The sequence below is a fragment of the Paracoccus haeundaensis genome (assembly GCF_006239215.1).
In the GTDB taxonomy this organism is placed as follows: Bacteria; Pseudomonadota; Alphaproteobacteria; order Rhodobacterales; family Rhodobacteraceae; genus Paracoccus; species Paracoccus marcusii.
Genome location: NZ_VDDC01000021.1, coordinates 1 through 56,345, shown reverse-complemented (window position 1 = coordinate 56,345; position 56,345 = coordinate 1). Strand labels below are relative to the sequence as shown.

Here is a 56,345-nt window from a genome sequence, read left to right as displayed (position 1 = left end):
TCGAGCCGCAGGCCGCCCATGCCGCCGCCGACGTGATCTTTCGCACGCTGTTCTCGATGCCCGTCGAACACCGCATTGCGTCCGACGTGTTCGAGGCGTTCCGCGACCATCAGGCCGCTCAACCCCTGGTGAACCTGGCGGCCCTGCTGCCCCTGCCCACCTGGATGCCGCGGCCCCATTCGCGCCGCACCCGCGCCACCGCCGCGCGCATCCGCGGGCTGATCGGCGATCTGGTGCGCGCGCGTCGCCGGGCCATCGCGGCGGGAACCGCACCCGACGATCTGGCCACGCGGATCATGACCACCCCCGATCCCGAGACCAGCACGCCGTTTTCGGAGGCCGAGATGATCGACCAGGTTGCGGTCATGTTCCTGGCCGGGCATGAGACCAGCGCCTCGGTCCTGGCCTGGGCGCTGTGGTTGCTGGCGGCTCATCCTGATTGGCAGGACCGCGTCGCCGCAGAGGCCACGACCCTGGACGACTTCGCCAGCGTCGGCGGGTTGCGCGTCACCCGCGCCGTGTTCCGCGAGGCGCTGCGCCTGTATCCGGCCGTTGCGATGTTCGTGCGCGAGTCCACCGCCCCCGAGACGTTCCGAGACCGTCCCGTGCCGCGCGGGGCGCAGCTAGTCATCTCTCCGTGGCATCTGCACCGGCACAACCGGCTGTGGGACCGGCCGGACGATTTCGACCCCGCCCGGTGGGACACGCCGGACGGCAAGGTTAGCGCCCGCGCGGCCTTCCTGCCGTTCTCTACCGGGCCGCGCGCCTGCCCCGGCGCGGGGCTGGCGATGATCGAGGGGGTGGTGATGCTGGCTGCGATCACAGCGCGGTGGCGGCTGGAGGTGACCGACCGCCAACCGATGCCCGTGGCGCGGCTGACGATCCGGGCGCGCGACGGGATCTGGGTCAGGCTGACGCCGCGCTAAGGCGCCGCGCGCCTCAGCGAAAAAGCACTAGCGATCCGGGCGACCAGGCCAGCCGGGTCCGCGTCCCGACCTCCTGCACGTCGCGGCCAAAGACGTTGCGCATCGAGATGCGGACCGTGCGCGACTTGCCGTCGCCCCGCGCCACGCCGTCCAGGCGCAGGTCGTAATAGGTCATGTCGCCGTAATAGACGACCTCGTCGATGGTGGCGTTGGTCTCGCGTGGCTGCGTGTGGGTCGCGCCCGGACCGACCAGGGTCATCGTCTCGGGGCGAAAACCGATCACGGCGCCCGCATCGTCGGGATTTGCGCGGCTGACCTGGCGTTCGGGCAGCTCGACCGTACCCAGGCCCGCGACATCGACGGTGACCGTGCCGCCCGCCTCGGACAGGATCGTGGCGGGCAGGAAGTTCATCACCCCGATGAAATCCGCGACCCGCCGCGTGGCCGGGCGGGCATACAGCGCCTCGGGGCCGTCCAGCTGAGCGATCTCTCCCTCGAACATCACGGCGATGCGGTCGGACATGACCAGCGCCTCCTCCTGGTCATGGGTGACCAGGACGAAGGTGATGCCGACCTGCCGCTGCAGCTTGATCAGCTCGACCTGCATCTGCTCGCGCATCTTGCGGTCCAGGGCCGACAGCGGCTCGTCCAGAAGCAGCACCTTGGGCTTAAGGATCAGCGCGCGGGCCAGTGCCACCCGCTGCCGCTGGCCGCCCGACAGGGCATGCGCGGATCGCGCGCCGTATCCCTTGAGGCCGACCATAGCCAGCGCCTCCTCGACCGCGGCGGCCTTTTCGGCCTTGCTGCGTGGATCGCGGCGCAGGCCGAAGGCCACGTTCTCGGCGACGGTCAGGTGCGGGAAGATGGCATAGGACTGGAACACCATGTTGGTGGGCCGCTTGTTCGCGGGAACCTCCTCCATGCGCTTGCCGCCGATCAGGATGGCGCCGTCGCTGATGTCCTCGAAGCCCGCGATGGTGCGCAGAAGCGTGGTCTTGCCGCAGCCCGACGGGCCCAGCAGGGAGAAGAACTCTCCGGCCCGGATGGTCAGGTCGATCCCGCGCAGCGCGTGATAGTCGCCGTAATACTTGTGGACGCCCTGACATTCGATCATCGGCTTGGCTTCGGTCACATCAACCCTCCGGTGGGCTTGCCGCCGATGCGGGCATTGCCCCGGCGGCGGAAATATTCGCCGATCGCCAGAAGGACGATCGACAGGATCACCAGCACCGTGCCCAACGCCATAATGACGGGGATCGCGCGCGGAAAGCGCAGCTGGCTGAAGATGTAGGTGGGCAGCGTCGGTTCGTTCCCCGCCAGGAAGAAGGCCAGGATGAACTCGTCCAGGCTGATGGTGAAGCTGATCAGCAGCGCGCTGATGATACCCGGCATGACCAGGGGCAGCGTGACAAGACGGAACGCGCCCCATTTCGTCTCGCCCAGGTCATAGGCCGCCTCCTCCAGGCTGCGGTCCAGCGACGAAAAGGCGGTGGTCAGCACCGCGATGGCATAGGGCATGCAGATCAGCGTGTGCCCCGCGATGACCGTCATCAGGGACAGCTGCACCCCCATGCCCAGCAGCACGACCAGCAGCGACATGGCCACGATGATTTCCGGCAGCACCATGGGCAGCATGATGAACCCCATCATCCCGCCCTTGCCCGGAAACACGAAGCGGGTCGAGGCGCGCGCCGCGAAGATGCCAAAGCAGGTGGCCAGGATGGACGAGGCCACCGCCACGGTCAGCGAATTGGTCAGCGCCCGGCGCAGCGTCGCGTCCGCCCACATCTGCCGGAACCAGTCGGTCGTCACCCCCTGCAGCGGAAAGGCGATGATCGTGCCGGAATTCAGCGCGAACATCGGCAGCAGGATGATCGGCGCGTAGAGAAACAGCAGATAGAAGATGGCATAGGCCTGAAGCCCGCGTCCTTGGCGGTTCATTGGCGCACCCTGAGGAAACGGCGGTTGAGGAACAGGAAGACCAGGCTGACCACCGCCACGATGGCCATGGCCGTCACCGCCAGCGCCGATCCCAGGGGCCGGTTGTCCAGCGCCAGCATCTGGACCTGGATCAGGTTGGCGATCATCGGGATCTTGCCGCCGCCGATGACCTCTGGCGTGACATAGTCGCCGATGGTCGGGATGAAGACGATCAGCACCGCCGCGATGACGCCCGGCATCGCCAGGGGCAGCGTCACCCGCCAGAAGGTCATCAGCCTACTTTCGCCCAGATCGCGCCCGGCCTCCAGCAGGGATCGGTCGATCTTCTCCAGCGCGACGAAGATCGGCAGGATCGCGAAGGGCGCATAGGCATGGGCCAGCGTCAGCACGATCGCGTTTGTGTTGTAGAGGATGAAGGTCAGCGGCTCGTCGATGATGCCAAGCCCCGTCAGGGACGAGTTGATGACGCCGTTGTATCCCAGGATCACCTTCCACAGGAACACCCGGATCAGATAGCTGGTCCAGAAAGGGATCGTGATCAGGAACAGCCACATGGCCTTCTTTTCGGGCCGCACGCAGAAGCTGACGTAATAGGCGACCGGAAAGGCCATCACCACGGTCGCCAGCGTCACGATGGCCGCCACGACCAGCGACCGCAGCATCACCGTCCGCACGATCGGGTCGGTCAGCACCTGGGTGTAATTGTCCAGCGTGAAGTCGCGGATGATCTCAAGATAGCCGTCGGTCAGGAAGCTGTAGGCCAGGATGGTCAGCAGCGGCGCCGCCAGGATCACCAGCGCATACAGGAACGGCGGCGCGATCAGCGACAGCCCGGCCCGTGCCTGGTCGTCGAACTTGGCCTTTGCCATGGCGATCCCCTTCCGTCCGCCCCGCCGGGCCTTTCGCAATTGCTGTCACAGGCCGCGCGCAAGGAAAAGAGGTTTCTGGCCCGCCTAGCGCCACCAATGCCCGGTCAGCGCCAGCCGCGCCAGCGATGCGCGCCGCTGAAACGGCGTGATCGCGGTGGTGGCCTCGAACGGATCGGTGCGCCCGGCCATGATCTCGGACAGCAGGCGCGGCACGCGGGGGCCGGGATACAGCGCAGCCGCCGCCCGGCGCGGCAGCTTGCGGTGCATCCGTGCGGCCATGCGCAGCCCGTCGCGCGCCTGTTCCGCCAAGGCCCGCGCGTCTTCGGGGCGGGCCGGTTCCAGCCCCAGCCGGACTGCCTGCAATTGCGGCAGCGCGCGCAGCCACGCGGCCAGACCGGCACCGCGGGCCTGATGGGCCACGATCTCTCGCGTGCCTTCGGGCGCGCCGCAGCGGCGCGCGGCGGTCCACATCAGCGCGCCCGCCGTCGCATCGACATAGGCCAGCACCGCCTGCGGCCCGTCAAAGGGCTGGCGTTCGCAATCCCTGCGCCGGGCCTCTGCCAAGGGCGACAGGGCGCCTGCATCGGTCCCCCAGGCCTCCCACAGGGGCGTCAGCACGTCGTGCAGCGGGGGCGCGGTGCCCTGCCCCATCTCGTCCAGGCGGTCGATCCACCATTGCAGCCGCATCTCGGCCAGCATCGGCTCGGCCGACTGGAACGGCGCGCGGGCGATCTCCAGGTTCAGCGCATAGAGCGTGACCAGCGCCGAACGGTCCGCCGCGTCGGCCACCAGCACCGCGCCGAACCGGTCGGGGTCATGCTGGCGCAGCGCCTCGGTGCAGGCCTCCAGGGTCATGTGCCGTGGGTCCGCGCCAGATCGGCCAGTCGTGCCGGATCGAACCCCGCGGCCAGCGACCATTCGGGCCCCTTGGCCGTGTCCTTGACCTCGACGCCCGCCGCCGCGAATCCGTCGCGGATCGCATCCGCGCGGGCGAAATCACGGGCCTGGCGCGCCGCCAGTCGCGCCGCCAGCAACGCCTCGATCTGGCCCGCCGCACCGGCATCGGCCTGGGTCCAATCGCCCATGCCCGGCAGCAGCAGGCCCAGCATCCGGGCCGATGCCAACAGCGTCTCCGCGTCCCCCCGACCCGCCAGGTCGTGCAACGCGGCGATGGCACCCGCAGCGTTCAGGTCATCGGCAAGCGCCTCGATCAGCGCGGGTGCCGGGCTTGTTGCGGGTTCGATGCCGGCAACAAGCCCATGCCACCGCCGAAGCACCGCTTCGGCCTCCTGCGCCTTGGCCTCGGTCCAATCCATCGGCTTGCGGTAATGCGTAGACAGCATGACGAAGCGGATCACCTCGCCGGGCACGCCCCGGTCCAGCAGGTCGCGCACGGTGAAGAAGTTGCCCAGGGACTTGGACATCTTCTTGCCTTCGACCTGCAGCATCTCGTTGTGCAGCCAGACATTGGCGAAACCCGCGCCGGGATGGGCGCAGCAGCTCTGCGCGATCTCGTTCTCGTGGTGCGGGAACTGCAGGTCGATGCCGCCGCCGTGGATGTCGAAATGCGGCCCCAAGAGCGCCGCCGACATGGCCGAGCATTCGATGTGCCAACCCGGACGCCCCCGGCCCCAGGGGCTGTCCCAGCCCGGCAGGTCGTCCGAGGACGGCTTCCACAGCACGAAATCCATCGGGTCGCGCTTGAAGGGCGCCACCTCGACCCGCGCGCCCGCGATCATGTCGTCGACCGAACGGCCCGACAGCGTGCCGTAGTCGGGAAAGGACCGCACGTCGAACAGCACATGCCCCTCGGCCTCATAGGCATGGCCCTTGGCGATCAGGTCAGCGGTCATCGCGATCATCTGGCCGACATAGGCGGTCGCCCGCGGCTCGTGGTCCGGACGAGCCGCGCCAAGCGCGTCCATGTCGGCGTGATACCAGCCGATCGTCTCCTCGGTCCGCTCGGCGATCAGCGCCTCCAGGGACAGGTCGGACCCGGCCGCACGGCGGCGCTGCGCCTCGGCGTTGATCTTGTCGTCGACATCGGTGAAATTGCGCACATAGGTGACCGCACGGTCGCCGTATTCATGCCGCAGCAGCCGCACCAGCAGGTCGAACACCAGGACCGGCCGGGCATTGCCCAGATGGGCGCGGTCATAGACGGTGGGTCCACACAGATACAGACGCACGTTGGCCGGGTCGATGGGGACGAACTCCTCCTTGCGGCGGGTGCGGGTGTTGGTCAGCCTGATCTGCGTCATGATGCGGCCCTTTTGGCAAGCGTGGCCAAGGGTCTATCGCATCGCGCCCTGGCTTTCCACCCAGGCAATCTGGCGCGGCAGCGATTGCGACGCCAGATCATAGCCCCCCAGGATCGTGGCCCGCGCCGCCTTGCGGATTGCCGCCGCCTGCGGATCGCCCGCCAAGCCGCGGATCAGGGCCGCCGACAGGGCCGCCCCGTCAAAGAACGGCACCAACCGCCCGTTCACCCCGTCGGTGATCAGCTCGCGCACCGGTTCGGTATCGGACGCCACGACATACCCCCCCGCCGCCATCGCCTCGGTCAGCGACCAGGACAGCACGAATGGATAGGTCAGATAGCAATGCACCCGCGCCACCTGCATCAGCGACAGATAGTCGCCATAGGGCACGCGGCCCAGGAAATGCACCCGCGACAGGTCCAGGCGGGCGCCGACCTCTGCCAGCAGCTTGTCCTTCCAGCTGTTCGCATCGCGCGGCTTGGCACCATAGCTGGTGCCCTCGGCGCCGACCAGGACCACCTGCGCGTCGGGGCGCGACGCCAGCACGTCGGGCAATGCCCGCATCAGCACATGAAACCCGCGGTAAGGCTCCAGCGAGCGGGACACGAAGGACAGCACCTCGTCCCCCGCGCGCAGGATCGTGCCGCCCGGAAGGGTCAGGCGGGCCGCGGGATCGGGGGCCACGCGGGCGGTGTCGATGCCGTCATGGATGACGGTGATCTTGCCGCGCAGCTCGGGCGGAAAGCTGTCGGCCTGATAACGGGTGGGCGCGATGGCCGCATCGGCCTGCACCATCGCCTGGACCAGATGCGCCGACCGCGCGACCGTCATGAAGCGCACCTCGTCCCGGTCGGGGCTGATCTCGGGGTCGAAGCCCACATCTTGGCCGCGGGTGCGGTACATCAGCTCGGCATAGACCAGCAGGCGCGCGTGGGGCCAGATCTCCTTCAGGAACAGCGTCTCTCCCCAGCCCGGATGGCCGATGACGATGTCGGGGTGAAACCCGTGCCGGTCGCGCAGCGCACGCGCGCCCCGCGCCGCCAGCAGGCCGCGTTCCGCATGGTCCGCATAGGTCCGACCCAGGGCGCTGTCGGTCTGCACCGCCACCGGCGCCTTGTAGCGCAGGGTCCGGATCGGGCTGGGCCGCTGGTTGTTCTCATCCGTCAGGGCCAGGACCTGGTGGCCGCGCGCGGCCAGGGCCGGGGCCAGGTGCGGAAACTGGCCCGGAAAGTTCTGGTGGACGAACAGGATCTTCATTCGTGGATCGGAAAAGCCGCGCGCAGCAGGGCGCGGGTGTAATCCTGCCGGGGCGCATCAAAGATCTGCGCGACACTGCCATGTTCGACGACCTCTCCGGCGCGCATGACCATGATATGATGCGCCATCGCGCGCACCACGCGCAGATCATGGCTGATGAACAGGTAGGCCAGCCCGTATTTCCGCTGCAGGTCGCGCAGTAGATCCACGATCTGCACCTGCACGGTCATGTCCAGCGCGCTGGTCGGCTCGTCCAGGACGACGACCTTGGGGCGCAGGATCATCGCGCGGGCGATGGCGATGCGCTGGCGCTGACCGCCGCTGAATTCGTGCGGGTAGCGGTGCATCATCTGGGGGTTCAGCCCGACCTCGGTCATGATCTCGGTGACCAGCTGGCGGCGGTCCCGGCCGGGTTCGACCCCGTGCACGCCCAGGCCCTCGGTGATGATCTGTTCGATCGTCATGCGGGGCGACAGGCTGCCATAGGGGTCCTGGAACACGATCTGCATGTCGCGGCGCAGGCGGCGCAGCTGGCCGCTGGTCCAGGCCTGGATATCCTGGCCCAGATACAGGATCGGGCCGTCGCTTTCGATCAGGCGCATGATGCCCAGGGCCAGCGTGGTCTTGCCCGATCCCGATTCGCCGACGATGCCCAGGGTCTCTCCCGCGCGCAGCGACAGGGTCGCGCCGTTCACCGCCTTGACGTGCCCCGTCACGCGGCGCAGCAGGCCGCGCTTGATGGGAAACCAGACCTTCAGGTCGCGCGTCTCGACCAGGACCGGCGCATCGGGGGCTATGGGATCGGCCTGCCCGGTCGGCTCGGCGGCCAGCAGCTTGCGGGTATAGGGGTGCTGGGGCCGGGCAAAGATGTCCTCGACCGGGCCCTGTTCGACGATCTCTCCGTCCTTCATCACGCAGACGCGGTCCGCGATGCGGCGCACGATGCCCAGATCGTGGCTGATGAACAGCATCGACAGGCCCTCGTCGGCCTTCAGCTCGGCCAGCAGGGCCAGGATCTGGGCCTGGATGGTCACGTCCAGCGCCGTGGTGGGTTCGTCCGCGATCAGCAGGTCGGGACCGTTGGCCAGGGCCATCGCGATCATCACGCGCTGACGCTGACCACCCGACAGCTGGTGCGGATAGTCGGCCAGGCGGGTTTCCGGGTCGCGGATGCCGACGCGGGTCAGCAGTTCGATGATCCGCGCCCGCGCCTTGGCGCCCGACAGCCCCTGGTGCAGCGCCAGGCTTTCCGACAGCTGCTTTTCCAACGTGTGCAGCGGGTTCAGCGAGGTCATCGGCTCTTGGAAGATGAAGCTGATGTCGTTGCCGCGGATGTCGCGCAGGGTGCGGTCCGACGCGCCGACCATCTCGCGGCCCGCGTATTTCACCGACCCCTGGACCTCGGCCGAGGCGCCCAGCAGCTGCACGGTGGACAGCGCCGTGATCGACTTGCCCGACCCGGATTCGCCCACCAGGGCCACGGTCTCACCACGGTCGATGTGAAAGCTGACGCCCTTGACGGCCGCGGTCAGGACACCTTCGGACCGGAACCCGATGCGCAGGTCGCTGACCGCCAGCACGGCATCGCTGGCCGGGGCGGGCGCGGGACGCGCCTGCGGTGCGCCGGGCATCGAGCCGCCATGGCTCTCGGCCACGGCCGCGGGGGCGCCGGGGGCGGGGCGGACGGGCTGATCGCTCATCGGAAGGTCTTTCTGGGGTCGAAGGCGTCGCGGATGCCCTCGAAGATGAACACCAGAAGCGACAGCATGATCGCGAAGGTGAAGAAGGACGTGAAGGCCAGCCAGGGCGCCTGCAGGTTCTGTTTCGCCTGCAGCGCCATCTCTCCCAAGGATGCCGATCCGGCGGGCAGGCCATAACCAAGATAGTCCAGTGCAGCCAGGCCGCTGATCGTGCCGGTGACGACGAAGGGCATCATCGTCAGCGTAGCGACCATCGCGTTGGGCAGGATGTGGCGGAACATGATCTTGCGGTCGCTGACGCCCAGGGCGCGCGCCGCGCGGACATATTCAAAGTTCCGCGCCCGCAGGAATTCCGCCCGCACGACCCCCACCAGCGCGGGCCAGCCGAACAGGATGGTGACGAAGACCAGAAGCCAGAAGCTGCGCCCCAGGATCGCGAACAGGATGATGATGACGTAAAGGCTGGGTGTCGAGGCCCAGATCTCCAGCACGCGCTGGAACACCAGGTCGGTGCGGCCGCCGAAATAGCCCTGGATCGCGCCCGCCGTGATGCCGATGGTCGAGGCCACCACCGTCACGATCAGCGTGAACAGGATCGACGTGCGGAACCCGTAGATCACCCGCGCCAGAACGTCCCGCGCGGTGTCGTCCGTACCCAGCAGGTGGTTGCCGTCGGGCGCGGAGGGCGCGGTGCCCACGTTGTTGATGGTGCGGTAGTGATAGGGGATCGGCGGCCAGATCATCCAGCCCTGTTCGGCCTTGGGCACATCGGTCGAACCCGACCGCACCGCCGCCATGAAGCCCTCCGGCTCGTCCCAGCATTCCTCGCGGCCGCCCGACACGATCAGGCATTGCACCGCCTCGTCGCGATAGATCGCCTCGGTCCCGAAATCGCCGCCGAACGCGGTCTCGGGATAGAAGTTGTAGGCGGGCCAGTACAGTTCGCCCTGATAGCGGACGACGATGGGTTTGTCGTTGGCCACGATCTCGGCGAACATCGCGGTCACGAACAGGACCGCAAAGATCACCAGCGACCAGAAGGCGCGTCCGTTCCGGCGGAAGTTGCGCCAGCGGCGGCGGTTCAGTTCCGACATCGCCATCAGCCCGCCCTCTTCTCAAAGTCGATGCGCGGATCGACAAAGACGTACATCAGGTCCGACAGGATGCCGACCACCAGGCTCATCAGGCCGAAGACATACAGCGTGCCGAAGATCACCGGATAGTCGCGCTGCACCGCCGCCTCGAAGCCCAGGCGCCCCAGCCCGTCCAGCGAGAAGATCGTCTCGATCAGGATGCTTGATCCGAAGAACACGCCCAGGAACATCGCCGGAAAGCCCGCGATCACGATCAGCATCGCGTTCCGGAAGACGTGGCCGTACAGGACGCGGCGTTCGGTCAGCCCCTTGGCCCGCGCGGTCATCACGTACTGCTTGTTGATCTCGTCCAGGAAGCTGTTCTTGGTCAGCAGCGTCAGCGTCGCAAAGCTGCTGATCGTGGCCGCGATCACCGGCAGGGCCGCGTGCCAGGCATAGTCCTTGACCTTGCCCCAGACCGACAGGTCCGCGAAATTGTCCGATGTCAGGCCGCGCAGCGGAAAGATCTGCCAGTAGCTGCCGCCCGCGAACAGCACCATCAGGATGACCGCGAACAGGAAGGCCGGGATCGCATAGGCCATGATGATCACGCCCGACGTCCAGGTGTCGAAGCGCGATCCGTCGCGCACCGCCTTGCGGATGCCCAGCGGGATCGAGATGACATAGGCGATCAGCGTCGACCACAGCCCCAGCGTGATCGAGACCGGCATCTTCTCGACGACCAGGTCCATCACGCTGATCGACCGGAACCAGCTGGTCCCGAAATCGAAGCGGATGTAGTTCCACATCATGGAGAAGAACCGCTCGACCGGGGGCTTGTCGAAGCCGAACTCCTTTTCAAGCTGGGCGATGAATTCGGGGGGCAGGCCGCGCGCACCCTCGTATCCCGCATCGCCGCCCAGCTGTTCGGCGCTGTCGGCCGTGGCGCCGGCCAGGTTGCCCAGCACGTCGCCCTCGCCCCGGACCTGGGCCGCGATCTGTTCGATCGGGCCGCCGGGGACGAACTGCGTCAGGGTAAAGTTCACCACCATGATCCCGATCAGGGTCGGGATGATCAGCAGCAGTCGCCGCAAGATGTAGGCGCCCATCAGCGCATGCCCTTCCCCGTTGGGTCCGTGCCCCTTGGCGGGGCCTTGTCGTTATCTGGGCTTGTCGGCAATCCGCGCCGGGAAATCAAGCGCATCGCCGTCTCAGCGCAGCTGGCCCGCCGCCCGCAGCTCGTCCGCGCGGGTCTGGTCGTACCACCAGAAGTCCGTGACCCCCAGGCCAAGGGCGGGCAGGGTCTCGGGGCGGTCATAGACGTCCCAATAGGCGACCGTGGTCACCGGCTTGTACCATTGCGGGATCCAGAAGCGCAGGCTGCGCAGCGCCCGGTCCAGCGCGCGGATGGCGATGCGGTTCTCGGCGTCCGTCGTGGCGGCGCTGCCGATCTCGATCAGGCGGTCGATGGCGGGGTTGGCCAGGCCCATCGGGTTGAACACGTCGTCGCTGTGCTCGGACCCAAAGGCCTGCGCCGTACCACCGCCGATGCCGTAACCGTTGCCCAGGCTGTCGCGAACGATGTCGAAATCATGGCTGCGGGTGCGGGTGGTCAGTTCCGACGGGTCGACCCGCGACAGGACCGCGTCCACGCCGATCGCACGCAGGTTCTCGACATAGGGGTTCACGATGCGGTCATAGCTCTGGTTGAAGTCCAGGAACTCGACCCGCAGCGTCTGGCCTGCGGCGTTGCGGCGCATGCCGTCCGTGCCGGTCGTCCAGCCCGCCTCGTCCAGCAGCGCCGCCGCGCGGCGCGCATTGCCGCGGTCCAGCTGGCGTTCGCCGCTGACCGGGGCCGAGACCGGATCGTCGGTCAGGATGCCCGGCGGCAGATCGGCCGCGACGGGTTCCAGCAGGGCCAGCTCATCAGGCGTGGGCGGCCCTTCGGCCTGCAGGTCGCTGTTGTCCCAGAAGCTGTCCAGCCGGGTATTCATGCCATAGAACAAAGCCTGGTTCGACCATTCGAAGTTGAACATCAGCCCGATCGCCTCGCGCACGCGGATGTCCTTGAACTTGTCGCGCCGCAGGTTGAAGACCCAGGCATCGCCCGATGCGATCACGCCGTCGGGGATCTCCTCCTTGATGACGGCGCCCGCCGCCACTGCCGGAAAGTCATAGCCGGTCGACCACAGCTGTTCGGACGGCTCGACCCGGAACGTATAGATGCCGGCCTTGAACGCCTCGAAGGCAGCGTCGAAATCGCCGAAATACTCGAACCGCAGGGTGTCGAAATTGTGCCGGCCCTTGTTGATGGGCAGGTCCTTGCCCCAATAGTCCGGGTTGCGCCGCATCGTGATCGACCGCCCGAAATCCGCGCTGTCGAAGACATAGGGGCCGGACCCCAGGAACGGCGTCGTGCTGGTCTGCTGGATGTCACGTGCGTTCTCTTCGAAGTCAGCCCGCGAAAAGACGATCTGCGCGCCCATCTGCCCGATAGCGTCGCGTCGCGGCGCGTCCTCGCGGAATGTGAACTTGATACGGTGCGGGTCCAGAACTTCGGCGCTTTCGACAAGACGCTTGATCGCCTCGCTGAAGGACGGAAAGCCCTTGTCGCGCAGCAACTCGAACGAAAACAGCACGTCATCCGCCGTCAGGGCGCTGCCGTCGCTGAACCGCGCCTCGGGGCGCAGGTTGAAGATGACCCAATCGCGGCTTTTCGGATACTCGATCGTTTCGCAGATCAGGCAATAATCTGAATACGGGTCGTCAAGCACCGGCGCCATCAGACGCTCCAGCATGATGGTGGAGGGCGCGGTTGCGCGACCGCGGAAGGTGAACGGATTGTAGCTGTCAAAGGTGCCGATGCCGTGCTGGGACATCTCGCCGCCCTTGGGCGCGTCCGGGTTCACGTAGGGCAGATGCGGAAAGTCCGCGGGCAGTGCGGGCTCGCCAAAGGTGGCGATGCCATGCGTCTTGATGACCGTCGGATCGCCGGCCGCGTCCTGCGCCCAGGCTGGGACCACGGCGATCCCAAGAAGCAGCGTGGCAAGGCGGGCGGCGTGGCGCATGTCGTCTCTCCGGTCTGGACCAGCGAGAGGCTAGGCCAGCGGGGGGCCGGGCTTCAAGCCGCGATTTCGTGAACGCGGGCCATGAAAAAACCCCGGCGCCGGGCCGGGGTTTTTTGGATGGCGCACGGTCTGGCGGGACCGATCAGGGATTGGTTTCCAGATAGGCGATCAGGTTGGCGCGGGCCTGCGGATCGCGGATGCCCGCAAAGCTCATCGCGGTGCCCGAGACGAAGCCGCGCGGGTTCTCCAGGAACGCCTGCAGGTGGTCGGGATCCCAGGTGGGGTATTCGGCCGCATGTTCGGTCATCGCGCTGGAATAGCTGAACCCGTCGATGCTGGCGGTCGGGCGTCCGACGACGCCGTTCAGGTGAGGGCCGACGCCGTCGCTGCCGTCCAGGGCGTGGCACGACCGGCACTTGGCCCATTCACGCTCGCCCGCGGCCGCATCGGCCGAGGCCATCAGCGCGGCAAAGTCCAGCGGCGCTTCCTCTTCGCCCGCGGGGACGGTTTCCGGGACCGGGATGGTATAGGCCTGCGCAATTTCCTCGTCGCCGTGATGACCGCCGCCATGTCCGACAGTGAACAGGCCGCTGGCCGCCCAATTGGCCAGCATCAAAAACAGCAGCGCGCCAATGAAGGCGCCGGCTGCCTTGGTCAGGGTCATCGTATTGAACATCGCGTGCGGTCCCGCCTTGGTAAGCTCGTCAGGTCGTGCGGTATGTATCCGCTTTCGCTTTCAAGGATCAAGGTATAGTTACCCCGGCACGCTCAAATTTAGAACAGCGGGGGCCCGGCCATGACCACGAATCGCATCGCGTTCCAGGGAGAACCGGGTGCCTACAGCCACGAGGCCTGCCGCAGCGCGCGCCCGGGAATGGAGGCCCTGCCCTGCCGCACCTTCGAAGACGTCATCGAGGCCGTGCGCGCGGGCGACGCCGATCTGGCCATGCTGCCGGTCGAGAATTCGACCTATGGCCGGGTGGCCGACATCCATCACCTGCTGCCCGAATCCGGCCTGCGCATCATCGACGAGGCCTTCGTGCGCGTCCATATCAGCCTGCTGGCCGTGCCCGGAACGACCCTGGATCAGGTCCGCGAGGCGATGAGCCACACCGTCCTGCTGGGCCAGTGCCGCGGGTTCCTGCGCCGGAACGCCATCCACGCGATCACCGGGGCCGACACGGCCGGTTCCGCCAAGGAGGTCGCCGCGCGCGGCAATCCGTCGCTGGCCGCGCTGGCCGCGCCCCTGGCGGGCGAGATCTATGGTCTGGACCGCCTGGCCGACCGGATCGAGGACCGGCAGAACAACACGACGCGGTTCCTGATCATGTCGCGCCAGGCCGACGACAGCCGGCGCGCCGAGCGGATGCTGACCAGCTTTGTCTTCCGGGTCCGCAACATCCCGGCAGCGCTCTACAAGGCGATGGGCGGGTTCGCGACGAACGGCGTGAACATGACCAAGCTGGAAAGCTACATGGTCGACGGCGTGTTCACCGCGACCCAGTTCTATGCCGACATCGAGGGTCACCCCGAAGACGCGAACGTCGCCCGCGCGCTGGACGAGCTGCGCTACTTCACCTCCAGCCTGGACATCCTGGGCGTCTATCCGGCCGATCCGCTGCGCGAGACGCAGCGACAGGCAAGCATGGCGGACTGATCCCGCCTAGCGGGCAAAGTTGCGCATCTGGTGGACGAAATCCTCGATCCGGCGCTGATAGCGGCGATCAAGCTGCGCCTTGCCCAGCTTGGCGGTCTGCAGCATCAGCCGGGCCTTCATATTGCGTGGGCGGACCTCGGTCTCGAAGATCAGGCGCGACTTGACGCGGCTCAGCGCGACGACGGTGGCCACCACCGTCAGATCCAGCGCATCGGAATGACCGGCCATCATCATCTGTTCGGGGCGGTCGAACCGCGTGACGGCCAGCCGCAGCTGCCGCGCCTTGCCCCGCCAGTCGAAACCGATGTTCCAGCCCATGCCGATCCCCGGTTCGTTCGACGGATCGATGCGCGCTACGGTTGCGCCGCGGCCGATCACCATCCGTTCCAGCGCGTCGAAATTCCCGACCACCTCGAACAGGCGTTCCGCGGGAAGGTCGGTGTCGATCCGCGTGGAGAACTTCATCTGAAACGACCCAATGACCCATCCGGGGCGGCCAGGACCGCCGACCCCTCCCTTGGCAGATAATCCGGATCGCGCGGCAGGTTCAACCGGGGGATTACCAAACCGCGATCATGGCACCCGAAAACCGAGGCGCGCCCGAATTCATCGCAACGTTTCGGATTTGTGAAATTCTGTGCCACAATGACCTGATAAAGCGTGCGTTCTTCAATCTTTGGTTGTGTGGTTCGAATTGTATACAGTAAGCATGGTATCGGTATGTCGTCCGTGCCCGGAAAGGACATGACGGCATGCGCAACGCGGCGTCGGGCGATCACATGTTTGACAGGAAGACGATGCAAATGCCCGCAACGGCCGCGGATGATCCGCCCCCGGACGGCATGACGCTGCGCATCCTGGCCACCAGCGACCTGCACATGCACCTGCTGCCTTACGATTACCTGGCGGATCGTCCGTCGGACCGGATCGGGCTGGCGCGCACCGCATCGCTGATCGAGGCGCGGCGGACCGGGCCGCATGCCAGCATCCTCTTGGACAACGGCGATTTTCTGCAGGGCGGTCCGATGGGCGACCTAGTCGCGCGGCGCAGCGGACCCTTCGCCGGCACCCACCCGGCCATCGCGGCGATGAACGCGCTTGGCTATGACGCGGCGGCGTTGGGGAACCACGATTTCAATTTCGGCCTGCCCTTCCTGCGGCGCGCCGTGGCACGGGCGCGCTTTCCGATGCTGGCCGGGAACCTGACCGTGCGCCGCGGCGCCGATTTCGCCGCCACCTGCGTGATCGAGCGTGAGTTGACCGACCCGCAGGGCAACCGCCTGCCGCTGCGCATCGGCGTGATCGGCTTTCTGCCGCCCCAAACGGAGGAGTGGGACCAGGACCTGCGCGCAGTCATGCGCAGCGACGACATCCTGGACTGTGCCCGCCGCCTGGTGCCGCGGCTGCGTGCCCAGGGGGTCGATCTGGTCGTGGCGCTGGCCCACAGCGGCATCGGCGGCCCCGAGCCCCTGCCCCGGATGGAGCATGCCGCCCATGCGCTGGCCGCCCTGCCCGGCATCGACGTGCTGATCGCCGGCCACACGCACGAGGTCTTTCCCGGCCCCCGCTGGCGCGGCCGCCCCGGCATCGACGCCGATCGGGGAACGCTGGCGGGCAAGCCCGCGGTCATGCCCGGCTTTGGCGGATCGCATCTGGGGGTGATCGACCTGCGCTTTGCCCCGCGGGCGGATGGCGGGCTGGCGGTCGACCGCTTTGCCGTGCGCGCCGAATCGGTCACGCCGGCGATGCCGACCGCGGTGCTGGTGGCGCGCCAGGTGGCGACCGCGCACAAGGCCACGCTGCGGCAGCTGTCCACGCGCATCGGCCGCACGGCGCAACCCCTGAACAGCCATTTCGCGGTGATCGGCCATGATTGCGGCCTGCGCCTGGTGAACCTCGCACAGCGCTGGCATGTCCGGCAGCGGCTGGCGGGCACGCCGGATGCGGACCTGCCGGTGCTGTCGGCCTCGGCGCCCTATCGGGCCGGGGGGCGGGGCGGGCCGCAGCATTACACCGACGTCCCGGCGGGCACGCTGAGCCTGCGGCACCTGGCCGACCTCTACTCCTTTCCGAACCGGATCACCGCCATCCGCCTGACGGGCGCGCAGCTGCGGGGATGGCTGGAACGTTCCGCCAGCCTGTTTCACCGCGTCCAACCCGGCACGCGCGACGCGCCGCTGCTGAACCCCGAGTTTCCGGCCTACAACTTCGACGTCATCGACGGGGTCAGCTGGCGGATCGACCTGTCCGCCCCGGCGCGGTTTCACCCCGACGGGCGGCTTGCCGACCCGAATGCCCACCGCATCCGCGACCTGACCTGGCAGACCCGGCCCGTCGCGGACGACCAGGCCTTCGTGCTGGCCACGAACTCGTATCGGCTGGCAAGCTGCGGGCTGTTCAGTCCGCTGGTCTCGTGCAACCGGGTGATCCTGGACCGCGACGCGCTGACCTTGGACGTTCTGCGCCGCTATGTCCGACAGCTGCGGCGGGTCCGCATTCCGGCCCGGCCCAACTGGGCCTTCGCGCCCCAGCCCGGCACCACCGTCCTGTTCGAGACCGCGCCCGCCGCGCTGGACCGTCCCCTGCCCGAACCAGACCGGCTGCAGGGCGTGGGACTGAACGAGGACGGTTTCGCGGTGATGCGCCTGTCGCTGTAAGCCGTGCGCATGGGCTTGCATCCGCCGCGCGACCATCCTATCTGTGCGCCCGAGAGGTTGGCGCGGGCAAGCGCCTCGCCAAATCGGTCAGGTCCGGAAGGAAGCAGCCGTAACGAGTCCCGCATGGGTCGTTGTCCAGCCTCTCACCGTTTTCCCGCATGATCATCCGGTTTTCCTTCACCGCGCGGTCCGTACCGGGGAACAACAGCGCGCCTTTCCGGTTGTCCTGCGTAACAAACAGGAGACCGACATGCTCAAGTTCATCGGCGGCGCCGCCGGCATCATCTTCATCATCGGCCTGCTGGTCGTGATCGGCATCCTGTCGCTGATCTTCTGAGACGCGCCAGACGGCCCGCATGAAAAGACCCCGCCCGGACCACCGGGCGGGGTCTTTTCATGTCCGTGACCGGGCGGATCAGGCGCGCAGGCGGCCGCCCGTTGCCTTTTCGACCTTCTCGACGATCTTGCGGCTGACCGCCTCGATGTCGGCATCGGTCAGGGTCTTGTCGCGCGGCTGCAGGCGCACGGTGATGGCCAGCGACTTCTGGCCGCCCTCCAGCCCCTGGAACTGGTCAAAGACCGACACGCCCGCGATCAGCGCCTTGTCGGCCCCGGCGGCGGCGTTGACCAGGGTCAGCGCCTCGACCCCCGCATCCACGACGAAGGCGAAATCGCGATCGACGGCCTGCAGTTCGGACAGTTCCAGCGCGGGGCGCGTGGGCGTCTTGACCTTGGGGAAGGGCACCGCGGCCAGCTGGATCGTGAAGCCCACGGCCGGCCCCTTGACGTCCATCTGGCGCAGGACCTTGGGGTGGATCTCGCCGAAGGTTGCCAGCACGTTCGGCCCGAGCGCGATGTTGCCCGCACGCCCCGGATGCCACCATCCGTCCAGCTTGCGGTTGATCTGCGCACGCGCAGGCGCGCCGATGGCGTTCAGGATCGCCTCGGCATCGGCCTTGGCGTCATAGAGGTCCACCTTGCGGCGGCTGCCGAAGGGATCGCGCGGCGCGGTCTGGCCGACCAGCAGCCCGCTGATGCGGACCGCCTGCTCGCCCGGCTCTCCGCCCGAAAAGACCGGACCCAGCTCGAACAGCGCCAGATCGGCGAAGCCGCGCGCCTGGTTGCGCGCCGCGGCCTGCAGCAGGCCCGGCAGCAGGTCGGGGCGCAGATGGCTCATCTCGCTGCTGATCGGGTTCTCGACGCGCACCGCATCGTCCCCGCCTCCGAACAGCGCCGCCGACCCCTGGTCGATGAAGCTGTAAGTCACGCATTCGTTGTAGCCCAAAGCCGCCGCCATGCGCCGCGCCGTCTTCTCGCGCACCTGCAGGGGGGTCAGCACGGGCTGCGGCACGCCCGCCTGCGCGCGCGGCAGGGGCTTGCCCTGCAGCTTGGTCAGGCTGGCGATGCGGGCGATCTCCTCGACCAAGTCGGCCTCGCCCAGCACGTCGGGACGCCAGCTGGGGACATGCGCCATCTCACCCTCAAGCCGGAACCCCAGGGCCTCCAGCGTGGCACGCTGATCGGCCTCGTCGATATCCATGCCGACCAGGCGGCTGGTGCGCGCGGGGTCCAGGCGATAGGCGCGACCCGTGTCGGGCAGCGCGCCGGCGGTGACCACCTCGGAGGCCTCGCCGCCGCAGAGGTCCAGCACCATGCGCGTGGCCAGTTCCAGCCCCGGCAGGGTGAAGGCCGGGTCGATGCCGCGCTCGAAGCGATAGCGGGCATCGCTGTTGATCTTCAGCGCGCGGCCGGTGGCGGCGGTGCTGATCGGATCGAAATAGGCGGCCTCGATGAAGACGTCGCGCGTCTCCTCGGACGCTCCCGATGCCGCGCCGCCCATGATGCCCGCGATGCTCTCGATGCCGTTGTCGTCGCAGATCACCACCGCGCCTTCGGGCAGGACATAGGTCTTTTCGTCCAGCGCCACCAGTTCCTCGCCCGCGCGCGCGGCGCGCAGCGTCAGGTCGCCCGCGACCTTGGCCGCGTCGAAGACATGCAGCGGCCGGTTCAGGTCGAAGGTGAAGAAGTTGGTGATGTCCACCAGCGCATTGATCGGACGCAGGCCGATCGCGCGCAGGCGCTTCTGCAGCCAGGCGGGCGACGGGCCGTTCGTCACGCCCCGCACCACGCGGCCGGCAAAAAACGGCGCCTTGGCGGCCACGCCCGCGTCGATGCTCACCCCCACCGGGCAGGGAAAGGCGCCGGGCACCGCATCGACCGTCACGGCCTTCAACGTGCCCAGGCCGCGCGCCGCCAGGTCGCGGGCGACGCCGTGGACGCCCAGGGCGTCGGGGCGGTTCGGCGTGATCTTGATGTGGATCATCGGGTCGATCTTGTCCGGCGCGTTCTGCGCCAGCCAGTCGACGAAGCGCTGACCGACCTCGCCGGACGGCAGCTCGATGATGCCGTCATGCTCTTCGGACAGCTCCAGCTCGCGTTCGCTGGCCATCATGCCGTGGCTTTCGACGCCGCGGATCTTGCCCACGCCAAGCGTCGTGTCGATGCCGGGGACATAATCGCCGGGCTTGGCCAGCACGACCGTGATGCCCGCCCGCGCATTGGGCGCGCCGCAGACGATCTGCTTTTCGCCCTCGTCCGTCATCACCCGGCAGACGCGCAGGCGGTCGGCATCGGGATGCTGTTCGGCATGATCGATCCGCGCCAGGGTAAAGGTCCCCAGCTTGGCGGCAGGGTCCGCGATCTCCTCGACCTCCAGGCCAAGATCGGTCAGCGCTTCGGCGATCTGGTCGATGGTCGCGGTGGTGTCGAGATGCTCCTTGAGCCAGGAGAGGGTGAACTTCATGGCGTCTGCCTTCCGGGTCGGCCCGCGCGGGGACTTTGCCGCCTTGAACCGTGCCGTGCGTCCTGGGTCAAGCCGGATCAGCGGATTTCCCCGAATCCCCGGCCCGTCACCACGCTTGCCGGGCCCTGCGCAGGGTGCAACTGTAGCGCGAAGCAAACCGAAGGTGTCATCATGAGTCTCATGTCCCGTCTTGCCCCCCTGCCCCTCCTGCTGCTGGCAGCCCTGCCTGCGCAGGCGCAGGACGCCCCGGCCCAGCCGCAGTGTTCCGGTCAGCCCGCCACCTGGCTGGGCGACGATCCCGATGCCAGCGACATCACCGTGGCGGGGGCCGCGCTGTCGCGGCAGATGACCACGACCGCCGGCACCAACCCCTATGCGATGTTCCGGGTGACGGGCGACATGCAGCCCCTGCGGCTGGAGGCGATGTCGGACGGCGACCCGTCGATCAGGCTGGAAACCCCCGACGGCGACCTGCTGGCCGAGAATGACGATGCCGTCGGGCTGAATTCGCGGATCGAACAGTCCGTCGGACCGGGCGACTATTGCGTGCGGCTGATCCCCGTCGGGGACCCGGACATGACCGCGACCGTCCAGCTGACGCGTCCCGACATGCCCGCCCTGCTGGTCGATCCCGTGGACACGACCATCGCCGCCTGCACCCCTGAAACGCCTGCCGAGACCCTGGGCCAGGGGCCGCTGAACGCCGCCCTGCCCGTTGAGGCGCAGACGGACGGCACTGTCCGCTATCTGCGATTCGCGCTGGACGGCAGCGTCTCCGTGACCCTGCGCGCGGTCAGCGACGGGCTGGACCCGAACATGATCCTGTTCGACGGGTCGGGCACGCAGATCGCCGCCAACGACGATGCCGACGGGTTGAACGCGCGCCTCGATTTCCCAAGCGGTCTGGCCGGAGGCGACTATTGCCTAGGTGTCGCGCCGATCTCCTCGGGCGAGGGCACGATCACCGTCAGCGTCGAGGCGCTGGACCGCGACAGCTATCTGCGCACCGCCTGGCGCAAGGGCGAGCTGGCACCGCCCACGGATGGCGACTATCCGATGCAGGCCATCGACCTGGCCGCCGACCGCGAGACGGTCGTCCTGCAGGACGGCACCGCGCAATGGCTGACCTTCACCCTGGACCGAGAGACCGCGCTGATTGTCAGCGCCTATGGCGAACTGGTCGGCGTCGATGCCAAGCTGGCGCTGTTTTCGCGGGACGGGGCTGTCGTGGCGCAGGCCGACGACCGGGACGGCAGCGTGGACGCCCGGCTGGGGCCGGTGGTGCTGGAACCCGGAGAGTACCGGATGGCGCTGACGGACGTGAACCGCCCCGACCAGCCGGGCGCGCCGATCCGCCCCGTGGGCCTGGTGTTCGAGCGGTTCGAGCGCGTCGACTGACCCCGGACGCTGTCGATCCCATCGGCCTGGGGCACATTGAGGTGGTTGGGGGTGCTGCCGGATCGCCTCAGGCATCGCGGGGTCACCGACCGCGCGCAGGGTCCGCCGGGTTCTGCGGTGCGGATCTTGCGTGGCGGCGGGGCGTTCCTATCTTTGCAATGCGCCCGGATGGGGCGCGCGACATGGAACAGGAGAGCCTTGCGGATGGATGTGCAGCGCGAATTGCTGATCGAGCAGCGGGTGGCGAACGAGGCGAAATCGCCGCTGATCGCCTATCTGCTGCTGATCTTCCTGTGGGGGTTCGGCGTGCACCGCATGTATCTGGGCCGCTGGATCAGCGGGTTCATCATGCTGGCCATTTGGGGCGTGGGCTGGCTGACGGTGCCGATCCTGATCGGCTGGCCCGCGGTTGGCTTTGTAGTGCTGTGGTGCATCATCGACCTGTTCCTGATCCCCGGAATGGTCCGCGCGGATCGCGAGGACATCCGGCGGCGGCTGCGGTGATGGCGCGCCGTTAACCCGAGGTTGAAGTTTCCGTGATCTGTAGAGGCGGCCCGTGCTAGGGCGGTCAACTATAGACATTCCCTTTTCAGATCCGGAGATTTCGACGTGCCCCTTGATACCCAACAGCGAATCCTTATCGAACAGCGTGTCACGAACGACACCAGGTCGCCCGTGATCGCCTATCTTCTGCTGGTTTTCTTGGGTGGATTCGGGGCGCACCAATTCTATCTGGGCAAGACCGGCACGGCAGTCGCCATGCTGATCCTGTGGGTGCTGGGCTGGATGACGCTGATCCTCGGGGTCGGACTGATCATGCTGGCCGCAGTCGGGATCTGGGCGTTCGTCGATCTGTTCCTGATTCCCGGGATCATCAGGGCCGATCAAGACGCCCTGCGGCAGAGGCTGGCCGTAGAGTTCGGGGGTCATTCCGGACCGCACCCAACCACCTTCCCCGCCTCCGCACCGGGCGTTCCGTTCACCGCCTGACGTCCACTGCGCGCGCCCCTCGATCGCTAGGGCGCGCCGCCTTCAGCGCGACAGCCCGCCGCTGACGCTCGGCACGTCACCTGCTGCGAAGCCATAGTGGCGCAGCCAGCGCAGGTCGCTTTCGAAGAAGGCGCGCAGATCGGGGATGCCGTATTTCAACATCGCGATGCGGTCGATACCCATGCCAAAGGCAAAGCCCTGCCATTGATCCGGGTCGATCCCGCCAGATCGCAGGACATGCGGATGCATCATCCCCGAACCCAGGATTTCCAACCAGGAATTCCCCTCGCCGATCTTGAGCTGGCCGCCTTCCCACGAACACCGGATGTCCACCTCGGCCGAGGGTTCGGTAAAGGGGAAATGCGACGCGCGGAAGCGGAGTTCGACCGACGGCACCTCGAAGAAGGCCCGGCAGAATTCCTCCAGCGTCCATTTCAGATGCGCCATGCTGATGTCGCGGTCGATGGCCACACCCTCGATCTGGTGGAACATCGGCGTGTGCGTCTGGTCCATGTCCATGCGATAGACGCGGCCCGGCGCGATCACGCGGACCGGGGCGCCGTGATCCTGCATGGCGCGGATCTGCACCGGCGACGTGTGGGTGCGCAACACGTGCGGCGGACGGTCGTCGCCCGGGGCGCGGTGCATGAAGAAGGTGTCGTGCTCCTGCCGCGCGGGATGTTCGGGGGCGATGTTCAGGGCGTCGAAATTGTACCAGTCGCTTTCGACCTGCGGCCCTTCGGCGACGGCAAAGCCCATGTCGGCGAAGATCGCGGTGACCTCGTCGGTGACCTGGCTGATCGGGTGGATCGACCCCTGACGGCGCGGGCGGCCCGGCAGGGTCACGTCCAGCCATTCGTCGCGCAGACGCGCGTCCAGCGCCGCATCCTCAAGCGCCAGCTTGCGCGCGCGCAGGGCGGCGTCGATCTCGTCGCGGATCTGGTTCAGCGCCTTGCCGGTGGTCTGGCGCTCTTCGGGGGACATGCGGCCCAGTTCGCGCATCATCAGGCTCAGCTCGCCCTTCTTGCCAAGCGCGGACAGGCGCACGTCCTCGATGGCCTGAGGGTCGGAGGCGGCAGAAATGCGGTCCAGCCATTGCTGGCGCAGGGGGGTCAGATCGTCCATCGCGGGGCCTTTCCTGGTTGCGCCCGCGTTAGCATGGCCGGGCGCGCGGGGTAAAGACCGCGCGCCCGTGCCGCCTTACTTCCAGATGTCGCGGTTCACCCCCGGCGCGATGCCGGGGTGATCGCCGATGCGGAAGGTCGGCTCGTGCCCGGCCTTGCGCTGGCGCAGATAGTCGCGGGTGACGACCGCGACGGTCCCCGACAGCGCGACGATGGCGATCAGGTTGATCGTGGCCATCAGTCCCATGCTGGCATCGGCGAAGTTGAAGACGGTCGTGACCGCCTGCAGCGAGCCCCAGACCACCATGCCCAGTGCCGCCAGCCGCAGGACCATGATGCCCGGCTTGCCCGCGCCCAGATAGACGATGGCGTTCTCGGCATAGGAATAGTTGCCGATGATCGAGGTGAAGGCGAAGAAGAAGATCGCCACCGCCACGAAGATCTGGCCGAAGCCGCCGAAATGGTCGGTCAGCGCGGCCTGGGTCAGGTTCACCCCGGTCAGCTGATCCGAGGGCATGACATCGGCCAGCAGGATCATCACCGCGGTCGCCGTGCAGACCAGGATGGTGTCGATGAAGACGCCCAGGGCCTGCACGAAGCCCTGGCTGGAGGGGTGATGCGGGTTGGGCACGGCCACCGCGGCGATGTTGGGGGCCGAGCCCATGCCGGCCTCGTTCGAGAAGAGGCCGCGCTTGACCCCGTTCAGCATGGCCGCCGCGACGCCGCCCGCGACCCCGCCCACGGTCTCTTGCAGGCCGAAGGCCGAACGCACGATGCCGCCCAGGATGCCCGGCACCTCGGTGATGTTCATCACCAGAATGACGACCGCCGCCAGCAGGTAGAGACCCGCCATGATCGGCACGATGAACTGGGCCGCCCGCGCGATCTGGGGAATGCCGCCGAAGATGATGATGCCCGACAGGATCGCCACGCCGATGCCGACCATGCCCGCGCCGATGCCGAAGGCGCCCTCGACCGCCTGCGCGATCGAGTTGGCCTGGACCGCGTTGAACACCAAGCCAAAGGCGATGATCAGCGCGACCGCGAACAGCGCGGCCAGCCAGGGCAGGCCCAGGCCGCGGGCGATGTATTGCGCCGGTCCGCCGCGATACATCCCGTCCGACCCGTGCACCTTGTAAAGCTGCGCCAGCGTCGATTCCGCATAGGCCGTGGCCATGCCGACCAGCGCCACCATCCACATCCAGAAGATCGCGCCCGGCCCGCCCAGCGTCAGCGCCACAGCGACCCCCGCGATGTTGCCGGTGCCCACGCGGCTGGCCAGCGACACCGACAGTGCCTGGAACGGGGTGATGCCGTCCTTGTCCGTCTCTCCCGATCCGCGCACGCAGCGCCACATCTCGGCGAAGTGGACGAACTGCAGGAAGCCCAGGCGCAGGGTGAAGTAGATGCCCACGGCCAGCAGGCCGTAGATCAGCACATAGCCCCAGAAGATGGTGTTGAGAAAATCGATGATGGCGGTCATGGCGTTCTCCGCTGCCTTTTCAAGGGGCAGTCTGTAACAGCCATGTGAGCAATCGCAAGCTGCTTAGTCGCGGGGCGTCACGGTCAGCCAGACCCCGCCTTCGGGGCGCAGCGTCAGGATCATGCGCGGCTGCGGCTCTCGCCCAGGCACGCGGGCAAAGCGGAACCGCGCCAGCAGCGTCGACAGGATGATCACCGCCTCCTGCAGGGCAAAGCTGGCGCCGATGCAGATGCGCGGCCCCGCGCCGAAGGGCAGGAACGCATAGCGGTCGGGCGCGGTCAGAAAGCGGTCGGGGTCGAAGGCGTCGGGCCGGTCCCACAGCAGGTGATGCCGGTGCAGCGCATAGATCGGCATCATGACCGTATCGCCGGGATTGATCTGGCGTCCGCACAGCGTGTCGCGGGCTTGGGCGGTGCGCGACAGGAAGGCCGCGGGCGGGTACAGGCGCAACGTCTCGTTCACGATGCGCATGGTCAGGGGAAGCGCGCCCAGATCGGCGGCGGTGGCGGCGCGGTCGCCCAAGGCACGGCGCGCCTCCTCGGCGGCGGCCTCCTGGATGTCGGGGGCGAAGGCCATCAGGTACAGCGCCCAGGCCAGCGTCAGGGCGGTCGTCTCGTGCCCCGCCACGATGAAGGTCAGCAGGTTGTCGCGCAGCTCGTCGCGGGTCATCGTGCGCCCGGTCTCGGGGTCCTGCGCGACCAGCAGCAGGTCCAGCAGGTCGGGCGGCCCGTGCTTTTCGGCGGCCTGCGCACGGGCGGCGATGGACTGGTCGGCGATGGCCTTCATCCGCTTCAGCCCCGGACCGGAAAACAGCCGCCCCGGCCGCGGCAGCCAGGCGGGCAGGCCCAGCACGTCCATCAGCGACAGTTTGGCCGTCTGCGCGATATAGGCGTCGATCGACTGATGCACCGCATCGCGGTCGAACATCCCGTCGCCGGAAAAGGTCACATCGGAAATCACGTCGAAGGTGGCGGCCACCGTCTCCTCGAACAGATCGACCGGACCGCGCGCGCCCGCCAGACGGCGGCAGGACGCCTCGGCGGCGGCGGTCATCACGGGGCCAAGCGCCTCGACATGGCGTTGTGCAAAGGCCGGGGCGGCGGCGCGGCGCTGCCAGCGCCAATGCGCACCCTCGGCCACGAACAGGCTGTCACCGATGGCCGGGTTCAGGATCAGCTTGGTCGTAACCGATTTCTGATAGTCGTCCAGCTTCTCCTTGAGGATCCGGCGCAGGGCGGTCGGGTCCATCACCATGTGCCAACTGACGCCGGTCTTGCCCGACACGATGGGCTGGCGCGTGGCGATGGCGGGGATCAGTTCCAGCACGTTGCGGCGCGCGGTCATGGCCGTGCCCCACAGGCCAAGGGGGACGGTCGCCAACGGCACCTTGGCGGGATCGGCTTGGGGCAGGTCGAACATGGCGGCGGCCTCTGGCTGGGGCTGTCCTACAAAGCTGGGGCCGCGGGGGCTGCGGGTCAACCGTTGGACAGCGGCCCAGATGTCGCGGGCAGCAGGGCCGCGGCCGCCGCCGCCTGCACCGCGCGCGTCAGCCCGGACAGCCGATCCGCAGCCAGCCGCCCGATCTGCCAGTACAGCGACACATCCAGCGGCGTGCCCGGCACCATCTGCACCAGCCGACCCGAGGCAAGATCATCGGCGACCAGCATCTCCGGGTTTAGCCCCCAGCCCAGCCCCGCGCGGCACGCATCCACGAAACCCTGGGTCGAGGCCAGGCCATGCGCGGGCAGCACCGGCGATTGCCCCGTGACCTGCCGGACCCAAGCCAGCTGAAGCCCGTCCTTGCGATCAAAGGCCAGCGCCGGCGCACGGGCCAGCGCCGCCGCCGTCACCCCGTCAGGGAAATGCCGCCGCATGAAATCGGGGCTGGCCGTCGCGTGATAGCGCAGCCGCCCAAGGGGCCGCACCGCGCAGCCCTGCACCGGGCTGTCCAGCGACGTCACGGCGGCCAGCACCCTGCCCTGCCGCAGCCCGTCGGCGGTGTGCTGTTCGTCGTCGATGGCGATCTGGAACAGGTGCCCGCTGTCGCGCGCGTGGGCGGCCAGGGCGGGCATCAGCCAGGTGCCCAAGCTGTCGGCATTCGTCGCGATCGTCACCGTGACCCGCGCGACATCCCCGTCGGCCATCCCCGGCAGGTGCTGCGCCAAGGTCTGTTCCAGCATGCCCACATGGTCCATGTGGCGGCACAGGCGGGCTCCGGCTTCGGTCGCGGTACAGGGCTGTCCGCGACGGATCAGGACGGTGCCCAACCGCTCCTCCAGATTTCGGACCCGCTGCGAGATCGCCGAAGGCGTCACCCCAAGAGCCCGCGCCGCGGCCTCGAAGCTGCCGGTCCGCACGATCGTCGCAACGGCACGGGCAGCGGCATAATCCAGCATCAGTTTTCCTTACCCGGCATTAGCAGCATGAGTTTGTCTAATCCGGCAGGGGCGGCTAGAGCAACCGCGACCCCATGACCGGAGACGTCCCATGAGCCCTGCGATCTTTCTGACCGGCCTGATGACGGGCCTCAGCCTGATCGTGGCGATCGGTGCGCAGAACGCCTTCGTGCTGCGCCAGGGCCTGCGCGGGGATCATGTGCTGGCGGTCTGCCTGACCTGCGCGCTGTCGGATGCGGTGCTGATCGTGCTAGGCGTCACCAGCTTTGGCCGCATCGCCCAGCTGCTGCCCTGGATCGACCCGGTGATGCGCGTGGCGGGGGCGGCGTTCCTGATCTGGTACGGGGCGCGCAGCCTGCGCGCGGCGATCAGCGCGACCGGGGCGCTGGAGGCAGGCGGCGGGCGCGGACCGGGCGGGCTGCGGCGAACGGTGCTGGCCTGCCTGGCGCTGACATGGCTGAACCCGCATGTCTATCTGGACACGGTCGTGTTGCTGGGCACGATCTCGACCCGGTTCACAGAGGACCGCGACGCGTTCGCGGCGGGCGCGGTGACCGGGTCGTTCCTGTTCTTCTTCGCCCTGGGCTATGGCGCCGCTTGGCTGCGGCCGGTCTTTGCCAACCCCACCGCCTGGCGCATCCTGGAGGCGGTGATCGCCGTCGTCATGTGGTCCATCGCCGCCAAGCTGCTGCTGAGGTGACGCACCACATGAAAAAGGCCCCGCAATCGCGGGGCCTTTCCAGACAATGGGTGACGATCAGATGTCGTCGCCCAGCTTGCCCTTGACGGTGCCCGACACGTTCTGTGCGGTCCCCTTGGCCTGCTGGGCCTTGCCTTCGGCTTCCAGACGCTCGTTGTCGGTCATCTTGCCGATGCCCTCCTTGACGTTGCCTGCCAGCTTGTTCCCTGCGGCTTTCGCCTTGTCGGTCATCTCGCCCATGGGGATCTCCTTGATGGGTGTGTCTCTGTGGGGAATGAACGCCCGACACGCATGCGGGTTCCGCGCATGACAAAGGCCCGCCCCCGGATCGGGAACGGGCCTTTGCGGCAATCCTGAGACCGCGATCAGGCGGCGGCTTTGGCCTGTGCCACGATCGCGCCGAACGCATCGGGTTCGTTCACGGCCAGGTCGGCCAGGACCTTGCGGTCAACCTCGATGCCGGCTTTCGACAGCAGGTTGATGAAGCGCGAATAGGTCATCTCGGCATCGACGGCGCGGACGGCGGCGTTGATCCGCTGGATCCACAGCGCGCGGAAGTTGCGCTTGCGGTTCTTGCGGTCGCGGGTCGCGTACTGGTTGGCCTTGTCGACGGCCTGGGTGGCGGTGCGGAAGTTGCGCGAGCGCGCGCCATAGTAGCCCTTGGCTTGATCAAGGACTTTCTTGTGACGGGCGTGGGTCACCTTGCCGGATTTAACGCGGGACATGTGTGGTTCTCCTGATCAGCGAGCGTAGGGCATGTATTTCTTGACGATCTTGGCATCCGCATCCGACAGGATGGTGGTGCCGCGCGCGTCGCGAATGAACTTGGTCGTGCGCTTGATCATGCCGTGGCGCTTGCCGGCCTGACCTGCCTTGACCTTGCCCGAGGCCGTCATCGAGAACCGCTTCTTGGCAGCGGATTTGGTCTTCATCTTCGGCATTTTCATCTCCTTCATCAGAGTGAACGCGCGGCTCGGCAATGCCATGTCGGCCGGCCGCACGGGAACGGAAGCGTCGCCTTACACAGGCGCGCGGGAATGCGCAAGGGGTCAGGACGCGGGCGCGCCGCCAGTGACCGTGTCCAGCGCGGCCGGGATGTCGGCCGGGCTGAAGGGTTCGGGATCCATCCAGGCACCCGCGAACAGCAGCACGATCCCGCCCAGAAGCGCCAGGATCGCCGCGCGCGGCGGCTGCGTCTGCAGCAGCTGGACCACCGCCAGCACCACGGACAGAAGGCACAGGGCAACCCCTGCCAGCAAAAGAAGATCGGACATCACCACCCCCCGGGTTTCAAGGCCCCAGCGTTATTCCGGGTCGGTGGCGAAGATCAAGCGGTCATCGCAGGGGGCGATGCGCAGGATGTTCGTCGTGCCCGGCACGTTGAAGGGCACGCCCGCCATCACCACGACCTGCCGCGTCTCATCCGCAAAGCCGTATTCGCGGGCGGCGCGGGTGCCGATGATCACGGCCTCCTTGAAGCGCGACATGCGCGGGGTCGTCACGCAATGCGTCCCCCAGGTCAGCACCATGCGGCGCGTGACCGTCAGGATCGGCGACAGCGCCAGGATCGGCACGCGGGGCCGTTCCCGGGCGATCAGGCTGATCGTCTTGCCCGACTGGCTGAAGGCGCAGATGGCGGCCACGTCGGTTGTCTCTGCGATCTCGCGCGCGGCGGTCACGATGGCGTCGGGGACCGACGACAGGCTGGCCTTGCGCGCCGCCTCGATGATCGAGCGATAGTTCGGGTCGGCCTCGACCGACCGGGCGACGTTGTCCATCGTGCGCACCGCCTCGACCGGGAAGCTGCCGGCGGCGCTCTCGGCGGACAGCATGACGGCGTCGGTGCCTTCATAGATGGCGTTGGCGACGTCGCTGACCTCGGCGCGGGTTGGCATCGGGCTGTCGATCATCGATTCCAGCATCTGCGTGGCCACGATCACCGGCTTGGCGGCGCTGCGGCACAGGCGGACCAGACGCTTCTGGATCGGCGGCACCGAATGGACCGGCAGCTCGACGCCCAGGTCGCCGCGCGCGACCATGATCCCGTCGGACGCCTGCAGGATCTCGTCAAAGGCGCGCACGGCCGCGGGCTTCTCGATCTTCGACAGGATCGCGGCGCGACCCTTGGCCAGGGTCTTGGCCTCCTCGACGTCCTCGGCGCGCTGAACAAAGGACAGGGCCAGCCAGTCCACGCCCAACTCGCAGGCGAATTCCAGGTCGGCGCGGTCCTTGTCCGACAGCGCGGCCAGCGGCAGAACCACGTCCGGGACGTTCACGCCCTTGCGGTCGCTGATCGCGCCAGCGACCGTGACCACGCAATCGGCGAAATCGGGGCCGCATTTCTGCACCGTCAGGCGGATCTTGCCGTCGTTGACCAGCAGTTCCGACCCCTCGATCAGGGCCGCGAAGATCTCGGGGTGCGGCAACGAGACGCGGGTCGCATCGCCCAGATCGGGCGACAGGTCAAAGCGGAAATGATCGCCCACGGCCAGTTCATGCGGCCCGGCGGCAAAGGGACCCACGCGCAGCTTGGGGCCCTGCAGGTCGGCCAGGATGGCGATGGGACGGCCCGTCTCGGCCTCGATCTCGCGGATCGTGTCGTGGCGTGCCCGGTGATCGTCATGGCTGCCATGGCTCATGTTCAGGCGGAACACGTCGGCCCCGGCATCGAACAGGGCGCGGATCATCTCTTTCGACGATGATGCCGGTCCCAGGGTTGCCACGATCTTCACGTTGCGATGTCGTCTCATCATCCCGCCCTTGTCTCAGGTTTAGCGCTATCTATGCCGCAAATGCCGATGGTCGGCAACTGGCGTCTGTCCGCCATCCGTCGTAGACAGCCTGCATCATGACCGATGACACGACAGCGACGCCCTTCCGCATCCTGGGTCAGGACCGCCCCTCGCGGTGGCTGATCACCTGCGATCACGCCACGAACCGCGTGCCCGATTGGGTCGGCGGCGGCACCCTGGGCATCGCGCCCGCCGACATGGCCCGCCACATCGCCTATGACGTCGGCGCGGCCGGGTTGACCGAACGGCTGGCCGAACGGCTGGACGCGCCGGCGATCCTGTCCGATTTCTCGCGCCTGGTGATCGACCCGAACCGCGGAGAGGACGACCCCACCCTGCTGATGCGGCTCTATGACGGGACGGTGATCCCGACGAACCGCCTGGCGGACGCGGCCGAACGCCAGCGCCGGCTGGACCGGCTGCACCGCCCCTATCATGCCGCGCTGGCCCGGGTCGCGGCGCTGCACCAGGACCGCTGCATCTGCGCGGTCCACAGCTTCACGCCGCAGCTGCGTGGGCGCCCGCCCCGGCCGTGGCAGGTGGGCATCCTCTATTCCCATGCCGATCCGCGCCTTGGCCCCGCGATGGTCGCCGCCTGCCGCGATCAGGGCTGGATCACCGGAGAGAACCAGCCCTATGACGGGCATCTGGACGGCGACAGCGTCGATCGCCACGCCTTGCGCCACGGCCGCCCGAACATGCTGATCGAGGTCCGCAACGACCTGATCGCAACCCCCGAAGGCCAGCAGATCTGGGCCGACAGGCTGGCGCCGGTGATCACGAAGGTGCTGGCCGACAGCGGGTTGTGACGCCGCCGGGGGGTGCGGGGGGCTGGCCCCCCGCCGTCGCGGGACGCAACTCAGACCCCGGTCTTCAGGCTCTCTTCCAGATAGATCTCGCGCAGGCGCGTGGCCACCGGGCCGACCGTGCCCGCCCCCACACGCGCCCCGTCGATCGACACGACCGGCATGACGAAGGCCGAGGCCGAGGTGATGAAGGCCTCGTCCGCCTCCTGCGCCTCGGCGATGGTGAAGGCGCGCTCCTCGACTTGCATCTGCGCCTCGCGGGCAAAGCGCAGCACCGCCGCGCGGGTGATCCCGTGCAGGATGTCGTGGCTCAGCTCCCGCGTCACGATCGTGTTGCCCTTGACGATATAGGCGTTGTTCGAGGTCCCCTCGGTCACGCGCCCGTCCTCGACCATCCAGGCATCGTCCGCACCACGCGCCTTGGCCTCCATCTTGGCCATCGACGGGTACAGCAGCTGCACCGTCTTGATGTCGCGCCGACCCCAGCGCAGGTCATCGACGCTGACGACGCTCCACCCGGTCTTGGCCGCGGGGGCGTCGGCCAGGCCGGGCTTCGATTGCGTGAACATCACCACCGTCGGCACCGTATCCGCGGACGGATAGGCGAAATCGCGGTCGCCCGGATTGCCGCGGGTCACCTGCAGATAGACCAGCCCGTCGGTGATGTCGTTCCGCGCCACAAGGTCGCGATGCGCGGCCAGATACGCGTCGTCCGACAGCGGATTGGCGATGGCCAGTTCCGACAGCGACCGCTTCAGCCGCACCATGTGCCCCTCGAAATCGATCAGCTTGCCGCCCAACACGCTGACCACCTCATAGACGCCGTCGGCCATCAGGAACCCCCTGTCAAAGACCGACACCATCGCCTGATCCTCGGGGAGATAATCGCCATTCACATAGACCGTCCGCGTCATCGCTGCCTCCGTGCCGTCGCGTGTTCGGGCCCGGTCCTGCGCCCAAAGCCCCGCTGCGTCAAGAACCGCGCCCGATGCCGCATTGCGGAAATAGGGCTTGCTGCAACCGCAGCGCAACATTATTACCGACGGCAGGCCCGAATCTTGTCGAACAGGACCCTGCCATGAGCTTTCGCCAACAGCCCCTGCCCCCCGCGCGCTTGAACCGCTGTCAGCTGTTCGGCCCCGGATCGCGCCCCGCGCTGTTCGCCAAGATGGCCGCCTCTGCCGCCGACGTGATCAACCTGGACCTGGAGGATTCGGTCGCGCCCGCCGACAAGGACCAGGCCCGCGCCAACATCATCGCGGCGATCAACGACGTCGACTGGGGCACCAAGACGCTGTCGGTGCGCATCAACGGGCTGGACACGCCCTTCTGGTACCGCGACGTGGTCGATCTTCTGGAACAGGCTGGTGATCGGCTGGACCAGATCATGATCCCCAAGGCGGGATGCGCGGCCGACATCTATGCCGTCGATGCGCTGGTCACCGCCATCGAACGCGCAAAGGGCCGCACCAAGCCGATCGCCTTCGAGGTCATCATCGAATCCGCCGCCGGCATCTGCCATGTCGAGGAGATCGCGGCCGCGTCCCCGCGCCTGCAGGCGATCAGCCTAGGGGCTGCCGATTTCGCCGCGTCCATGGGCATGGCCACCACCGGCATCGGCGGCACGCAGGAGAATTACTACATGATCCGGGACGGCCAGAAATACTGGCCCGATCCGTGGCACTGGGCCCAGACCGCCATCGTCGCGGCGTGCCGCACGCACGGGCTGCTGCCTGTGGACGGCCCCTTCGGCGACTTCAGCGACCCCGAGGGGTTCCGCGCCCAAGCCTTGCGCAGCGCCACATTGGGCATGGTCGGCAAATGGGCCATCCATCCCAGCCAGATCGCGCTGGCCAACGAGGTGTTCTCGCCCAGCGAGGCCGCCGTCACCGAGGCGCGCGAGATCCTGGCCGCGATGGAGAAGGCCAAGGCCGAAGGCGCCGGCGCCACCGTCTACAAGGGCCGCTTGGTCGACATCGCGTCGATCAAGCAGGCCGAGGTGACCCTGCGCCAGTCCGACCTGATCGGCGCCTGAAGACCCCCCGCGGGCCGGACCAGTGGAGGGGGACGGCCCGCACCACGAGGGAGGAGAGGCCCCGCGAGCGATCGCGGGGCCTTATCGCATGACCGCGGGTGAGGCCTGCCGATGGCCGGACCATGGACGGTCCCGGCCACCGCAGCCATCGCGGTCAGCCGCCCTGGACCTTGCTTCCCCTCGAACTCCAGCAGTACCGCCCGCCGCGCATCCCGGTATGTCCGAAGGGTGACGCGACGCGCGCCGTCAACCGGCGCGCCGGCGCGGGCGTCGCCTTAGCAGGCGTTACCGCGTGGCGGCGGAAGCGCAAGCGCAGCGCGGTTCCTCATTCGCACGCATTGCTGTTTATAAAGCCATCCGACCGATGCAGGTCCAAAGTCGGCTTACCAAGGACAAAATGACCCTCTGGGTTACTCCCACCGATCAAACGCCGGAACAGTTCCAGTCACCCGACGGCCCGCCGTCGGTCACTCTGCAATATCGAGCACCGCCCTCTGCGGTCTGTCGTCCAACATTGAATCTTGCACCGCCCGTTGCCGTGCATTCGAGCGGGCTCCAAGCCTCCAGCTCCGCCTCGATGGTTTACGACATCGGGCCATAGGATACATTGACCACATGCGCCGGCCCGCCGGTCAGGCCGACTGATCGATCCCGCGGATGGCATACCCGGACGGCTTGACAGCCAGAATGGCTGCAAGCTGTATCATGCAGTGCCCCCCGGACAATTGCCGCGCAAGCCCATGACGACGTGCAGACGCGGGATTACATTGCAGGGAGACCCTACGCCGCTGCCCCGCAGCCAAGATGATCGGCGATCACGCGCGCCGCAGCTTCCTGAACGCGGCCGAGGCGCCCCAGCCGGCGATCACCGCCACCGCCAGCGACATCAGGCCATAGAGCAACGGCTGGTCGAAGGCCAAACGGTACAGCCAGCGTTCCAGACCCACCTTGCGCACCTCGATCGCGGCGCCATAGGCGTCGATCACCGCGCCCTCGCGCAGCAGGAAGATGCGGGCGCGGTAATCGCCCTCGATCAGGTTGGCGGGCAGGCGGATGTCTGTGCGGAACAGCGTGTCCTCGACCAGGGTCACGGCCCCCTCCTCCATCCGGTAATGGCCGTTCTGCTGGCGCAGGCGCAGCAGGGCCTGGGTATAGGGCAGCGTATCCTCGACCTCGGGGGCGCCGGCAAAGGCGCGCAGCACCAGCGGCAGCGAGATGCGATAGCGGTTGTCCCAGTCCGGCGCCAGGATGTCGTCCAGGGGCCGCGTCGTCGCCACCGCATAGAAGCTGGGCGCGGCCCCCACATCGACGCGTTCGGTATTGACCCAGATGCCGAAACGGCGGGCCTTCTGCCAGATGGTCAGCGGTTCGGATGGAGCCTCGATCGTCACGATCACGTCCAGGGGGCCGTCGGGAATCGGCGTCTCGCGCCGCACGGCGCCATAGATCAGGATGTCGCTGCCGTCGAAGCTGGTCGTGATCGCCACGGCGCTGTTCGACAGGCCCGCCACCACCTGCTCCCCCCCCTGGTCGGCGGGGGCGACCGGATCACCCCGCGGCGATCCCGGATCGGGGAACAGCGGCCAGACCTGGGGGGCGTCCACCGGGGGGATCAGGCCCGCATCCGGGTCGGCGGGCATGGTCGATCCCGCCCCCTGCGCCATCAGCGCGCCCGGCAGCAGCGCCAGCATCATCGCCAGGACGACCCCCCGCATCATTGCCCCCGCGTGGTAATGACGAACAGGTCGTCAGGTGTCAGGAACAGGTCCAGCGCCAGCTTGCCGCAGACCGCCAGCACCAGAAGCGCCAGCAGGATGCGCAGCTGTTCGGCCCGCAGGCGCGCGCCCAGCGTGGTGCCGATCTGCGCGCCGATGACACCGCCCACGATCAGCAGCACCGCCAGCATCACATCGACCGTGTTGTAGCTGACCGCGTGCATCAGCGTGGTGAAGGCGGTCACGAAGGTGATCTGGAACAGCGACGTTCCCACCACGACCTTGGTGGGCATGCCCAGCAGATAGATCATCGCGGGCACCATGATGAAGCCGCCGCCGACGCCCATGATCGCGGCAAGAACCCCCACCGCGACCCCGACCAGAAGGGGCGGAATGACGCTGATATAGAGGCCCGAGGCACGGAACTTGACCTTCAGCGGCCAGCGGTGGACCCACATGTGCTGGTGCAGGCGCCGCCGCCCCGTGGGATGGCGCGCACGCAACAAGGCCCGCAAGCTCTCCTGCAGCATCATCGCGCCGATCAGGCCCAGGAAGACGACATAGCACAGCTGGACGACCAGCTCGACCTGGCCCAGCTGCTGCAGGATGTTGAAGACCACGACCCCCAGGCCCGATCCGACCATGCCGCCGGCCAGCAGGACGCCCCCCATGCGGAAATCGACGGTCTTGCGCTTCATGTGCGCCAGCACGCCCGACACCGACGATGCGACCACCTGGTTCGCGCCGGTCGCCACCGCGATGGCGGGCGGGATGCCGATGAAGAACAGCAGGGGCGTGATCAGGAAGCCGCCACCGACGCCGAACAGGCCGGACATGACGCCCACCAGCCCGCCCAACCCCATCAGGGTGAAGGCGTTGACCGAGACTTCGGCGATGGGAAGAAAGATCTGCATCGCATCCCGGCCCGTTGCGCACCGTCCCACGATGCAACGCGGCGCGCCCGACGTCAAACCGCTTCCGCCCTGCGGCGCAGGAACGGGTTGAAGCAGAAAGCCGCCCCCGCTAAGCAGATCGGGTCACATCCGCGTGCGCAGGGGCGCGGTCAGCCGGAACAGGGGACAGGATGCGCATTCTCATCACCAATGACGACGGGATCAACGCCCCGGGCCTGGAGGTGCTGCACCAGATCGCCACCGAACTGGCCGGCCCGCATGGCGAGGTCTGGACCGTCGCGCCCGCGTTCGAGCAGTCGGGCGTGGGTCATTGCATCAGCTATACCCACCCCACCATGGTCGCCCGCCTGGCCGAACGCCGCTATGCCGCCGAGGGCAGCCCCGCCGACTGCGTGCTGGCGGCCCTGGGCGACATCGTGGGCGCGGCACCCGACCTGGTGCTGTCGGGCGTCAATCGCGGCAACAATGCCGGAGAGAATGCCATGTATTCGGGCACCATCGGCGGCGCGATGGAAGCCGCGCTGCAGGGCCTGCCCGCGATCGCGCTGTCGCAGTACCTGGGCCCGCGCACCGCGGACCTTGCCGACCCCTTCGAAGGCGCGCGCACGCATGGCGCCGCGGTGATCCGCCGCCTTCTGGATCATGGCGACTGGTCGACGGATGCCGACTTCCGCCTGTTCTACAACGTGAACTTTCCGCCGGTCCCGGCCGCGGAGGTAAGGGGCCTACGCGTCGCACCCCAGGGCCAGCGCCAGGGATCGCGCTTTGCCGCCCAGCCCTACAGCGCGCCGAACGGGCGCCGGTTCATGTGGATCGCGGGCGGGTCGCAGCAGGCGCCGGCGCGCGACGGGACCGATGTGGCCGCCAACATGGAGGGGTTCGTCTCGGTCACGCCGATGCGGGCGGACCTGACCTGCCATGCGTCGCTGGACCGACTGGCGGCGGCGCTGGACGATCCGCTGGTACGGGCCGCCGAATGAGCGACGAGGACGACGACGCGGAACGCAAGATGCGGTTCGTCTTTCAGCTGCGGTCCCGCGGGGTGACCGATCCGCGGGTCATGGCCGCGATGGAGGGGATCGACCGCGGCCTGTTCGTGCGCGGCCAGTTCGCCGACCGCGCCTATGAGGACACCCCCCTGCCCATCCCCTGCGGCCAGACGATCAGCCAGCCCTCGGTCGTCGGCCTGATGACCCAGGCCCTGGACGTCGGTCCCCGGGACACCGTGCTGGAGGTCGGCACCGGTTCGGGATACCAGGCCGCGGTCCTGTCGGGACTGTGCCGGCGCGTCTACACCGTCGACCGCCACCGCCGCCTGGTCCATGAGGCCGAGGCGATCTTTCGCGAACTGGGCCTCTACAACATCATCGCGCAGGTGGCCGACGGATCGCGGGGCCTGCCCGACCAGGCCCCCTTCGACCGCATACTTGTGACCGCCGCGGCCGAGGATCCGCCCGGGCCCCTGTTGGCACAGCTGAAGATCGGCGGTATCATGGTGGTGCCTGTCGGACAGTCGGACGCGGTCCAGACCCTGATCCGCGTGACGCGGACCCAAGAGGGTTTCGATTACGACGAGTTGCGGCAGGTGCGGTTCGTTCCGCTGGTCGAGGGGTTGGGCCAGACATGACCCCCGGCCACCACCAGGCAGGCCGAGGACAGGACCATGACAAGACGTGATATTCGGACCGGCTGCGCCATGCTGGCCGTGCTGGCGCTGACGGCCTGCGGGTCGGATGGCAGTTTCGACCCCGACCTGCGCGGGCTGATCGGGGGCATGGACACCGCCCCCGCGGCCGCAGCCGCGGCACCCCGTCCGGCGCCCGACGCGCGCGGCGTCATCAGCTTTTCCAGCGGCCAGGTCGCGGTCGCGCAGGTGGGCGACACGCCCGCATCGATCGCCGCCCGGCTTGGGCTGGATGCGGCGGCTTTGGCCGCCCATAACGCCCTGCCCGCCGACGCGCCCCTGCTGGCGGGTGCGGTCCTGGTCCTGCCGACGCAGGTCGCTGCCGGTGCGCCCGCGGGGGCCGCGACCGGTGGCGGCACGACGATCGTGACCGACCCCTTTGCCGGCAGCGCCCCGGCCAGCCCCACGGCGCGACGCGCCGCCCCGGCCCCTGCCGCCGCTGCAAATCCGGGCGAACATGTCGTCGCCGCCGGAGAGACGGCCTGGGCCATTGCGCGTCGCTATGACGTCAGCGTCCAGGATCTGGCAAGCTGGAACGGCCTGCCGGCCGACATGAGCCTGCGGACCGGCCAGCGTCTTCTGGTGCCGCAGCCCGGCCAGAAACCCGACAGGCTGGCCACGACCGCCCCCGGCGCGGGCAGCCCGACCCCGACCCCGCCATCGGCCACGCGTCCCCTGCCCGCCGAGGAGACGCCACCCGCGGGCGCCCCCGCCCCCGACACACCGCAGACCGACCTGGGATCCACGCGGACCGCGGCATCGGGCGGCGGCCAGTTCCGCATGCCGGTCCAGGGGTCGATCATCCGGGTCTATGAAAAGGGCCAGAACGACGGGATCGACATCGCGGCATCGGGCGGCACGGCTGTCACCGCGGCTGGCAGCGGCCAAGTGGCCGCGATCACCCGCGACAGCGCGGGCACGCCGATCATCGTGGTCCGCCACGAGGGCGATCTGATGAGCGTCTATACCAACCTGGGCGACGTCGCCGTCGCCAAGGGCGACAGCGTCAGCGCGGGACAATCCCTGGGCCAGGCGGGCGACGCGGGCTTCGTCCATTTCGAGATCCGCCGGGGGTTCGAAAGCGTCGACCCCGAGCGGTACCTGAACTGATTCCCGGACGGGGATCAGAGATGCGTCAGCCGTTCATCCAGCGCCGTCGCGATCTCGCGTCGCACCACGGCACGCAGGTTGCCCGAAAAGCGGGCGCCCATCTCTCCCTCCAGCTCCTCGCGGATCATCTCCTGCAGGTGGGCGCGCATGGTCTTGTCGTCCATCATCTGCGCGACGGTCTGGGCAACGATCTGCGCGACCGGCAGATGCGGCAGCGCGGCGGCATCGTCCGCCTGCGGACGGTCGGGACCGTCGCCCGCGGGCGCATGGGCCTGTGGCGCAGGGACGACATCGGCGGTCGCTGATCCGCGGACCTGCGCAGGACCGATGGCCGCATCCTGGGCGGATGCCTGGGCGGGCATCGCCGGCGGCAGCAGGCGCCACAGCAGCCAGTCGCCCCAGGCAGAGAGCAGCCGTGCGATACGGGACCGGGGCGCCGCTGCGGCAGGGAGGACCGCCGGTGCCACGGCAGGCACCACGACCTCCTCGGTCAGGGCATCGGAAATGGGCGCCTCGACGACCGCGTCAGGCAGGGCCAGCGCCGCTGCCGCCCTGCCGCGGGCCTTGCCTGTTGTGCGCCGGGGCCGCGACGACGGAACGCCGTCGTCAGGCAGATCCGCGACCGCCCTGCGCAGATGCGGGGTCAGCTGGATGACCGAGGCCGTGCTGCCCGCTAGCATGCCCCGCGGGGTCGGATCCTGAGACAGGCGGTGCAGCATCGGGCGCGCGTCGCTGTGAGTCACGGGCTGGCCGTCGATCATGTGCCGGATGCTTTGCATTTCGGCACGGATGCGGGCGATTTCCTGGGCGGCCTGCCCGATCGGCTGATCCTGGGTCAGGACCGGCAGGGTGACGACCTGAGCGGGCTGCGCCAACGCGACCTTGCGGGTGCGCGCGCGGGCGGGTTTGGCCTCCGGGTCGGCCTTGGCGCGGGGGGCCTTGGCACGGGCAGGCTTGGTGGCGGGGGCGGCCGCATCGGCCTTGGCGCTGCGGCGGCGCGGTGCTTTGGGCGCCGCAGCGGCCTTGGCGGTGCTGCGCCGCGGTGCGGGGGTGTCGGTCGCCGAATCCTCGACGGGGGTCATGCGGCGCGCCTCAGTCATGGCGCACCGCCGGGGCCGGATCAGTTCCGGCCGATGGCGCGCAGCACGCGGTCCAGGCTTTCGCCCTGCTTGCTGGTTGCGGGCGCGTCCCGCACAGCATTGTAATATTGCGATGGGTCATAGGTGGGTATCCCCAGTTGCAGGTTTTCTACCGTCAACAGACCCATAGCAGCCAGAAGTTGATAATGAGCTAACTGCAGATTTGATTCCGCGGAAATCCGGTCGGCCCGCGCCTCCAGCAGCGATTGTTCGGCGTCCAGCACGTCCAGCGTGGTCCGCGCACCCAGCAGCGCCTCCTCGCGGACGCCGTCATAGGCCTGCTGCGCGGCCGAGATCTGCTGGTTGATCGCGGTGATCTGCGCGCGGGCGACGGCGATGTTCGCCCAGGTCTCTCCGACCTGCTGGCTGATCTGGCGCGCGGTGTTCAGCAGCGCCGAACGTGCCTGGTCGCGCTGCGCCATCGCGCGACGATGCGCGGCAGACAGGCGCCCGCCCGAATACAGGGTCTGGCTCAGTTCCAACCCCACAGACGACGAATTGCGGCTGCCATAGCGGCCGCCCAGGCTGGCTTCGGGCGCGCGGGTCACGCCGACGCTGGCCGTGCCCGACAGGGTCGGGTTTCGTTCGGCGGCGGCGGCGGCCACGCCGATCTCGGCCGCGGCGGCCTGGCGTTGCGACTGACCGATGGCGGGGTGGGTGCGCTGCGCGATCTGGCGTGCCTCGTCCAGGGTGGCGGGCAGGTTGGGCAGCGGCGGCGGCGCGTCCAGGCGACCCGGCTGGCGGCCGGTCACGGCCAGATAGGCCTCGCGCGCGATCTCCAGCTGGCCGTTGGCGGCAGCCAGCGCGGCACGGGTCGCCGCCAGCTGCGCATCGGCCAGCGCCACGTCGGTCACGGTGATCTCGCCCACGTCGAATCGGTCCTGCGCGGCCTGGCGTTCGCTGGACAGGACGTCGACCGAGTTTTCCTGCAGCCCGACCTGCTGGATCGCCTCGCGCACGTCGAAATAGGCGACGGTCGCGGCCAGCAGGATGTCCTGTTCGACCCCCACCAGCGCCTGACGCGTGGCCAGGACCTGTTCCTTGGCCCCGTCGATGGCCAGCTGCGAGCGTCCGAAATCATAAAGCGTCAGCTGCGCGCCAAGGGACAGCGAGGTCGACCGCACGGTCGTACCCCCCTCGGTCCGCGAGGCGGACTGGCGCGCGACCCATTCGACAACCGGGCGCAGGGCCGCGACGGAGGCCGCGACATCCTCGTCGGCGGCGCGCAGGACGGCGCGGTTCTGTTCGATCAGCGCCGAATGGCGATAGGCCGCCACCATGGTGTCGGCCAGCGATTCGGCGCGGGCGGGCAGTGCCGCGGCCAAGGCCAGCAGCGCACCCCCCGCGAACCGCGCAAGCGGGGTCACAGTGCGAATCCGCGTTGCAGGCCGAACCCGGGCAGCATCGGCGCCTTGGCGTTGAACGAATAGCGCCAGCTGAGCTGGCCGTTCTGCCGGGTGCCGATCCGGGCGACGCCCAGCGCGCCCTCGACGAACAGCGCGGCGACGCGGCCGCCCTCGCGCAGTTGCTCGACGATGGCGACGGGGATATCCTGGACCGCGCCCTCGATCAGGATCACGTCATAAGGGCCCTGCTTGGGCGCACCTTCGGTCAGCGGGGCATGCAGGACGGCGACGTTGTCGATGCCCGCCTCCGACAGGCGCTGTTCGGCCTCGGAGGCCAGTTCCGCGTCGTCCTCGATCGCGACGACGGCCTCGGCCATGCGGGCCATGACGGCGGCGGAGTAGCCATAGCCGCAGGCCAGGTCCAGGACCAGCTCGTCGGGCTGGATGTCCAGCGCATCGACCATCTTGGCCAGGGTCCGCGGCTCCAGAAGGACGCGGCCGTGGCCGATGTCCAGGTTCTCGCCGGAATAGGCGACAGAGCGGCGGCTGGCGGGAACGAACTCCTCGCGCGGAATGGTCAGCATCGCGTCGATCACCGGGAACTTGGTGACGTCACTGGTGCGCACCTGCGTATCCACCATCGTCGTGCGGCGCGCGGCGAAATCGCTCATGTCGGGGAACCTCTGCTGGACCTGTTTGGCCGACTATTGCCATGTTTCCCGCAGTTGGGCAACGCAGGACATCGGCCCCGCGCTTCGCGTCTTGCAAGGGTCGCGGCAATCCGCTAGGACACGGCCACTCTCGACGGCGGCGGGTTGGCGGAGAGGTTACGCACCGGATTGCAAATCCGTGAAGACCGGTTCGATTCCGGTACCCGCCTCCACCTCATCCTGACCGAGGGGACCTTCCTGCATGATCTATGACGCCACGACCCGCATCGCCGAGGCCGCGCTGTGCCTGCGCGCGCGGTTGGGCGGATCGCGGGCGCTGCGCGAGCGTCTGGTCTGCACGGGCGCGCCCGGCCCCGCCGCGATCTGGCTGCACGCCGCATCCGTCGGAGAGCTGACCTCGGCCCGCGTGGTGATCAAGGCATTGGCCGCGCGCCACCCCCTGACGGTCACCACCAACAGCGAGACGGGCCGCGCGCTGGCGCAGGACTGGGGCCTGCCCGCGCGGCTGGCGCCCCTTGACCTGCCCGGCGCGCTGGCCCGGTTCCTGGATGCCGCGCGCCCCGCGCTGGCGATCACCGTCGAGGGAGAGTTCTGGCCGCTGCGGTCGCGCCTGCTGGCCGAACGCGGCATCCGCCAGGCGATGATCGGGGCGCGCATGTCGGAACGGTCGGCGGGCACCTGGGCGCGGTTTCCGCGCATCATCGGGCCGATGCTGGGACGCGTCGCGGCCCTGTCGGCGCAGGATCAGGGCAGCGAGGCGCGCCTTCTGAACCTGGGCCTGCCGCACCGCGCGCTGCTGCCGCGGCTGGACCTCAAGCTGCTGGCCCCTGCGGCGCAGCCCGTGCCCCCGGACAGCGCGGCCCGCGACCGGGTGATCCTGGCGGCATCAACGCATGAGGGCGAGGACGGGCCGGTGCTGGACGCCTTTGCCGCGCTGCGGGATGCCCGGCCCGACCTGCGCCTGATCCTGGCGCCGCGCCATCCCGACCGGGGCGATGCCATCGCGGCACTGATCGCGGCGCGCGGCCTGTCCTTCGCGCGCCGCAGCGTGGGCGCGGACGATGCGCCGCCGGGCGGCGTGCTGTTGGCCGACACCCTGGGAGAGATGGCGCGCTGGTACGCGCGCGCCGGGATCTGCATCATCGGCGGCAGCCTGCAGGACCATGGCGGCCACACCCCGTGGGAGCCCGCGGCCCATGGCTGCGCGCTGATCCACGGCCCCCATGTCGGCAACTTCGTCGAGGCCTTCGATGCGCTGGACGGGCACGGCGCGGCGCGACCCGCGGGCGATCTGGCGGCGACCCTGTCGCGGCTGACCGACACGCCCGACGAGGCCCGTGCGATGGGCCGCGCGGCGCGGGCCGTGCTGGTGGACCGGGCGGGCGATCCTGCGGCGCTGATCGCGCGGCTGGACGATCTTGCACGCGCCCCCGGCGGACCCGATATAGGGATCATCTGACAGGAGTTGTTGCGATGATCCGCTATGCCTTGCGCTGCGACCAGGGGCATGATTTCGACGGCTGGTTCCGGTCCTCGGACGGGTTCGAGGCGATGCGCGATGCGGGTCAGGTCGGCTGCGCGGTCTGCGGCGCGACCAAGGTCGACCGGGCGCTGATGGCCCCGGCGGTCAGCGACAAGACCCTGACCGCCCCCCGCAACCCCGCCGAGGCCGCCCTGCAGGCGCTGCGCCGCAAGATCGAGACCAGCTCCGACTATGTCGGCCTGTCCTTCGCCGAGGAGGCCCGCGCGATGCACGAGGGCACGCGGCCCGCCCGCGCCATCCATGGAGAGGCCCGCCCCGAGGATGCGCGCAAGCTGATCGAGGACGGCGTTCCCGTGGCCCCCCTGCCCTTCGTCCCGCGTCCCAAGACGAACTAGCGCCGCCCCTTGCGGTTCGCGCGCACCGCCCCTAAAAGCCCCGCCGACGCACATCCTTTGGCTGGAGGCCCTTGATGCCGCTTCTGGTAATGAAATTCGGCGGCACCTCGGTGGCCGATCTGGACCGGATCAAGAACGCCGCCCGCAAGGTGCAGCGCGAGGTCGAGCGGGGCTATGACGTGATCGTCATCGTCAGCGCCATGTCCGGCAAGACGAACGAACTGGTCGGATGGGTCGAACAGACCTCTCCGCTGTTCGACGCGCGCGAATACGACGCGGTGGTCAGTTCCGGAGAGAACGTGACCGCGGGCCTGATGTCCCTGACCCTGCAGGAGATGGGCGTGCCCGCACGCAGCTGGCAGGGCTGGCAGGTGCCGATCAACACGACCGCCGCCTATTCGGCAGCACGCTTCGTGGACATCCCGCGCAAGAACCTTGACCAGAAGTTCGCCGAAGGCTTCAAGGTCGCCGTGGTCGCGGGCTTTCAGGGCCTGTCGCCCGAAGGCCGCATCACCACGCTTGGCCGCGGCGGATCGGACACGACCGCGGTGGCGTTCGCCGCCGCCTTCGATGCGGAACGCTGCGACATCTATACCGACGTGGACGGGGTCTATACCACCGATCCGCGCATCACCTCGCGCGCGCGCAAGCTGCCCCGCATCGCCTTCGAGGAGATGCTGGAGCTGGCATCCCTTGGCGCCAAGGTGCTGCAGACGCGGTCGGTCGAGCTTGCGATGCGCTACAAGGTGCGCCTGCGGGTGCTGTCCTCCTTCGAGGATACCGACGAAAATTCCGGCACGCTGATCTGCGATGAGGATGAAATCATGGAATCGAAAGTCGTCAACGGTGTCGCCTCGTCGCGCGACGAGGCCAAGATCACCCTGGTCACGGTCGAGGACCGTCCCGGCATCTCGGCCGCGATCTTCGCGCCGCTGGCCGATGCGGGCGTGAACGTCGACATGATCGTTCAGAACATCTCGGAAAAGGACTATGACGATCACCCGGGTTCGGTGACCGACATGACCTTTTCCGTGCCGATCAACCAGGTCGAGCGCGCCAAGCGTGCGATGGAGGAGGCCCGCCAGGCCGGCCACATCGCCTATGACGAACTGGTCGTCGACACCGAGGTCGCCAAGGTGTCCGTCGTGGGCATCGGCATGCGCAGCCATGCGGGCGTCGCCGCCCGCATGTTCAAGGCGCTGGCCGATGAAAACGTCAACATCAAGGTCATCTCCACCTCCGAGATCAAGATTTCGGTGCTGATCGATCGGAAATACATGGAACTGGCCGTGCAGGCGCTGCATGATGCCTTCGAACTGGAGAAGGCATAACGCCCTCTGGTTGGTTCCCCGGTCGGGGACACGCGTAACGGCAGAAGGCGGGGCAGGCGATGCAGGATCGCACCGACAGCGACTCTCGCAAGCTGCTGAAGCGGCTCAAGGAAATCTTGGCCGCGGCGGGCGGTGGGCAGGATCGGCTTGACCAGATCACCCACCACATCGCCGATTCGATGGGCACCGAGGTCTGCTCGATCTATCTGTTCCGCGATGCCGACACGCTGGAACTGTGCGCGACCGAAGGGCTGCGCCCCGAGGCCGTCCACCAGACCCGGCTGCGCCTGGGCGAGGGTCTGGTCGGCCGCGTCGCCCGTACCGGGCGCAATGTGAACACCGCGAACGCCCCCGCCCAGCCCGGCTTCCGCTTCATGCCCGAGACCGGGGAGGAGGTCTTTCCCGCCTTCCTGGGCGTGCCGATCCAGCGGGTCGGGGAACGGCTTGGCGTCCTGGTCGTTCAATGCGCGACCGCCCGGCAGTTCTCCGAGGACGAGGTCTATGGCCTGGAGGTCGTGGCCATGGTCCTGGCCGAGATGACCGAACTGGGCGCGTTCCAGGGCAGCCAGTCCGACAGCCTGCCGCTGGCGCACCGCTTTCCGCTTCTGGTGCGCGGCGCCACCGGGCAGGAGGGCGTGGCCGAGGGGCGCGTCTGGCTGCACGAGGCGCGCGTGGTCATCGCCAACCCGGTCGGCGACGACCCCGACAAGGAACTGGCCCGCCTGCACGAGGGCGTGGAGACCCTGCGCGAGACGGTCGACAGGATGCTGGGCGCGGTCGACATGGGCGACGGCGATCATGCCGCGGTCCTGGAGACCTATCGGATGTTCGCCCATTCGCGCAGCTGGCTGAAGCGCATGGAGGAGGACATCCGCCTTGGCCTTTCGGCCGAGGCTGCGGTGGAGAAGGAGCAGTCCGGCGCCCGCGCCCGGCTGGAGATGGCCGCCGACCCCTATCTGCGCGATCGCCTGCACGATCTGGACGACCTGTCCAACCGCCTGCTGCGCATCCTGACCGGACAGGGACACGACACCGGCGCCGAGATGCCCGAACGCCCGATCCTTGTCGCCCGCAACATCGGCCCGGCCGAGCTGCTGGAATACGGGCGTCGCCTGAAGGGCGTCGTGCTGGAGGAGGGATCGGTCGGCAGCCACGCGGCCATCGTCGCCCGCGCGCTGGCCATTCCGCTGGTCATCCACGCCACCCGCATCACCACCGAGGCGCTGAACGGCGACCCGATCCTGGTCGACGGCGATCAGGGCGTCGTCCACCTGCGCCCCGAGGAGACCGTCCACAAGGCGTTCCTGGACAAGATCGCCATGCAGGCCGAGGCGCAGGACCGCTATGCCGACCTGCGCGACCAGCCCGCCACGGGCACCTGCGGCACCACCATCCAGATGTTCATGAACGCAGGCCTGATGGCCGACCTGCCCTCGCTGGAGGGGTCGGGCGCCGAGGGGGTTGGCCTGTTCCGGACTGAACTGCAGTTCCTGGTCCGCAGCCACGTCCCCCGGCGCGCCGAGCTGGCCGGTCTGTATGCGCGCGTCATGGACAACGCCCAGGGCAAGCCGGTGATGTTCCGCACGCTGGACATCGGGTCGGACAAGGTTCTGCCCTACATGAAGCCACAGGACGAACCGAACCCCGCGATGGGGTGGCGCGCGATCCGCGTGGGCCTGGACAAGCGCGGCGTGCTGCGGATGCAGCTGCAGGCCCTGATCCGCGCCAGCGTGGGCCGGCCCCTGCACGTCATGTTCCCCTTCATCGCGGACATCACCGAATACGAGGCCGCGCACCGCATCCTGATGCAGGAGATGGCGCGCGAACAGCGCCTGGGGCATTCCATGCCCAGCGACATCCGCGTCGGCGCCATGCTGGAGACGCCGTCGCTGGCCTTCGCACCCAAGCGGTTCTTCGAGATGTGCGACTTCATCTCGATCGGCGGCAACGACCTGAAGCAGTTCTTCTTTGCCGCCGACCGCGAGAACGAGCGGGTCCGCCGTCGCTATGACACGCTGAACGTGTCGTTCCTTTCGATGCTGCGCCAGATCATCGCGCGCTGCGCCGATGCCCGCGTGCCGCTGTCCTTTTGCGGCGAGGATGCCGGGCGGCCGGTCGAGGCGCTGGTCTTTGCGGCCCTGGGCATTCACCGCCTGTCGATGCGGCCGGCGTCGATCGGACCGGTCAAGCACCTCATCCGGCGCATCAGCATCGTCGAGCTGGCCCGCGTCATCGAGGAGGCCGAGGCAGAGGGCCTGACCAGCGTGCGCGGCCCCGTGACGGCCTGGCTGGCACGACAATGAACCGACAAGGCCGATTCCTGCTTGCCCGGCGGGCCCATATCGGCCGATAAGCGAGCAAACCGCCCGGCACGCTTGCTGCACTGCGGCGTGCCGCGTATATTCGCTTATCCTTGTCGAGACATCCCCGGATATGAAACGTCGTCAATTTCTCAATGCTGCCACCGCCCTGGCTGCCGGTGGATCGCTGATGGCGGTCCCGGCACAGGCCCAGGCGCCTGCCGAAGGCGTGGACCCCGCAGCCTTCGGGCCCCCTGCCCCGCAGCCCTTCGACTTTGAACAGGTCGCGACGCTGGCGCAGGAACGGTCCGCGCGCCTTTACGTCCAGCCGGTCGCGGAACTGGTCGGCAGCTTTGCCAACCTGGACTATGACCAGTATCGCGGCATCCGTTTCCGCCGCGATCAGGACCCGCTGGCGGGCAACGCGACCTTCCGGGTGGACCTGCTGTCGCCCGGTTCGATCTTTTATGAACCGGTTCAGATCAACCTGGTCCGCGACGGCGTCACCCGGCCGATCCCGTTCGACCCGGCGCTGCTGGAATTCGACGAACGCTATTTCCCCGACGGCCCGGACCTGAACACGATCGGCAACATGGGCTGGTCCGGGTTTCGGATGCGCACGCCGCTGAACCGCCCCGGCGTCATGGACGAGTTCATCGTCTTTCAGGGCGCCAGCTATTTCCGCGCGGTGGCGCGCGGCACGCTGTACGGCCTGTCGGCGCGTGGCCTGGCCATCAAGACCGGCAGCCCCGACGGCGAGGAATTCCCGCTGTTCACCGACTTCTGGATCGTCGAGCCCAAGCCCGGCGCGGAAAGCGTCCGCATCTATGCGATCCTGGACAGCAAGTCGGTCGCGGCAGCGTTCCAGTTCGACGTGACGCCCGGCGCGGTGACCATGGTGCGGACCCGCGTCGCGCTGTTCCCGCGCGTCGATCTGCGCGAGACGGGCCTGGCGCCGCTGACGTCGATGTTCTGGTTCAGCCCGGCCAGCCGCCGGGTCGTCGACGACTACCGCCCCGCCTGCCACGACAGCGACGGGCTGCAGATGCAGACCGGTGCGGGCCAGTCGCTGTGGCGCGGGCTGATGTCGCCGCGCAACCTGCAGATCAGCAGTTTCGTCGACACCGATCCGCGCGGCTTTGGCCTGGTCCAGCGGCCCCGCGACTTCGAGACCTATCAGGATGCCGAGGCGATGTACCATCTGCGTCCCTCCGCCTGGATCGAGCCCGAGGGCGATTGGGGGGCGGGCGAAGTACGCCTGATCGAGATCCCGGTCGAGAACGAGTTCAACGACAACATCGTCAGCTACTGGCTGCCCTCCGACACGATCCCCGGCGGAGAGCGGACCGAGTTCCGCTATCGCCTCAGCTTTGCGGGTCTGCCGCCCAGCAACCTGCCGTTGGCCAAGGTCCGGCAGGTGCGGTCCGGCCGGTCGATCAATGTCGAGACGACGCGCAGCTATATCATCGATTTCGATCTTGGCATGTTCCGCGAGACGCTGCCCAACTATCAGGTCAGCACGTCCGAGGGCCGGATCGCGCATGCCTATCTGAAACCGCTGCCGGAACAGGGCGTGCTGCGCCTGGCATTCGAATTCGAACCGGGGCGGACGCAGCTGTCCGAACTCAGCGCGCTGCTGACCGATCCCGACGGCCTCGCCCTCAGCGAGACCTGGCTGACGCGCTGGACGGCATGACCATGGACCATGACATGACGACGGCCGGTCGTTCCGACGCGCCGGCCGTGGCACCCGTTGTGCCGCCTCTGGCGCCGCTGACGATGCCCGTGCAGGATTTCGCGCGCCACCCGCAGGCGGGGCCCGCGCGGCGCATGAACAGCCTTCGCGTCTGGCTTGCGCGGCTGATCGCCTTTGGCGGCACCGCAGTCCTGGCCGTCGTGGGCTTTTCGCAGATGCTGGCGGCCTTTGGCGCCGATCCCACGCCGATGCAGATCGCGCTGCTGGTGCTGTTCGTGCCGACCTTTGCCTGGGTGGGCTTTTCGTTCTGCGGGACGCTGGCCGGGTTCCTGGCCCCGCGCCTGACCACGCCGGATGGGCCGAACGATGCCCGCGTCGTCGTCGTCATGCCGATCTATCACGAGGATGTCGCGACCAGCACGGGCCTTCTGGTCGCCCTCGCCCGAGAGCTGGAGGCCGAGGGCATGGCCGACCGGACCGAGATCTTCGTGCTGTCGGACACCCGCGACCCCGCCATCGCCGTCAACGAGACGCTGGTGATCGACCGCGCCCGCACCCTGTCGCCACTGCCCCTGTGGTATCGCCGCCGCCTGTCCAACGACGATCGCAAGTCGGGCAACCTGGCGGAATTCGTGCGCCAATGGGGTGGACGCTATGACCAGATGGTCGTGCTGGACGCCGACAGCGTGATGTCGGGCGCCACCATCCGCGCATTGTCGGCGCGCATGTCGGCCGACCCCCAGGCGGGCCTGATCCAGACCATGCCTATGCTGGTCGGCGGAGAGACGATCTTTGCCCGCCTGACCCAGTTCGCGGGTCGCGTCTATGGCCCGATGATCGCGCGCGGCGTGGCCGCGTGGTCGGGCGATACCGGCAACTACTGGGGTCACAACGCGATCATCCGCGTCAGCGCCTTTGCCCAAGCCTGCGGCCTGCCCCGCCTGCCCGGCAATCCGCCCTTCGGCGGCACCATCCTCAGCCACGACTTCGTGGAGGCCGCCGCCCTGTGCCGGGCCGGATGGGCCGTGCGCCTGGATCACGACCTGCGCGGCAGCTATGAGGGATGCCCGCCCACGCTGCTGGACATGGCCGTGCGCGAACGCCGCTGGGCGCAGGGCAACCTGCAGCATTCCCGCCTGCTGGGGGTCAAGGGCCTGCGCGGTATCAGCCGGGCGCACATGATCATCGGCATCATGGGCTTTCTGATGAGCCCGCTGTGGCTGGCCCTGATCCTGGTGGGTCTGGTGCTGTCGGCCACCGTGCTGCTGTCGACGCCGGAATATTTCCCCAACGCCTATCAGCTGTTCCCCGAATGGCCGGTCTTCGACAGCCGCCGGATGCTGTGGCTGTTCGCCATCGCCATGGGCCTGCTGCTTCTGCCCAAGTTCATCGCGACCTTCAGGGCCTGGGCACGTCCCCTGGCGCGCAATTCCGGCGGCCGCGTACGCATCTTTGCCAGCGCCATCTTCGAGACGGTCCTGTCCGCGCTAATCGCGCCCGTGCAGATGCTGGTCCAGACCCGCCAGATCTTCGAGATCCTGTCGGGCCGCGACAGCGGTTGGAACGCGCAGACCCGCGCCGGATCGATGCCGTCCTGGGGCGTGGTGCTGCGCCACCATTGGGCGCATGTCGTCCTGGGCCTGGGCACGCTGATCGTGCTGGCGACCTTCTCTCCTGCCCAGCTGATCTGGCTGTCGCCGATCCTGGCGGGGCTGATCCTGTCGCCTCTGACCTCGCGCCTGTCGGCCAGCCCGGTCTTCGGCCGGTGGGCACGCCTGCGCGGCCTTCTGGTCACCCCCGAGGAACGCGATCCCCCCGCCATCCTGACCGAGGCCTCGGCCATCAGCCGGTCCCTGCCCCAGGCCATGACCGGGCGTGACAGCATGCTGCGGCTTGGGTCCGACGCGGACCTGCTGGCGCGCCATGTCGCGATGCTGGCCCCCCTGCCCGACGACCTGCCCCGCGCGGTCCGCCTGGCCCGGATCACCGCCGGCGCCAAGATCGAGCATGCCAGCGGACAGGTCGCCGCCCTTGACGACATGGATCGCACCGAAACGGATGCCATGCTGCTGGATCCGGCCCTCCTGACCCGGTGGAGCCGGTTGCCCGCATGAACCGTCTGATTGCGCTGGATATGCTGCGCGGCTACGCGCTGGTCAGCATCATGATCAACCACATGCCGATCTCGGTCCTGCGGGGGACGACGCTGCCGAACTTCTCGATCTTCGATGCGTCCGAGATGTTCGTGCTGCTGTCCGGCTTTCTGGTGGGCCTTGTCTGGCGCAGCGTCGAAACTCGCGAGGGACGCCGCATGGCCCAGCGCCGGTTCGCCCGCCGCGCGTTCGAGGTCTGGCGCGCCATGCTGATCGGCGCAGTGCTGATGGCGCTGCTGTCGGCGGCCCTGCTGGCGCTGGATCGTCCGCACACGGCGATCTGGAATCAGTACGCGATCTGGATCCTGGAGAACCCGTTGGGCTTCCTCGGCACGGTCGCCACCTTCTGGGTCCAGCCCAACATCATCGATGTGCTGGCCGTCTACGTGATCCTGATCACCCTTTCGGTGGTTGTGGTGCCGCTGATGCTGCGCTGGCCGCTGATCGTGGCGTTGGGGTCGGTCCTGCTGTGGTGGCACGCGCCCGAACTGAACGCGATGATCCCGAACCACCGGACCGAGAACGGCTTCCTGTTCAACCCGTTCGGCTGGCAGATGCTGTTCTATACCGGCACGGCGATCGGCCTCTATCGCCAGACGATCATGGCGGTGCTGTGGCCGTGGCGGCACGTGCTGACGGTGCTGGCGATCGGCATGTTCGCCTTCGGCAGCGCCATCGTCATCGGCGCCCGGATCGGAGAGCCCGCGCTGGCTTTTCGCCAGGCGCTGATGCAGGTCTATGGCACCATCGACAAATGGAGCCTGGACGGCACCCGCTATCTGGCGATCGTCGCCGCCGCGTGGCTGGTCTCTGTCCCCTTGGCACGGCCGATGGAATGGCTGGCGGCCACCCGCCCCGGCGTCGCATTGCAGCAGATCGGCAAGGGCGGACTGTTCGCCTTCGTGGCCTGCGTGCTGTTGTCGGTGCTGGGCGACGCGTTCCAGATGACCCCCGCGGACCAGCCCACGTGGCGGCGTCTTGCGGTCGATCTGTGGGCCTGCGTGGCGCTGTGGTGGGTGTCGGCCCTGTGGCTGGAGCACGGCGCCCCCTGGCAACGTGCCCGCAAGGCACGACGGGCCTGAATCGAAAAGGCCGCCCGTGACGGGCGGCCTTCTTGCTGTCGCGCCGGCGGTTCAGCCCACCAGTGCGCAGGCGTTGCGCTGATGGCGTTCGGCCATCTTGCGCACCATCCTGTTCTGCGGAAGATCGCGTGCGGGAAGGGTCGCGCGACCCGCATCGACCAGATCCGGAAACAGCGTCAGCAGCTCCTGCCGTGCGGCCGGGCCGACCATGCGCAGGGCCTGCACGCCGGTATAGAGCGATTCGGTATCCGCCCCGTTGGACCGGATGACCTCGTGGCGGTCGAACATGATGTGAAAATATTCGACCTCGGCCAGATCGGTGGCCAGTTCGAACCCGTCCAGCGACAGCAGTTGCTTGGCCGCGACCAGCACCTCGAACGTACCGAACATGCGCTGCGCGATCCGGGACCGCACCAGCACCCGATGCTGGGGAGAGACAATCAGATCCCGGGACGGTGTGTTGATGCCCAGGGCACCTGCCGTGATGCGGACCGGCGTCAGTCGCGGATTGCGCGCCAGCGCCACCGCGGACAGGCGCTGCGATCCCGTCCAGCGCAGCGGCTGCGCCCCGTTGTCGCGCGTCATGACCAGATCGCCCGGGCGAAGGGTCTGGACAGCCACCGGCCCATCCGGCGTGTCGATCAGGGTGCCAGCGGCAAAGCACACGACTTCGAAATCACCGTCTGGCAGCTCAAGCGTGCCGTCGGCGTCGATGGTCGTCGAAATGACGGCCGAGTCCAGAAGCGACTGCGCCAAATCGTCGACGCCCGGAAGCAAAGGGACAAGCAGGCCCGTTGGGTCCAAGTCGGCGATCGTATCGTTCAGCTCCGAAAGCGGAACGGTCAGCGTCTCCGACGGAAGCCCGGTTAGCTTCACAGTCACCGTGACCAGGAGACGATCGGCCGTAAGTGGGGCATCGCTGATGAAGTAAACGTTACCCTCGCCGTCACGGAAGTAGTCGACCCCTACCGGATTGATCTGGGCAGACAGTCCGAGGTTCGGACTCAAGAGCCCGCCAGCCGGATTTCCGACGCGCAGCCCCGCCGTCGACAGGATGCCGGAGCCAAGATACGTCCCCGGCAACGGCTCTTCGTCGATCACGGGGGTCAGGAACTCGCCTGCGGCGACGGTTGCAGGACCTGTCTCATCGTCCTGGACGCGATAGCCGTCAAAGGACTGGCCGGCGCCGAAATCATTCAGCACGGATGTGGGCGGCAGCGTCACCACGGGAGAGTCGACGGTTCCGGTAATGGTCGTGCCTTCAAGTTGGGTAAGGACGGGCATGGGCGTCTCCTTGGAACAGGGGCGTAAGAGGTCCGTCCCCGCAGAACAGCTCTGGGGGCCAATCAGGTAATCGGAATTGCCAGGGCGCCCGAAGGCACCCTTCAGGAGTCAGTAAGCGATCGGCCAGTGCGGGCACGGGGGATGGGGTCGGATGCCGTGTCGCATGGTCTGGCCTCGCTCCGATCGGGGCCCGTGCGCAAATACTGCAGGGGCCAAGTGCAGGACCGCGACGGCGACCCTGTTAACCTTCATTACCACATTATGTACGCGAAGATGCATGACCAAGAAAGAACCGAACGGTACGGTTCCAGTCGAGATGGGCTGCAACTCTAGCAGTGATACGTTCCGAGCGAACGAAATCTGCTGAGGACACGTCGCCTCTCAGCAACGTGAATTATCGCTGAAACGGAGGTGAAACGTACCGAAATGTTTAGATAAAATAAATGCAGACAGTGCAGAAAGTCTTAAAGGTGAGCAATTTAAACTCTACGCACTCTTGGGTTGTAAGATCTGGAATCTCCACAAGACGCTGGTCATCACTTTATCGTGATTACCTACTGAAGCAGCACACCATCATTGGACTTGCCCGGCTTTTGTTAAGAGCGTTTAGCTCACGTCCGTGGCCTTACGATTGAAGGCGGTGGGGCTTTGGAAGCCGAGCGATGAATGTCGCCTAACGGGGTTACAGAACCCGTCGATGTATCTGGCGACGGCTTTTTCAGCCTGCTGGTGGGATTGCCAGTTGACCAGCCAAACCCGCTTGGACTTAAGGGTCTTGAAGGCCGTCTCGATCATCGCGTTGTCGTAACAGTTCCTGCGCCCGCTCATTGAGATCAGGATGCCGCATTTGCAGCGACTGGTAGTCGACAGAGGAGTATTGTGATCCACGATCCGAATGATGAACATGCCCTAGGTCGGGGTTGCGATGTGAGGTTCTCCCCATTCCTTTGACGGGATCTGGCGCTTTTTAAGCTCTGATCTGCTCCTGCTGATCGGGTTGCGTTGCTTCTGCTGTCAGTGAGGAGACCACTGCCGGCGGTCGACCGCCAGGGGCCTTGTGCGGCCGGCGGTGGTTGTAGAATTCCATCCAGTTGCGGACACGGGTGCGTGCCTGCAATCCGGTCTCCCAGGCATGCAAATAGACGCATTCGTATTTCAGGGCGCGCCACAGACGCTCGATGAAGGTGTTGTCCAGGGTGCGCTTGCGAACGCCTTTGCCATCCATCGAGATGCGGACGCCCGACCGTCGCAGGCGGTCTGTCCAGGCAAACGACGTGAACTGGGACCCTTGACGTCGCATGGCCGCTTGGACCCATGGCGCGACCATGCTCCATGGTCATGATGTCCGGCGGTCCGAACCGATAGATGGCCTCGTTCAGCGCCTCGACGCAGAAGTCGGCGTCCCCTCGCCATGGCCCTCGGACCAGTGGCGGACCATGGCTCGATGTTCGAGATCCGCCACGCCAGGACCATGCGGGTGTGCCAGTCCATGATCGCCACCAGGGAGAGCGAGGCATGAGCCGCCACCGGTCCGAGGCCATGACGAGCGCCGCGACGCATCGGCAGATAGGTGATGTCCACACACCAGACCTGATTTTGCCGGTCCACACGCAGGCCGCGCGAGCCAGATAGGGGTAGGTCTTGTGTCCCTTCGCCGGCCGGCCGGTGTTGGGCTTCTGCTAGATCGGCATCAGACCCATCAGGCGCATAAGCCGACGTATGCGCTTTTCGTTCACCTTGTGGCCGTTTTCGGGCTTGCGCGGCCCCACTGGGGCCACGGTCCCTGCAACTGCGCAGGTGCCAGGTCATCTGACGGACGCCAGGAAAGGCGTGTCGAGGAACTGCACGTCGATCAACCGCAATGAGCCATGTGGCCGCCACTGGTTCGAGGTCCATGGCGAACGCGAGGTTCTGGTCCGTCTCACCCTGCGGCGTAAAGTAAAACGACGAACGAGGGACCTGTAGCAGAGCGCACTGCCGGCCGATCGACAGGTCCGGATGGTCGCGTTCGACCATGCCGTTCGGCATTGTCTCTCGGACCAATGGCGTTCCAGTGCCGCATCACTTCCCGCCCCAGGGCTTCAGCTTTCTTTCCAAAATGAGTTG

At 67.9% G+C, this 56,345-nt stretch carries 49 protein-coding genes, 1 tRNA gene, 1 other RNA gene and 2 pseudogenes (1 of these 53 running past the window's edge); 22 read left to right on the top strand and 31 right to left on the bottom strand.

The window, feature by feature from the left end:
• Positions 1–926: the 3' portion of a cytochrome P450 gene (locus FHD67_RS12625; protein WP_246071288.1), read on the top strand. 403 nt of this gene lie to the left of the window's left edge; only the last 926 of its 1,329 coding nucleotides appear in the window; the start codon falls outside the window, past its left edge; its stop codon occupies positions 924–926.
• A gap of 13 nt (positions 927–939) precedes the next feature.
• Here the strand turns inward: FHD67_RS12625 and FHD67_RS12620 are convergent, their stop codons facing one another.
• From FHD67_RS12620 to FHD67_RS12570, 11 genes are all read right to left on the bottom strand, one after another.
• Positions 940–2,040: an ABC transporter ATP-binding protein gene (locus FHD67_RS12620; RefSeq protein ID WP_046000357.1), complete on the bottom strand. Its 1,101-nt coding sequence runs from the start codon at positions 2,038–2,040 to the stop codon at positions 940–942.
• Positions 2,041–2,054: 14 nt separating this feature from the next.
• On the bottom strand, positions 2,055–2,867 hold the full coding sequence (locus FHD67_RS12615; protein WP_139598872.1) for an ABC transporter permease: 813 nt from the start codon (positions 2,865–2,867) through the stop codon (positions 2,055–2,057).
• Entirely contained in the window at positions 2,864–3,736 is an 873-nt protein-coding gene (locus tag FHD67_RS12610) for an ABC transporter permease (protein ID WP_139598871.1), read from the bottom strand. Before FHD67_RS12610 ends, FHD67_RS12615 begins: the two co-directional genes overlap by 4 nt.
• Before the next feature lie 84 nt (positions 3,737–3,820).
• Positions 3,821–4,591: a squalene/phytoene synthase family protein gene (locus tag FHD67_RS12605; protein ID WP_046000152.1), complete on the bottom strand. Its 771-nt coding sequence runs from the start codon at positions 4,589–4,591 to the stop codon at positions 3,821–3,823.
• On the bottom strand, positions 4,588–5,997 hold the full coding sequence (gene cysS, locus FHD67_RS12600; protein ID WP_046000151.1) for a cysteine--tRNA ligase: 1,410 nt from the start codon (positions 5,995–5,997) through the stop codon (positions 4,588–4,590). The genes FHD67_RS12605 and cysS overlap by 4 nt, the downstream gene beginning before the upstream one ends.
• 33 nt (positions 5,998–6,030) lie before the next feature.
• Complete coding sequence (locus FHD67_RS12595; RefSeq protein ID WP_139598870.1) at positions 6,031–7,254, bottom strand: glycosyltransferase; 1,224 nt, start codon at positions 7,252–7,254, stop codon at positions 6,031–6,033.
• Positions 7,251–8,885: an ABC transporter ATP-binding protein gene (locus FHD67_RS12590; protein WP_139598906.1), complete on the bottom strand. Its 1,635-nt coding sequence runs from the start codon at positions 8,883–8,885 to the stop codon at positions 7,251–7,253. The genes FHD67_RS12595 and FHD67_RS12590 overlap by 4 nt, the downstream gene beginning before the upstream one ends.
• Positions 8,886–8,950: 65 nt before the next feature.
• Positions 8,951–10,054 carry an ABC transporter permease gene (locus FHD67_RS12585; protein ID WP_045981503.1) on the bottom strand — a complete coding sequence of 368 codons (1,104 nt, stop codon included), beginning with the start codon at positions 10,052–10,054 and terminating at the stop codon, positions 8,951–8,953.
• Positions 10,054–11,136: a microcin C ABC transporter permease YejB gene (locus FHD67_RS12580; protein ID WP_046000148.1), complete on the bottom strand. Its 1,083-nt coding sequence runs from the start codon at positions 11,134–11,136 to the stop codon at positions 10,054–10,056. The genes FHD67_RS12585 and FHD67_RS12580 overlap by 1 nt, the downstream gene beginning before the upstream one ends.
• Before the next feature lie 102 nt (positions 11,137–11,238).
• Positions 11,239–13,095 carry an extracellular solute-binding protein gene (locus tag FHD67_RS12575; protein ID WP_139598869.1) on the bottom strand — a complete coding sequence of 619 codons (1,857 nt, stop codon included), beginning with the start codon at positions 13,093–13,095 and terminating at the stop codon, positions 11,239–11,241.
• Between the two features lie 142 nt (positions 13,096–13,237).
• Positions 13,238–13,771 (bottom strand): c-type cytochrome, encoded by a 534-nt coding sequence (locus FHD67_RS12570; RefSeq protein ID WP_046000146.1) that lies wholly within the window; start codon positions 13,769–13,771, stop codon positions 13,238–13,240.
• 120 nt (positions 13,772–13,891) lie between these two features.
• Between FHD67_RS12570 and FHD67_RS12565 the strand changes: the two genes are divergently transcribed.
• Positions 13,892–14,752: a prephenate dehydratase gene (locus FHD67_RS12565; RefSeq protein WP_045981499.1), complete on the top strand. Its 861-nt coding sequence runs from the start codon at positions 13,892–13,894 to the stop codon at positions 14,750–14,752.
• Positions 14,753–14,758: 6 nt separating this feature from the next.
• On the opposite strand, the gene FHD67_RS12560 is transcribed toward FHD67_RS12565, so the two are convergent.
• Positions 14,759–15,217 carry a hypothetical protein gene (locus tag FHD67_RS12560; protein WP_046000145.1) on the bottom strand — a complete coding sequence of 153 codons (459 nt, stop codon included), beginning with the start codon at positions 15,215–15,217 and terminating at the stop codon, positions 14,759–14,761.
• Positions 15,218–15,549: 332 nt separating this feature from the next.
• On the opposite strand from FHD67_RS12560, the gene FHD67_RS12555 reads away from it, so the two are divergent.
• From FHD67_RS12555 to FHD67_RS21280, 3 genes are all read left to right on the top strand, one after another.
• Positions 15,550–17,409: a bifunctional 2',3'-cyclic-nucleotide 2'-phosphodiesterase/3'-nucleotidase gene (locus FHD67_RS12555; RefSeq protein ID WP_246071287.1), complete on the top strand. Its 1,860-nt coding sequence runs from the start codon at positions 15,550–15,552 to the stop codon at positions 17,407–17,409.
• A 51-nt stretch (positions 17,410–17,460) separates the two neighbouring features.
• Positions 17,461–17,557: signal recognition particle sRNA small type (gene ffs / locus FHD67_RS12550), an RNA gene on the top strand.
• Between the two features lie 102 nt (positions 17,558–17,659).
• Positions 17,660–17,746, top strand: coding sequence for a small membrane protein YohP (locus FHD67_RS21280; RefSeq protein ID WP_127899305.1), 87 nt, complete (start codon positions 17,660–17,662; stop codon positions 17,744–17,746).
• A gap of 78 nt (positions 17,747–17,824) precedes the next feature.
• On the opposite strand, the gene pheT is transcribed toward FHD67_RS21280, so the two are convergent.
• The gene (gene pheT, locus FHD67_RS12540; protein WP_139598867.1) at positions 17,825–20,212 is read right to left on the bottom strand and encodes a phenylalanine--tRNA ligase subunit beta; all 2,388 of its coding nucleotides are present in this window, start codon (positions 20,210–20,212) and stop codon (positions 17,825–17,827) included.
• A 171-nt stretch (positions 20,213–20,383) separates the two neighbouring features.
• On the opposite strand from pheT, the gene FHD67_RS12535 reads away from it, so the two are divergent.
• From FHD67_RS12535 to FHD67_RS12525, 3 genes are all read left to right on the top strand, one after another.
• Positions 20,384–21,610 (top strand): hypothetical protein, encoded by a 1,227-nt coding sequence (locus FHD67_RS12535; protein ID WP_139598866.1) that lies wholly within the window; start codon positions 20,384–20,386, stop codon positions 21,608–21,610.
• Positions 21,611–21,814: 204 nt separating this feature from the next.
• Positions 21,815–22,114, top strand: a complete 300-nt coding sequence (locus tag FHD67_RS12530) for a TM2 domain-containing protein (RefSeq protein WP_042244914.1) — start codon at positions 21,815–21,817, stop codon at positions 22,112–22,114.
• Positions 22,115–22,285: 171 nt separating this feature from the next.
• Positions 22,286–22,600, top strand: a complete 315-nt coding sequence (locus FHD67_RS12525; RefSeq protein WP_246071286.1) for a TM2 domain-containing protein — start codon at positions 22,286–22,288, stop codon at positions 22,598–22,600.
• Positions 22,601–22,642: 42 nt separating this feature from the next.
• On the opposite strand, the gene pheS is transcribed toward FHD67_RS12525, so the two are convergent.
• From pheS to FHD67_RS12505, 4 genes are all read right to left on the bottom strand, one after another.
• A complete protein-coding gene (gene pheS / locus FHD67_RS12520) occupies positions 22,643–23,725 on the bottom strand; it encodes a phenylalanine--tRNA ligase subunit alpha (protein ID WP_127897976.1) in 1,083 nt (360 codons plus the stop codon).
• 75 nt (positions 23,726–23,800) lie between these two features.
• The gene (locus FHD67_RS12515) at positions 23,801–25,207 is read right to left on the bottom strand and encodes an alanine/glycine:cation symporter family protein (protein ID WP_139598864.1); all 1,407 of its coding nucleotides are present in this window, start codon (positions 25,205–25,207) and stop codon (positions 23,801–23,803) included.
• A 63-nt stretch (positions 25,208–25,270) separates the two neighbouring features.
• A complete protein-coding gene (locus FHD67_RS12510) occupies positions 25,271–26,626 on the bottom strand; it encodes a cytochrome P450 (protein WP_139598863.1) in 1,356 nt (451 codons plus the stop codon).
• Between the two features lie 56 nt (positions 26,627–26,682).
• Entirely contained in the window at positions 26,683–27,603 is a 921-nt protein-coding gene (locus FHD67_RS12505) for a LysR family transcriptional regulator ArgP (protein ID WP_127897973.1), read from the bottom strand.
• 91 nt (positions 27,604–27,694) lie between these two features.
• On the opposite strand from FHD67_RS12505, the gene FHD67_RS12500 reads away from it, so the two are divergent.
• Positions 27,695–28,303: a LysE/ArgO family amino acid transporter gene (locus FHD67_RS12500; RefSeq protein ID WP_139598862.1), complete on the top strand. Its 609-nt coding sequence runs from the start codon at positions 27,695–27,697 to the stop codon at positions 28,301–28,303.
• A 57-nt stretch (positions 28,304–28,360) separates the two neighbouring features.
• Here the strand turns inward: FHD67_RS12500 and FHD67_RS12495 are convergent, their stop codons facing one another.
• The 5 genes from FHD67_RS12495 to pyk all read right to left on the bottom strand — a co-directional run bounded on the left by FHD67_RS12495 (position 28,361) and on the right by pyk (position 31,053).
• Positions 28,361–28,543: a CsbD family protein gene (locus FHD67_RS12495; protein ID WP_045981490.1), complete on the bottom strand. Its 183-nt coding sequence runs from the start codon at positions 28,541–28,543 to the stop codon at positions 28,361–28,363.
• 125 nt (positions 28,544–28,668) lie between these two features.
• Positions 28,669–29,028: a 50S ribosomal protein L20 gene (gene rplT / locus FHD67_RS12490; RefSeq protein ID WP_045981489.1), complete on the bottom strand. Its 360-nt coding sequence runs from the start codon at positions 29,026–29,028 to the stop codon at positions 28,669–28,671.
• A 15-nt stretch (positions 29,029–29,043) separates the two neighbouring features.
• The gene (gene rpmI, locus FHD67_RS12485) at positions 29,044–29,244 is read right to left on the bottom strand and encodes a 50S ribosomal protein L35 (RefSeq protein WP_042244892.1); all 201 of its coding nucleotides are present in this window, start codon (positions 29,242–29,244) and stop codon (positions 29,044–29,046) included.
• A 108-nt stretch (positions 29,245–29,352) separates the two neighbouring features.
• Positions 29,353–29,577 (bottom strand): hypothetical protein, encoded by a 225-nt coding sequence (locus tag FHD67_RS12480; RefSeq protein WP_045981488.1) that lies wholly within the window; start codon positions 29,575–29,577, stop codon positions 29,353–29,355.
• Between the two features lie 30 nt (positions 29,578–29,607).
• Positions 29,608–31,053 carry a pyruvate kinase gene (pyk, locus tag FHD67_RS12475; RefSeq protein WP_046000136.1) on the bottom strand — a complete coding sequence of 482 codons (1,446 nt, stop codon included), beginning with the start codon at positions 31,051–31,053 and terminating at the stop codon, positions 29,608–29,610.
• Positions 31,054–31,151: 98 nt separating this feature from the next.
• Here pyk and FHD67_RS12470 point away from each other — a divergent pair, with 98 nt between their 5' ends.
• Entirely contained in the window at positions 31,152–31,904 is a 753-nt protein-coding gene (locus FHD67_RS12470) for an N-formylglutamate amidohydrolase (protein WP_139598861.1), read from the top strand.
• 50 nt (positions 31,905–31,954) lie between these two features.
• On the opposite strand, the gene FHD67_RS12465 is transcribed toward FHD67_RS12470, so the two are convergent.
• On the bottom strand, positions 31,955–32,815 hold the full coding sequence (locus FHD67_RS12465) for a D-amino-acid transaminase (RefSeq protein ID WP_139598860.1): 861 nt from the start codon (positions 32,813–32,815) through the stop codon (positions 31,955–31,957).
• 164 nt (positions 32,816–32,979) lie between these two features.
• Between FHD67_RS12465 and FHD67_RS12460 the strand changes: the two genes are divergently transcribed.
• Positions 32,980–33,936, top strand: coding sequence for an L-malyl-CoA/beta-methylmalyl-CoA lyase (locus tag FHD67_RS12460; RefSeq protein WP_046000134.1), 957 nt, complete (start codon positions 32,980–32,982; stop codon positions 33,934–33,936).
• A gap of 815 nt (positions 33,937–34,751) precedes the next feature.
• Here the strand turns inward: FHD67_RS12460 and FHD67_RS12455 are convergent.
• Both FHD67_RS12455 and FHD67_RS12450 read right to left on the bottom strand, forming a co-directional pair.
• Positions 34,752–35,654, bottom strand: a complete 903-nt coding sequence (locus tag FHD67_RS12455) for a TIGR02186 family protein (RefSeq protein WP_232303299.1) — start codon at positions 35,652–35,654, stop codon at positions 34,752–34,754.
• Positions 35,651–36,565 carry a sulfite exporter TauE/SafE family protein gene (locus FHD67_RS12450; RefSeq protein WP_045981483.1) on the bottom strand — a complete coding sequence of 305 codons (915 nt, stop codon included), beginning with the start codon at positions 36,563–36,565 and terminating at the stop codon, positions 35,651–35,653. The genes FHD67_RS12455 and FHD67_RS12450 overlap by 4 nt, the downstream gene beginning before the upstream one ends.
• 170 nt (positions 36,566–36,735) lie before the next feature.
• On the opposite strand from FHD67_RS12450, the gene surE reads away from it, so the two are divergent.
• Genes surE through FHD67_RS12435 form a run of 3 tightly spaced genes read left to right on the top strand, consistent with a single transcriptional unit; the run spans position 36,736 to position 39,359 of the window.
• Positions 36,736–37,545: a 5'/3'-nucleotidase SurE gene (surE, locus tag FHD67_RS12445; protein ID WP_139598859.1), complete on the top strand. Its 810-nt coding sequence runs from the start codon at positions 36,736–36,738 to the stop codon at positions 37,543–37,545.
• Positions 37,542–38,192 (top strand): protein-L-isoaspartate(D-aspartate) O-methyltransferase, encoded by a 651-nt coding sequence (locus tag FHD67_RS12440; protein ID WP_045981481.1) that lies wholly within the window; start codon positions 37,542–37,544, stop codon positions 38,190–38,192. Before surE ends, FHD67_RS12440 begins: the two co-directional genes overlap by 4 nt.
• A 36-nt stretch (positions 38,193–38,228) precedes the next feature.
• On the top strand, positions 38,229–39,359 hold the full coding sequence (locus FHD67_RS12435; RefSeq protein WP_176695116.1) for a LysM peptidoglycan-binding domain-containing protein: 1,131 nt from the start codon (positions 38,229–38,231) through the stop codon (positions 39,357–39,359).
• 14 nt (positions 39,360–39,373) lie between these two features.
• Here the strand turns inward: FHD67_RS12435 and FHD67_RS12430 are convergent, their stop codons facing one another.
• Genes FHD67_RS12430 through FHD67_RS12420 form a run of 3 tightly spaced genes read right to left on the bottom strand, consistent with a single transcriptional unit; the run spans position 39,374 to position 42,515 of the window.
• Positions 39,374–40,459, bottom strand: a complete 1,086-nt coding sequence (locus FHD67_RS12430; RefSeq protein WP_139598858.1) for a hypothetical protein — start codon at positions 40,457–40,459, stop codon at positions 39,374–39,376.
• 20 nt (positions 40,460–40,479) lie between these two features.
• Positions 40,480–41,865 (bottom strand): TolC family outer membrane protein, encoded by a 1,386-nt coding sequence (locus FHD67_RS12425; RefSeq protein WP_046000130.1) that lies wholly within the window; start codon positions 41,863–41,865, stop codon positions 40,480–40,482.
• On the bottom strand, positions 41,862–42,515 hold the full coding sequence (locus FHD67_RS12420) for a protein-L-isoaspartate O-methyltransferase family protein (RefSeq protein ID WP_139598857.1): 654 nt from the start codon (positions 42,513–42,515) through the stop codon (positions 41,862–41,864). Before FHD67_RS12420 ends, FHD67_RS12425 begins: the two co-directional genes overlap by 4 nt.
• A 138-nt stretch (positions 42,516–42,653) precedes the next feature.
• On the opposite strand from FHD67_RS12420, the gene FHD67_RS12415 reads away from it, so the two are divergent.
• The 8 genes from FHD67_RS12415 (at position 42,654) to opgC (ending at position 52,955) form a co-directional block, all read left to right on the top strand.
• Positions 42,654–42,727 (top strand) — tRNA-Cys (locus FHD67_RS12415).
• A 29-nt stretch (positions 42,728–42,756) separates the two neighbouring features.
• On the top strand, positions 42,757–43,974 hold the full coding sequence (locus FHD67_RS12410; protein ID WP_139598856.1) for a 3-deoxy-D-manno-octulosonic acid transferase: 1,218 nt from the start codon (positions 42,757–42,759) through the stop codon (positions 43,972–43,974).
• A gap of 14 nt (positions 43,975–43,988) precedes the next feature.
• Complete coding sequence (locus tag FHD67_RS12405; protein ID WP_045981475.1) at positions 43,989–44,393, top strand: DUF1178 family protein; 405 nt, start codon at positions 43,989–43,991, stop codon at positions 44,391–44,393.
• A 74-nt stretch (positions 44,394–44,467) separates the two neighbouring features.
• Entirely contained in the window at positions 44,468–45,724 is a 1,257-nt protein-coding gene (locus FHD67_RS12400) for an aspartate kinase (RefSeq protein WP_045981474.1), read from the top strand.
• 59 nt (positions 45,725–45,783) lie between these two features.
• On the top strand, positions 45,784–48,027 hold the full coding sequence (gene ptsP / locus FHD67_RS12395) for a phosphoenolpyruvate--protein phosphotransferase (RefSeq protein ID WP_127897964.1): 2,244 nt from the start codon (positions 45,784–45,786) through the stop codon (positions 48,025–48,027).
• Between the two features lie 187 nt (positions 48,028–48,214).
• Positions 48,215–49,720 (top strand): OpgD/OpgG family glucan biosynthesis protein, encoded by a 1,506-nt coding sequence (locus tag FHD67_RS12390; protein WP_046000127.1) that lies wholly within the window; start codon positions 48,215–48,217, stop codon positions 49,718–49,720.
• The gene (gene mdoH / locus FHD67_RS12385) at positions 49,717–51,834 is read left to right on the top strand and encodes a glucans biosynthesis glucosyltransferase MdoH (protein ID WP_139598855.1); all 2,118 of its coding nucleotides are present in this window, start codon (positions 49,717–49,719) and stop codon (positions 51,832–51,834) included. The genes FHD67_RS12390 and mdoH overlap by 4 nt, the downstream gene beginning before the upstream one ends.
• Positions 51,831–52,955 carry an OpgC domain-containing protein gene (gene opgC / locus FHD67_RS12380; protein WP_046000353.1) on the top strand — a complete coding sequence of 375 codons (1,125 nt, stop codon included), beginning with the start codon at positions 51,831–51,833 and terminating at the stop codon, positions 52,953–52,955. Before mdoH ends, opgC begins: the two co-directional genes overlap by 4 nt.
• A 51-nt stretch (positions 52,956–53,006) precedes the next feature.
• On the opposite strand, the gene FHD67_RS12375 is transcribed toward opgC, so the two are convergent.
• The 3 genes and pseudogenes from FHD67_RS12375 to FHD67_RS21200 form a co-directional block, all read right to left on the bottom strand.
• Positions 53,007–54,239: a Hint domain-containing protein gene (locus FHD67_RS12375; protein WP_139598854.1), complete on the bottom strand. Its 1,233-nt coding sequence runs from the start codon at positions 54,237–54,239 to the stop codon at positions 53,007–53,009.
• A gap of 606 nt (positions 54,240–54,845) precedes the next feature.
• Positions 54,846–55,164 (bottom strand): annotated as a pseudogene (locus FHD67_RS12370) (transposase); the annotation flags it as partial.
• A 108-nt stretch (positions 55,165–55,272) separates the two neighbouring features.
• Positions 55,273–55,984: pseudogene (locus tag FHD67_RS21200) on the bottom strand (integrase core domain-containing protein); the annotation flags it as partial.
• Between the last annotated feature and the right edge of the window lie 361 nt (positions 55,985–56,345).

What these genes read in the sequence shown, in the direction of transcription:
- FHD67_RS12610 (WP_139598871.1), bottom strand. Translation starts at nt 3,736, where the DNA reads ATGGCAAAGGCCAAGTTCGACGACCAGGCACGGGCCGGGCTGTCGCTG.
- FHD67_RS12495 (WP_045981490.1), bottom strand. Translation starts at nt 28,543, where the DNA reads ATGGGCGAGATGACCGACAAGGCGAAAGCCGCAGGGAACAAGCTGGCA.
- FHD67_RS12515 (WP_139598864.1), bottom strand. Translation starts at nt 25,207, where the DNA reads ATGACCGCCATCATCGATTTTCTCAACACCATCTTCTGGGGCTATGTG.
- FHD67_RS12455 (WP_232303299.1), bottom strand. Translation starts at nt 35,654, where the DNA reads ATGATGCGGGGGGTCGTCCTGGCGATGATGCTGGCGCTGCTGCCGGGC.
- FHD67_RS12535 (WP_139598866.1), top strand. Translation starts at nt 20,384, where the DNA reads ATGAGTCTCATGTCCCGTCTTGCCCCCCTGCCCCTCCTGCTGCTGGCA.
- FHD67_RS12530 (WP_042244914.1), top strand. Translation starts at nt 21,815, where the DNA reads ATGGATGTGCAGCGCGAATTGCTGATCGAGCAGCGGGTGGCGAACGAG.
- FHD67_RS12570 (WP_046000146.1), bottom strand. Translation starts at nt 13,771, where the DNA reads ATGTTCAATACGATGACCCTGACCAAGGCAGCCGGCGCCTTCATTGGC.
- FHD67_RS12575 (WP_139598869.1), bottom strand. Translation starts at nt 13,095, where the DNA reads ATGCGCCACGCCGCCCGCCTTGCCACGCTGCTTCTTGGGATCGCCGTG.
- FHD67_RS12440 (WP_045981481.1), top strand. Translation starts at nt 37,542, where the DNA reads ATGAGCGACGAGGACGACGACGCGGAACGCAAGATGCGGTTCGTCTTT.
- FHD67_RS12565 (WP_045981499.1), top strand. Translation starts at nt 13,892, where the DNA reads ATGACCACGAATCGCATCGCGTTCCAGGGAGAACCGGGTGCCTACAGC.
- opgC (WP_046000353.1), top strand. Translation starts at nt 51,831, where the DNA reads ATGAACCGTCTGATTGCGCTGGATATGCTGCGCGGCTACGCGCTGGTC.
- pheT (WP_139598867.1), bottom strand. Translation starts at nt 20,212, where the DNA reads ATGAAGTTCACCCTCTCCTGGCTCAAGGAGCATCTCGACACCACCGCG.
- FHD67_RS12430 (WP_139598858.1), bottom strand. Translation starts at nt 40,459, where the DNA reads ATGACTGAGGCGCGCCGCATGACCCCCGTCGAGGATTCGGCGACCGAC.
- FHD67_RS12400 (WP_045981474.1), top strand. Translation starts at nt 44,468, where the DNA reads ATGCCGCTTCTGGTAATGAAATTCGGCGGCACCTCGGTGGCCGATCTG.
- FHD67_RS12500 (WP_139598862.1), top strand. Translation starts at nt 27,695, where the DNA reads ATGAGCCCTGCGATCTTTCTGACCGGCCTGATGACGGGCCTCAGCCTG.
- cysS (WP_046000151.1), bottom strand. Translation starts at nt 5,997, where the DNA reads ATGACGCAGATCAGGCTGACCAACACCCGCACCCGCCGCAAGGAGGAG.
- FHD67_RS12605 (WP_046000152.1), bottom strand. Translation starts at nt 4,591, where the DNA reads ATGACCCTGGAGGCCTGCACCGAGGCGCTGCGCCAGCATGACCCCGAC.
- FHD67_RS12615 (WP_139598872.1), bottom strand. Translation starts at nt 2,867, where the DNA reads ATGAACCGCCAAGGACGCGGGCTTCAGGCCTATGCCATCTTCTATCTG.
- pyk (WP_046000136.1), bottom strand. Translation starts at nt 31,053, where the DNA reads ATGAGACGACATCGCAACGTGAAGATCGTGGCAACCCTGGGACCGGCA.
- FHD67_RS12375 (WP_139598854.1), bottom strand. Translation starts at nt 54,239, where the DNA reads ATGCCCGTCCTTACCCAACTTGAAGGCACGACCATTACCGGAACCGTC.
- FHD67_RS12555 (WP_246071287.1), top strand. Translation starts at nt 15,550, where the DNA reads ATGCAAATGCCCGCAACGGCCGCGGATGATCCGCCCCCGGACGGCATG.
- FHD67_RS12580 (WP_046000148.1), bottom strand. Translation starts at nt 11,136, where the DNA reads ATGGGCGCCTACATCTTGCGGCGACTGCTGCTGATCATCCCGACCCTG.
- FHD67_RS12480 (WP_045981488.1), bottom strand. Translation starts at nt 29,577, where the DNA reads ATGTCCGATCTTCTTTTGCTGGCAGGGGTTGCCCTGTGCCTTCTGTCC.
- FHD67_RS12585 (WP_045981503.1), bottom strand. Translation starts at nt 10,054, where the DNA reads ATGGCGATGTCGGAACTGAACCGCCGCCGCTGGCGCAACTTCCGCCGG.
- ptsP (WP_127897964.1), top strand. Translation starts at nt 45,784, where the DNA reads ATGCAGGATCGCACCGACAGCGACTCTCGCAAGCTGCTGAAGCGGCTC.
- rplT (WP_045981489.1), bottom strand. Translation starts at nt 29,028, where the DNA reads ATGTCCCGCGTTAAATCCGGCAAGGTGACCCACGCCCGTCACAAGAAA.
- FHD67_RS12560 (WP_046000145.1), bottom strand. Translation starts at nt 15,217, where the DNA reads ATGAAGTTCTCCACGCGGATCGACACCGACCTTCCCGCGGAACGCCTG.
- FHD67_RS12410 (WP_139598856.1), top strand. Translation starts at nt 42,757, where the DNA reads ATGATCTATGACGCCACGACCCGCATCGCCGAGGCCGCGCTGTGCCTG.
- rpmI (WP_042244892.1), bottom strand. Translation starts at nt 29,244, where the DNA reads ATGCCGAAGATGAAGACCAAATCCGCTGCCAAGAAGCGGTTCTCGATG.
- mdoH (WP_139598855.1), top strand. Translation starts at nt 49,717, where the DNA reads ATGACCATGGACCATGACATGACGACGGCCGGTCGTTCCGACGCGCCG.
- pheS (WP_127897976.1), bottom strand. Translation starts at nt 23,725, where the DNA reads ATGGACGATCTGACCCCCCTGCGCCAGCAATGGCTGGACCGCATTTCT.
- FHD67_RS12510 (WP_139598863.1), bottom strand. Translation starts at nt 26,626, where the DNA reads ATGTTCGACCTGCCCCAAGCCGATCCCGCCAAGGTGCCGTTGGCGACC.
- FHD67_RS12620 (WP_046000357.1), bottom strand. Translation starts at nt 2,040, where the DNA reads ATGATCGAATGTCAGGGCGTCCACAAGTATTACGGCGACTATCACGCG.
- FHD67_RS12405 (WP_045981475.1), top strand. Translation starts at nt 43,989, where the DNA reads ATGATCCGCTATGCCTTGCGCTGCGACCAGGGGCATGATTTCGACGGC.
- FHD67_RS12420 (WP_139598857.1), bottom strand. Translation starts at nt 42,515, where the DNA reads ATGAGCGATTTCGCCGCGCGCCGCACGACGATGGTGGATACGCAGGTG.
- FHD67_RS12450 (WP_045981483.1), bottom strand. Translation starts at nt 36,565, where the DNA reads ATGCAGATCTTTCTTCCCATCGCCGAAGTCTCGGTCAACGCCTTCACC.
- FHD67_RS12470 (WP_139598861.1), top strand. Translation starts at nt 31,152, where the DNA reads ATGACCGATGACACGACAGCGACGCCCTTCCGCATCCTGGGTCAGGAC.
- surE (WP_139598859.1), top strand. Translation starts at nt 36,736, where the DNA reads ATGCGCATTCTCATCACCAATGACGACGGGATCAACGCCCCGGGCCTG.
- FHD67_RS12590 (WP_139598906.1), bottom strand. Translation starts at nt 8,885, where the DNA reads ATGCCCGGCGCACCGCAGGCGCGTCCCGCGCCCGCCCCGGCCAGCGAT.
- FHD67_RS12595 (WP_139598870.1), bottom strand. Translation starts at nt 7,254, where the DNA reads ATGAAGATCCTGTTCGTCCACCAGAACTTTCCGGGCCAGTTTCCGCAC.
- FHD67_RS21280 (WP_127899305.1), top strand. Translation starts at nt 17,660, where the DNA reads ATGCTCAAGTTCATCGGCGGCGCCGCCGGCATCATCTTCATCATCGGC.
- FHD67_RS12460 (WP_046000134.1), top strand. Translation starts at nt 32,980, where the DNA reads ATGAGCTTTCGCCAACAGCCCCTGCCCCCCGCGCGCTTGAACCGCTGT.
- FHD67_RS12390 (WP_046000127.1), top strand. Translation starts at nt 48,215, where the DNA reads ATGGCGGTCCCGGCACAGGCCCAGGCGCCTGCCGAAGGCGTGGACCCC.
- FHD67_RS12435 (WP_176695116.1), top strand. Translation starts at nt 38,229, where the DNA reads ATGACAAGACGTGATATTCGGACCGGCTGCGCCATGCTGGCCGTGCTG.
- FHD67_RS12465 (WP_139598860.1), bottom strand. Translation starts at nt 32,815, where the DNA reads ATGACGCGGACGGTCTATGTGAATGGCGATTATCTCCCCGAGGATCAG.
- FHD67_RS12505 (WP_127897973.1), bottom strand. Translation starts at nt 27,603, where the DNA reads ATGCTGGATTATGCCGCTGCCCGTGCCGTTGCGACGATCGTGCGGACC.